At 69.4% G+C, this 57,671-nt stretch carries 53 protein-coding genes, 1 pseudogene and 1 riboswitch (2 of these 55 running past the window's edge); of the genes and pseudogenes, 16 read left to right on the top strand and 38 right to left on the bottom strand.

Going from position 1 to position 57,671, the window contains the following annotated elements; all coding sequences use genetic code 11:
• From ileS to H0B43_RS31055, 22 genes are all read right to left on the bottom strand, one after another.
• Positions 1-757, bottom strand: the 5' portion of a protein-coding gene (ileS, locus tag H0B43_RS31160; protein WP_185724418.1) for an isoleucine--tRNA ligase. 2,408 nt of this gene lie to the left of the window's left edge; 757 of the gene's 3,165 nt are visible here — the first part of the coding sequence; its start codon is at positions 755-757; the stop codon falls past the left edge of the window.
• 293 nt (positions 758-1,050) lie between these two features.
• Positions 1,051-1,302 (bottom strand): hypothetical protein, encoded by a 252-nt coding sequence (locus H0B43_RS31155; RefSeq protein ID WP_185724419.1) that lies wholly within the window; start codon positions 1,300-1,302, stop codon positions 1,051-1,053.
• 49 nt (positions 1,303-1,351) lie between these two features.
• Entirely contained in the window at positions 1,352-2,197 is an 846-nt protein-coding gene (locus tag H0B43_RS31150) for a DivIVA domain-containing protein (RefSeq protein ID WP_185724420.1), read from the bottom strand.
• Positions 2,198-2,299: 102 nt separating this feature from the next.
• Positions 2,300-2,602, bottom strand: a complete 303-nt coding sequence (locus H0B43_RS31145) for a YggT family protein (RefSeq protein ID WP_185724421.1) — start codon at positions 2,600-2,602, stop codon at positions 2,300-2,302.
• A gap of 133 nt (positions 2,603-2,735) precedes the next feature.
• A complete protein-coding gene (locus tag H0B43_RS31140) occupies positions 2,736-3,413 on the bottom strand; it encodes a cell division protein SepF (RefSeq protein ID WP_185724422.1) in 678 nt (225 codons plus the stop codon).
• Between the two features lie 85 nt (positions 3,414-3,498).
• Positions 3,499-4,233 (bottom strand): YggS family pyridoxal phosphate-dependent enzyme, encoded by a 735-nt coding sequence (locus tag H0B43_RS31135; RefSeq protein WP_312033999.1) that lies wholly within the window; start codon positions 4,231-4,233, stop codon positions 3,499-3,501.
• A 37-nt stretch (positions 4,234-4,270) separates the two neighbouring features.
• Entirely contained in the window at positions 4,271-5,014 is a 744-nt protein-coding gene (pgeF, locus tag H0B43_RS31130) for a peptidoglycan editing factor PgeF (RefSeq protein ID WP_185724423.1), read from the bottom strand.
• Entirely contained in the window at positions 5,011-6,207 is a 1,197-nt protein-coding gene (gene ftsZ / locus H0B43_RS31125) for a cell division protein FtsZ (protein WP_185724424.1), read from the bottom strand. Before ftsZ ends, pgeF begins: the two co-directional genes overlap by 4 nt.
• 220 nt (positions 6,208-6,427) lie before the next feature.
• On the bottom strand, positions 6,428-7,312 hold the full coding sequence (locus H0B43_RS31120) for a cell division protein FtsQ/DivIB (RefSeq protein ID WP_252189677.1): 885 nt from the start codon (positions 7,310-7,312) through the stop codon (positions 6,428-6,430).
• Positions 7,309-8,820 (bottom strand): UDP-N-acetylmuramate--L-alanine ligase, encoded by a 1,512-nt coding sequence (gene murC, locus H0B43_RS31115; protein ID WP_185724425.1) that lies wholly within the window; start codon positions 8,818-8,820, stop codon positions 7,309-7,311. Before murC ends, H0B43_RS31120 begins: the two co-directional genes overlap by 4 nt.
• Positions 8,817-9,965, bottom strand: coding sequence for an undecaprenyldiphospho-muramoylpentapeptide beta-N-acetylglucosaminyltransferase (gene murG / locus H0B43_RS31110; protein WP_185724426.1), 1,149 nt, complete (start codon positions 9,963-9,965; stop codon positions 8,817-8,819). The genes murC and murG overlap by 4 nt, the downstream gene beginning before the upstream one ends.
• Positions 9,962-11,494, bottom strand: coding sequence for a putative lipid II flippase FtsW (ftsW, locus tag H0B43_RS31105; RefSeq protein ID WP_185724427.1), 1,533 nt, complete (start codon positions 11,492-11,494; stop codon positions 9,962-9,964). The genes murG and ftsW overlap by 4 nt, the downstream gene beginning before the upstream one ends.
• Positions 11,491-12,984, bottom strand: coding sequence for a UDP-N-acetylmuramoyl-L-alanine--D-glutamate ligase (murD, locus tag H0B43_RS31100; protein ID WP_185724428.1), 1,494 nt, complete (start codon positions 12,982-12,984; stop codon positions 11,491-11,493). Before murD ends, ftsW begins: the two co-directional genes overlap by 4 nt.
• Before the next feature lie 4 nt (positions 12,985-12,988).
• Positions 12,989-14,068, bottom strand: a complete 1,080-nt coding sequence (mraY, locus tag H0B43_RS31095; RefSeq protein WP_185724429.1) for a phospho-N-acetylmuramoyl-pentapeptide-transferase — start codon at positions 14,066-14,068, stop codon at positions 12,989-12,991.
• Positions 14,065-15,579, bottom strand: coding sequence for a UDP-N-acetylmuramoyl-tripeptide--D-alanyl-D-alanine ligase (murF, locus tag H0B43_RS31090; protein WP_185724430.1), 1,515 nt, complete (start codon positions 15,577-15,579; stop codon positions 14,065-14,067). Before murF ends, mraY begins: the two co-directional genes overlap by 4 nt.
• Positions 15,576-17,189 carry a UDP-N-acetylmuramoyl-L-alanyl-D-glutamate--2,6-diaminopimelate ligase gene (locus tag H0B43_RS31085; protein ID WP_185724431.1) on the bottom strand — a complete coding sequence of 538 codons (1,614 nt, stop codon included), beginning with the start codon at positions 17,187-17,189 and terminating at the stop codon, positions 15,576-15,578. The genes murF and H0B43_RS31085 overlap by 4 nt, the downstream gene beginning before the upstream one ends.
• A 170-nt stretch (positions 17,190-17,359) precedes the next feature.
• Positions 17,360-19,210 (bottom strand): penicillin-binding protein 2, encoded by a 1,851-nt coding sequence (locus H0B43_RS31080; RefSeq protein WP_185724432.1) that lies wholly within the window; start codon positions 19,208-19,210, stop codon positions 17,360-17,362.
• Complete coding sequence (locus tag H0B43_RS31075) at positions 19,207-19,884, bottom strand: hypothetical protein (RefSeq protein ID WP_185724433.1); 678 nt, start codon at positions 19,882-19,884, stop codon at positions 19,207-19,209. The genes H0B43_RS31080 and H0B43_RS31075 overlap by 4 nt, the downstream gene beginning before the upstream one ends.
• Complete coding sequence (rsmH, locus tag H0B43_RS31070) at positions 19,881-20,897, bottom strand: 16S rRNA (cytosine(1402)-N(4))-methyltransferase RsmH (RefSeq protein WP_185724434.1); 1,017 nt, start codon at positions 20,895-20,897, stop codon at positions 19,881-19,883. Before rsmH ends, H0B43_RS31075 begins: the two co-directional genes overlap by 4 nt.
• 198 nt (positions 20,898-21,095) lie before the next feature.
• Positions 21,096-21,527 (bottom strand): division/cell wall cluster transcriptional repressor MraZ, encoded by a 432-nt coding sequence (gene mraZ, locus H0B43_RS31065; protein WP_185724435.1) that lies wholly within the window; start codon positions 21,525-21,527, stop codon positions 21,096-21,098.
• A 495-nt stretch (positions 21,528-22,022) separates the two neighbouring features.
• A complete protein-coding gene (locus tag H0B43_RS31060; RefSeq protein ID WP_073365914.1) occupies positions 22,023-22,451 on the bottom strand; it encodes a DUF3040 domain-containing protein in 429 nt (142 codons plus the stop codon).
• Between the two features lie 232 nt (positions 22,452-22,683).
• The gene (locus tag H0B43_RS31055) at positions 22,684-23,148 is read right to left on the bottom strand and encodes an SAV_6107 family HEPN domain-containing protein (RefSeq protein ID WP_252189678.1); all 465 of its coding nucleotides are present in this window, start codon (positions 23,146-23,148) and stop codon (positions 22,684-22,686) included.
• A 173-nt stretch (positions 23,149-23,321) separates the two neighbouring features.
• Between H0B43_RS31055 and H0B43_RS31050 the strand changes: the two genes are divergently transcribed.
• From H0B43_RS31050 to H0B43_RS31030, 5 genes are read left to right on the top strand one after another with little or no spacing between them, the layout of a single operon-like run.
• On the top strand, positions 23,322-23,933 hold the full coding sequence (locus H0B43_RS31050; RefSeq protein WP_185724437.1) for an N-acetyltransferase: 612 nt from the start codon (positions 23,322-23,324) through the stop codon (positions 23,931-23,933).
• Positions 23,930-25,504, top strand: a complete 1,575-nt coding sequence (locus tag H0B43_RS31045; protein ID WP_185950089.1) for an NAD(P)/FAD-dependent oxidoreductase — start codon at positions 23,930-23,932, stop codon at positions 25,502-25,504. The genes H0B43_RS31050 and H0B43_RS31045 overlap by 4 nt, the downstream gene beginning before the upstream one ends.
• Positions 25,501-26,313 carry a carotenoid biosynthesis protein gene (locus H0B43_RS31040; RefSeq protein WP_185724439.1) on the top strand — a complete coding sequence of 271 codons (813 nt, stop codon included), beginning with the start codon at positions 25,501-25,503 and terminating at the stop codon, positions 26,311-26,313. Before H0B43_RS31045 ends, H0B43_RS31040 begins: the two co-directional genes overlap by 4 nt.
• A 31-nt stretch (positions 26,314-26,344) precedes the next feature.
• Positions 26,345-27,058: an LppM family (lipo)protein gene (locus H0B43_RS31035; protein ID WP_185724440.1), complete on the top strand. Its 714-nt coding sequence runs from the start codon at positions 26,345-26,347 to the stop codon at positions 27,056-27,058.
• Positions 27,055-28,215: a glycosyltransferase gene (locus tag H0B43_RS31030; protein ID WP_185724441.1), complete on the top strand. Its 1,161-nt coding sequence runs from the start codon at positions 27,055-27,057 to the stop codon at positions 28,213-28,215. Before H0B43_RS31035 ends, H0B43_RS31030 begins: the two co-directional genes overlap by 4 nt.
• Here H0B43_RS31030 and H0B43_RS31025 read toward each other — a convergent pair.
• Entirely contained in the window at positions 28,208-29,215 is a 1,008-nt protein-coding gene (locus H0B43_RS31025) for a methylenetetrahydrofolate reductase (protein ID WP_185724442.1), read from the bottom strand. The two genes, H0B43_RS31030 and H0B43_RS31025, sit on opposite strands and share 8 nt — an antisense overlap.
• A 144-nt stretch (positions 29,216-29,359) precedes the next feature.
• On the opposite strand from H0B43_RS31025, the gene H0B43_RS31020 reads away from it, so the two are divergent.
• From H0B43_RS31020 to H0B43_RS31005, 4 genes are all read left to right on the top strand, one after another.
• Complete coding sequence (locus tag H0B43_RS31020) at positions 29,360-30,457, top strand: polyprenyl synthetase family protein (RefSeq protein ID WP_185729738.1); 1,098 nt, start codon at positions 29,360-29,362, stop codon at positions 30,455-30,457.
• 8 nt (positions 30,458-30,465) lie between these two features.
• On the top strand, positions 30,466-32,064 hold the full coding sequence (crtI, locus tag H0B43_RS31015) for a phytoene desaturase family protein (RefSeq protein ID WP_185724443.1): 1,599 nt from the start codon (positions 30,466-30,468) through the stop codon (positions 32,062-32,064).
• 121 nt (positions 32,065-32,185) lie between these two features.
• Positions 32,186-33,790 carry an alpha-(1->6)-mannopyranosyltransferase A gene (locus H0B43_RS31010; RefSeq protein ID WP_185724444.1) on the top strand — a complete coding sequence of 535 codons (1,605 nt, stop codon included), beginning with the start codon at positions 32,186-32,188 and terminating at the stop codon, positions 33,788-33,790.
• Positions 33,791-33,797: 7 nt separating this feature from the next.
• The gene (locus H0B43_RS31005) at positions 33,798-34,739 is read left to right on the top strand and encodes a phytoene/squalene synthase family protein (RefSeq protein ID WP_185724445.1); all 942 of its coding nucleotides are present in this window, start codon (positions 33,798-33,800) and stop codon (positions 34,737-34,739) included.
• 7 nt (positions 34,740-34,746) lie between these two features.
• Here H0B43_RS31005 and H0B43_RS31000 read toward each other — a convergent pair whose 3' ends face one another.
• Complete coding sequence (locus H0B43_RS31000) at positions 34,747-35,115, bottom strand: Rv2175c family DNA-binding protein (RefSeq protein ID WP_185724446.1); 369 nt, start codon at positions 35,113-35,115, stop codon at positions 34,747-34,749.
• A 110-nt stretch (positions 35,116-35,225) separates the two neighbouring features.
• Between H0B43_RS31000 and pknB the strand changes: the two genes are divergently transcribed.
• A complete protein-coding gene (gene pknB, locus H0B43_RS30995; RefSeq protein ID WP_312033645.1) occupies positions 35,226-37,244 on the top strand; it encodes a Stk1 family PASTA domain-containing Ser/Thr kinase in 2,019 nt (672 codons plus the stop codon).
• A gap of 43 nt (positions 37,245-37,287) precedes the next feature.
• On the opposite strand, the gene H0B43_RS30990 is transcribed toward pknB, so the two are convergent.
• Both H0B43_RS30990 and H0B43_RS30985 read right to left on the bottom strand, forming a co-directional pair.
• Positions 37,288-38,673, bottom strand: coding sequence for a class II 3-deoxy-7-phosphoheptulonate synthase (locus H0B43_RS30990; RefSeq protein ID WP_073365904.1), 1,386 nt, complete (start codon positions 38,671-38,673; stop codon positions 37,288-37,290).
• A gap of 42 nt (positions 38,674-38,715) precedes the next feature.
• The gene (locus H0B43_RS30985; RefSeq protein WP_185724448.1) at positions 38,716-39,207 is read right to left on the bottom strand and encodes a polyadenylate-specific 3'-exoribonuclease AS; all 492 of its coding nucleotides are present in this window, start codon (positions 39,205-39,207) and stop codon (positions 38,716-38,718) included.
• A 67-nt stretch (positions 39,208-39,274) separates the two neighbouring features.
• Between H0B43_RS30985 and H0B43_RS30980 the strand changes: the two genes are divergently transcribed.
• A complete protein-coding gene (locus tag H0B43_RS30980) occupies positions 39,275-40,597 on the top strand; it encodes a glycosyltransferase 87 family protein (RefSeq protein ID WP_312033646.1) in 1,323 nt (440 codons plus the stop codon).
• Positions 40,598-40,610: 13 nt separating this feature from the next.
• Here the strand turns inward: H0B43_RS30980 and H0B43_RS30975 are convergent, their stop codons facing one another.
• The 6 genes from H0B43_RS30975 to H0B43_RS30950 form a co-directional block, all read right to left on the bottom strand.
• Positions 40,611-41,381, bottom strand: a complete 771-nt coding sequence (locus tag H0B43_RS30975; protein ID WP_185724450.1) for a 1-acyl-sn-glycerol-3-phosphate acyltransferase — start codon at positions 41,379-41,381, stop codon at positions 40,611-40,613.
• 129 nt (positions 41,382-41,510) lie between these two features.
• Positions 41,511-42,506, bottom strand: a complete 996-nt coding sequence (locus H0B43_RS30970) for an ROK family protein (protein ID WP_185724451.1) — start codon at positions 42,504-42,506, stop codon at positions 41,511-41,513.
• 69 nt (positions 42,507-42,575) lie between these two features.
• On the bottom strand, positions 42,576-42,983 hold the full coding sequence (locus H0B43_RS30965) for a hypothetical protein (RefSeq protein ID WP_185724452.1): 408 nt from the start codon (positions 42,981-42,983) through the stop codon (positions 42,576-42,578).
• Entirely contained in the window at positions 42,980-44,221 is a 1,242-nt protein-coding gene (locus H0B43_RS30960; protein WP_185729739.1) for an ArsA family ATPase, read from the bottom strand. Before H0B43_RS30960 ends, H0B43_RS30965 begins: the two co-directional genes overlap by 4 nt.
• A complete protein-coding gene (locus H0B43_RS30955) occupies positions 44,218-44,655 on the bottom strand; it encodes an SRPBCC family protein (RefSeq protein WP_185724453.1) in 438 nt (145 codons plus the stop codon). The genes H0B43_RS30960 and H0B43_RS30955 overlap by 4 nt, the downstream gene beginning before the upstream one ends.
• 153 nt (positions 44,656-44,808) lie before the next feature.
• A complete protein-coding gene (locus H0B43_RS30950; protein ID WP_185724454.1) occupies positions 44,809-45,183 on the bottom strand; it encodes a polyketide cyclase / dehydrase and lipid transport in 375 nt (124 codons plus the stop codon).
• A 170-nt stretch (positions 45,184-45,353) separates the two neighbouring features.
• Between H0B43_RS30950 and H0B43_RS30945 the strand changes: the two are divergent.
• Positions 45,354-47,170, top strand: a pseudogene (locus tag H0B43_RS30945) (AMP-dependent synthetase/ligase).
• A gap of 48 nt (positions 47,171-47,218) precedes the next feature.
• On the opposite strand, the gene H0B43_RS30940 reads toward H0B43_RS30945, so the two are convergent.
• From H0B43_RS30940 to H0B43_RS30925, 4 genes are all read right to left on the bottom strand, one after another.
• A complete protein-coding gene (locus tag H0B43_RS30940; RefSeq protein WP_185724456.1) occupies positions 47,219-48,349 on the bottom strand; it encodes a glycosyltransferase family 4 protein in 1,131 nt (376 codons plus the stop codon).
• Between the two features lie 43 nt (positions 48,350-48,392).
• Entirely contained in the window at positions 48,393-49,775 is a 1,383-nt protein-coding gene (locus tag H0B43_RS30935) for a peptidase MA family metallohydrolase (protein WP_185724457.1), read from the bottom strand.
• A 49-nt stretch (positions 49,776-49,824) separates the two neighbouring features.
• The gene (locus H0B43_RS30930; RefSeq protein WP_185724458.1) at positions 49,825-50,877 is read right to left on the bottom strand and encodes a C40 family peptidase; all 1,053 of its coding nucleotides are present in this window, start codon (positions 50,875-50,877) and stop codon (positions 49,825-49,827) included.
• 360 nt (positions 50,878-51,237) lie between these two features.
• A complete protein-coding gene (locus H0B43_RS30925) occupies positions 51,238-51,783 on the bottom strand; it encodes an NlpC/P60 family protein (RefSeq protein WP_185724459.1) in 546 nt (181 codons plus the stop codon).
• A 14-nt stretch (positions 51,784-51,797) separates the two neighbouring features.
• Positions 51,798-51,962, bottom strand: a riboswitch (cyclic di-AMP (ydaO/yuaA leader).
• Between the two features lie 466 nt (positions 51,963-52,428).
• Here H0B43_RS30925 and H0B43_RS30920 point away from each other — a divergent pair.
• Positions 52,429-54,195 (top strand): DEDD exonuclease domain-containing protein, encoded by a 1,767-nt coding sequence (locus tag H0B43_RS30920; protein WP_185724460.1) that lies wholly within the window; start codon positions 52,429-52,431, stop codon positions 54,193-54,195.
• Positions 54,192-54,467 carry an Lrp/AsnC family transcriptional regulator gene (locus tag H0B43_RS30915; RefSeq protein ID WP_005247708.1) on the top strand — a complete coding sequence of 92 codons (276 nt, stop codon included), beginning with the start codon at positions 54,192-54,194 and terminating at the stop codon, positions 54,465-54,467. Before H0B43_RS30920 ends, H0B43_RS30915 begins: the two co-directional genes overlap by 4 nt.
• Positions 54,468-54,476: 9 nt before the next feature.
• On the opposite strand, the gene trpD is transcribed toward H0B43_RS30915, so the two are convergent.
• Both trpD and H0B43_RS30905 read right to left on the bottom strand, forming a co-directional pair.
• Entirely contained in the window at positions 54,477-55,565 is a 1,089-nt protein-coding gene (gene trpD, locus H0B43_RS30910; protein ID WP_185729740.1) for an anthranilate phosphoribosyltransferase, read from the bottom strand.
• Positions 55,566-55,609: 44 nt separating this feature from the next.
• The gene (locus tag H0B43_RS30905; RefSeq protein WP_185724461.1) at positions 55,610-56,080 is read right to left on the bottom strand and encodes a hypothetical protein; all 471 of its coding nucleotides are present in this window, start codon (positions 56,078-56,080) and stop codon (positions 55,610-55,612) included.
• A 127-nt stretch (positions 56,081-56,207) separates the two neighbouring features.
• Between H0B43_RS30905 and H0B43_RS30900 the strand changes: the two genes are divergently transcribed.
• Positions 56,208-56,819 carry a heme-copper oxidase subunit III gene (locus H0B43_RS30900; protein WP_185724462.1) on the top strand — a complete coding sequence of 204 codons (612 nt, stop codon included), beginning with the start codon at positions 56,208-56,210 and terminating at the stop codon, positions 56,817-56,819.
• 64 nt (positions 56,820-56,883) lie between these two features.
• A protein-coding gene (locus H0B43_RS30895) for a cytochrome c (protein ID WP_185724463.1) crosses the window boundary here: on the top strand, positions 56,884-57,671 show its 5' portion. It continues 61 nt past the right edge of the window; 788 of the gene's 849 nt are visible here — the first part of the coding sequence; it begins with the start codon at positions 56,884-56,886; the stop codon falls past the right edge of the window.

The raw sequence follows: 57,671 nt of genomic DNA, 5'->3' as shown, positions 1-57,671 counted from the left end.
GCAGCGTCCACGGCGTGGTGGTCCAGATGATCGCGTTGGCACCGTCGAGGGGGCCCTCACCGTGCAGCGGCATGTCGACGGTGACGGCGGGATCCTGGCGCATCTTGTACGCGTCGTCGAGCTTGGACTCCTGGTTCGACAGTGGAGTCTGCTCGTACCAGCTGTACGGCAGCACCCGGAAGCCCTGGTAGACGAGCCCCTTGTCCCACAACTGTTTGAACGCCCACATCACCGACTCCATGAAGTCGAGATCGAGCGTCTTGTAGTCGTTGTCGAAGTCGACCCAGCGGGCCTGCCGGGTGACGTAGTCGCGCCACTCCTCGGTGTAGCGCAGCACCGACTGACGGCAGTAGTCGTTGAACCGGGCGATGCCCATCTCTCCGATGTCGCCGGTCTTGATCCCGAGCTGCTTCTCCGCCTCGAGCTCGGCGGGCAGTCCGTGGGTGTCCCAGCCGAACCGGCGCTCGACCTTCTTGCCACGCATCGTCTGGAACCGCGGGACCAGGTCCTTGACGTATCCCGTCAGGAGGTGCCCGTAGTGCGGGAGACCGTTCGCGAACGGCGGCCCGTCGTAAAACACGAATTCGGGGGCGTCGTCGCGCTGGGCGACCGACGCCCGGAAGGTGTCGTCCTCGTCCCAGCCGGCCAGCACCCGCTGCTCGATCTCGGGGAACCGGACGCCGGCATCCTGCGCGACGCCGTAGTCGACCTTGGGGTAGGACTGGTTACTGCTGGTCACGTTGCTGGTGTCGGTCACCGCGATCTCCTCGTGCCTGACGTACTCGGCACGGGGACGACGGAGACGCCTCCTGCGTCACCACCGCGGTACCACCCCGCTTGCGCCCCGGAAGGCGCCTCTCGGTGCCGGGCTGTGACGGGCCCACCCGTTCGGTTCTACTGAGCCGGCGTACCGGCCGTTCTTCCGAAGGCTCCCCGGTGATGGCCGGATCGACGCCGCAAAAACTCGGTCACTGTATATCGGTCGTCACTGCATATCGGTGACTGAATTGTTCACTGTGTGCAGTCTAGTCGCCACCGCCGGGCGACAGCTCAGTCGGCCTCGTCGGAACCCGGTGCCGGGCCCGCATCCGGTCCGGAGCCGCGCTTGCCCGGGACACCACTCGCGGGCTGTCCCGGCACCACCGCCGCCTTCTTTCCGGCGAGGGCACTGACGAGCAACAGGACCGCACCGGCGACGCACACCACGATGCATCCCCAGGCCCAGACGACCGAACCGGTCATCAGCGCCACCACCAGGAGAGCGAATCCCACCGCTGCAAGAGCGAGTGTCACGACCAGCACGGCTCAACCTCTATCCGGGCCGCTGGCTGGGCAACTACCGCGCGCTCAGTCAGCTATTGCCCTTGGCGTAGGACTGGCTGTAATTGGACTGCGATCCACCCTGCGCGAACGAATCCTGACCGCCGTCCACCGGAACCGCGGATCCCCGCTGCTCCAGCTCTTCCAGCTGTGATTCCAGGTACGACTTCAGGCGCACACGGTATTCACGCTCGAACGTCTTGAGCTGTTCGATACGACCCTCCAGAACGGAACGCTGCTGGTTGATCGTCGCCATGATCTCGGTGTGCTTCTTCTCCGCGTCCGCCTGCAGCGCGTCGGCCTTCTCCTTGGCCTGGCGCAACTGGGTCTCGGAACGGGTCTGCGCGTCGGTGATCAGGGCTTCCGACTTCTGGCGAGCGTCCGCGATCATGGTCTCGGAACGCGTCCGGGCGTCGCTGACCAGCTGCTCGGAATTGGTGCGCGCATTGCCGAGCAGCTGCTCGGACTCGGTCTTCGCGTCGCTCGTGAGGCGGTCCGCCATCTCCTGGGCGAGACCCAGAACCTTGGCCGCCTGCATGTGCGCGTCGGCGCCCGGGGCGGGGGCTGCGGCCGCGGCGGCTGCAGGAGCCGGTGCGGGCGCGGGTGCCTTGGGCTGCTCGACGACGCGAGCCGGCTCCGCCTTCGGGGCGGGCGTCGGTGCTGCGGACCCGGAGCGTGGAGCCTTCTTCGCATCGGCGAGCTCCTTGTCGAGCTCCCCCACTCGCTGCCGAAGGTCGGCGTTCTCCTCGATCAGGCGCGACAACTCTTGCTCGACGAGGTCGAGAAACGCATCGACTTCGTCTTCGTTGTAGCCCCGCTTACCGATCGGTGGCTTGCTGAACGCGACATTGTGCACATCAGCGGGAGTCAGCGGCATGGAAGGATCCCTTCACGCGTCATTTGGCGGTCTAGCAAGCATTCAGTTACAACGCAGTCTACGTAACGGTGAAACAAGACTGGATCAACGGGGCCCATTCTGTCACACCAGACCTGTAGCTCGCGCTTGTCCCTGAACGATCGACATCAGTATGAAGACGATGAACAGCAAGACCATGATGGATAGATCCAACCGCACCCCACCGAGATTGATCGGGGGGATCAACCGCCGCAGCAGTTTGACCGGTGGATCGGTGACCGTAAAAATCGCCTCGAGAACAACGACCACGACGCCGGTCGGTCGCCAGTCTCGTGCGAAGGTCCGTACGAACTCGACAATGATTCTGCCGATGAGTAGCAGCCAAAACACAAACAGTATCAAGTAGATCACCGAGAACAAGGCCACACCTTCACTCTGCCTGAGAATGTCCGGTCGATCAAAACGAGCCGCGTGGCCAGGGCGTTCTCCGCCACAGCCGCCGCGGCCCGCGTCGCTCCGGACGTCCGGATCCCGATGGTCGTTTCCCCCGCTCCCCGGTCTACTTCTGGCTGTAGAAGCCGGTCTCCGCGATGCGGCGACGCTCCTCGGCGGACACGTCGATGTCTGCGGGTGAGAGCAAGAACACCTTCGTGGCCACCTTGTCGAACGAACCGCGCAGCGCGAACGCGAGGCCCGCGGCGAAATCCACGAGTCGCTTGGCGTCGGCATTGCTCATCTCGACGAGATCCATGATGACGGGGGTGCCGTCGCGGAACCGCTCGCCGATGGTCCGGGCCTCGCCGTAGTCGCGGGGCCGAAGGGTCGTGATCTTGGACAGGGGGCCACCTTCGTCGAAGAGGGGTCCGCGGCGGCTCTCCACGCGCTCGGCCCGGGTGTCCACGGCCAGCGAGCCGCGGGTGCCGCCGCGCACCGCACCGCTCGCGCTGGGCCGGGCCGTACGCACGGCCACCGGTTCCACCCGGGACGAGTGCCGGGGGGCGTCGTAGCGGTCGAAGTCGTCGTCGAGGTCGTCGCGGCGACCGGGAGCGTAGGCGGCCTTGCTGAAGGCCGGTTCGGCGAAGTCGCGGTCATCACGGTCGTGGTACGGATCCCGTCCCCCGTCGCGCGCAGGTCGAGCAGGCCTGCGTGCAGGTTCCGGCTCGTCCAGGTACTCGTCCTCGTAGTCGTCGAGGGGAACCATGCCGAAGTAAGCCTTGAACTTGTGCAGACTGCTCATTGATCGACCTTCCTTGGCGCGGCGGACACGATCCCCCTGCGACCGGTCGCAGCGGTGTGGACGGGTTGGCGATCACCTGGGCGATCTATTTCGAGGTTATAGGCCTCGAACCCAACAGCGCGGTTCCGACACGCACGCACGTGGACCCGTGTCGGACAGCGTGCTCGAGATCATTCGTCATGCCCGCCGAGAGTTCCGTCGCATCCGGGTGTTCGCGCCGCAGCCTCGCGTGTACGCTCTGCAACTCCTCGAATGCGGCGTCCGGGTCGGCATCGATCGGCGGCACCGCCATCAACCCGCGGTATTCGAGCCCCGGCGACGACTGGACCTGCGCGGCAAGATGTTCGAGGTCGGAGATCGCCGCACCGCCGCGCTGCGGATCACCGTCCAGACTGACCTGCAGGAGCACCCGCAGAGGTTCCGACCGCTCCCCCGCGTCGAGTGCCGTGGTCGCCGCCCGGCCGAGCGCGCCGACGAGTCGTTCGCTGTCCACCGAGTGAATGGCATACGCCCAGTGCGCGACGGCCTTCGCCTTGTTGCGCTGCAGGTGCCCGATCATGTGCCACCGCACCGACGGGTCGGTCACGGCGGCGCGGAACGCCTCGATCTTCGCGGTGGCCTCCTGCTCCCTCGACTCCCCGAACTCGCGGCAGCCCAGGTCGTACAGGATCCGCGCGTCGGACTCGGGGAAGAACTTGGTGACGGGCAGCAATGCCACCTCCGACGGGTCCCGCCCGGCGTCCCTGCATGCCGCGTCGAGCCGATCACGCACGGCTCCGAGCGCAGCCTCGATCTCCCCGACCCTGCTCATCGTGTCCACTCCCACACCGAATCCTCCACCGCCCGCCGCGGCACGGTCACGCTCCGTCCTGCCCAGTATCCATCCAGATCACCGCGGCGAGCCGACCGGTCGGGGCCTGCCGGCGGTGACTGAACAGCGTCGGATCCTCGATGGTGCAGCGCGGGTCCTCCGCCACTCCCGCGACACCGGCGTCGAGCAGTTGCTTCCGCAGACCTGCGCGCAGGTCGAGACCGGGCGTGCCCTTGGCGGTGCGGGTGGCGCTGCCGGGAAGGAACTTCTCGACGTCCGCCTGCATCGCCGCCGGAACCTCGTACCGGCGGCCGCTCGCCGCGGGCCCCAGGAAGGCACCGATCCGCTCGATCTGCGCACCCTGCTCGACCATCACGTCGAGCACCCGGGGAACGATGCCGATGCGGGCACCGATCCGGCCGGCGTGGACCGCGGCGATCACCCCGGCCTCGTCGTCGGACAGCAGCACCGGCACGCAGTCGGCGCTGAGCGTCGCGAGGGCGAGCCCCGGAACCGTCGTCACCAACGCGTCGGTGGCCGGGACCGCCGTGTCGGTCGGGCCGTCGACTACCGTCACGGTGCGGCTGTGGATCTGCTCCATCCACACCAGATGGTCGAACGGCACGCCGATCTTGTCCGCCAGCCGACGCCGGTTCGCCTCCACCGCCGCCGGGTCGTCGCCGACGTGGTCACCGAGGTTGAACGTGTCGTACGGCGCGACGGACGTCCCTCCCGCGCGGGTGGTGACGACCCGCCGAACCCGGAAGGCGGGCGCGGACGGCGAACTCAACGACGCATGAAGGAGGGCACGTCGACTTCGTCTTCACCCTCCTCGTCGGACACCGGCACCGCGCGGGGCTGACCGTTTCCCGGAAGCGGCGGCAGACTGCTCGGGCTGTGGTGGGAGCCGATCGTCTCGCGGGTCACCGACATCGGCTCGTGGCTCTGCTGCTCGGACTGCCCCACCTCGCCGGCCCGGCCTGCGCCGATGGCGCTGCGCCCGGCGGCACCCGACTCGACCGGCCGACGCGCCGGGGCGCCGCCGTCGAATCCTGCGGCGATGACGGTGACCCGCACCTCGTCGCCGAGCGAATCGTCGATCACGGTGCCGAAGATGATGTTGGCGTCGATGTGGGCGGCTTCCTGCACCAGCGACGCAGCCTCGTTGATCTCGAACAGGCCGAGGTCGCTGCCACCGGCGATCGAGAGCAGCACGCCGCGCGCACCCTCCATCGACGCCTCGAGCAGCGGGGAGTTGATCGCCGATTCCGCGGCCTTGATGGCCCGGCCCTCGCCGCGCGAGGATCCGATGCCCATCAGCGCGCTACCGGCGCCGGACATGACGCCCTTGACGTCGGCGAAGTCGACGTTGATCAGGCCGGGGGTAGTGATGAGGTCGGTGATGCCCTGGACACCGTTGAGCAGAACCTCGTCGGCGCTGCGGAACGCGTCCATGAGGCTGACCGCGGCGTCGCCGAGCTGCAGGAGGCGGTCGTTGGGGATCACGATGAGGGTGTCGCAGGATTCGCGGAGCGACTGGATGCCGGTGTCGGCCTGTCCGCCGCGGCGCTTGCCCTCGAAGGAGAAGGGCCGGGTGACGACGCCCACGGTGAGAGCTCCGAGCTTGCGCGCGATACTCGCGACGACCGGTGCGCCACCGGTACCCGTGCCGCCGCCCTCGCCTGCGGTCACGAACACCATGTCGGCGCCCTTGAGGACTTCCTCGATCTCGTCCTTGTGGTCTTCTGCGGCCTTGCGGCCGACTTCGGGATCCGCGCCGGCTCCGAGCCCGCGGGTGAGTTCCCGGCCGACGTCGAGCTTCACGTCGGCGTCACTCATCAGCAGCGCTTGCGCATCGGTGTTGACGGCAATGAACTCGACTCCCTTGAGTCCCTGCTCGATCATCCGGTTGACTGCGTTCACGCCGCCGCCGCCGATGCCGACGACCTTTATTACGGCGAGGTAGTTGTGCGGGGGCGTCATCGGCTCTCGCCTTCCATGAGTGTGTATCACGCTTTCGTACAGATCAGCCGGGTCTGAACCCTCGACTTCAACCATAGGGTTACGGTTATGTCAAGTGCTGCTCGACTAGAGCGAAACGCTATGCACCGGCATCGGGATACGCCATTAGGCGCGCCGAGACGCGCCGAGTTATTTGACGAACTCCCCCGCGTCCGCATTTGCATCCGGGGGTCGCTGCAGCTCACCGCACCGTCGGCAGGTCGGGACTCGACACGTCGTACGTCTGCCCGGGCTGCGTGAGCAACGGCAGAGTGACCGCCGACTTGCGCTCGGACTTCTCCGTGCCGCCCCACACCACGATCCGGCCGTCGAGCAGCGTCACCGAGATGTCCGAAATCGACTTCGCGGCAACCTGTCCCACCTGACCACGCAGCTGGGGCGGCATCGACTCCAGCACCTCGATGGCCGCCTCCGTCGACGGGTCGCCCCATCCCGGCGTCGCCGTCACCAGCCGCGGGACGCCGGGCGGCGGCGGGGCGATCTCGTAGTCGACGGCCTCCTCGTCGAGAAGATGGGTACCGCCGGGGGTGTCGATGAACACGACGGGAAGGCGCTCGGTCACCGTCACCCGGATGGTGGACGGGTACACCCGCTGCACCCGCGCGGACGCCACCTTCGGGATCGCCGCGACCCGCTGAGCAGCGCCCTCGGTGTCGACACGCAGCAGCGGCTGCCCCTGCGGCACCGCCAGTACGTGCCGAATCTGCTCCTCCGAGATCGACGCCGCACCCGCGACGTCCGTCTCGCGCACCGACAGCAGCGGGGTGAACCACGCGACGAGACCGAGGGCCACCACCACGACCAGTCCGACGACGCCCATCACGGCCGGGCGTCGGTACCACGGCCGCCGAGGCGCCGCCGCCGCGGACTTCCGTGCCGCCGAAGCGGATTCGCGCGCGCGACCGGTCCGGGGATCGGCGGCGGCCGACGTGCGGCGCCGCGCAGACGACCGCTCACCTGCCGTCGCGCGTGCGCCGGACGCCTGCCCGGGCCGCGGACTGCGCTGGGAGTCGCGGCGGACGGGGCGGTCCGGCCGCTCGGACCGGCCGCGGCGCTCCCGCGTCATCGCGACGGGTGGTGGTGCGGAATCGCACGCAGGGCGTCGAGGATCTGCTTGCCGAGCATCGTCACGTCACCGGCGCCCATGGTGATCACGACGTCGCCGGGTGACGCGAGTGCCGCGACCTGACGCGGCGCCTGCGACAGGTCCGGCTGGTAGTGCACCGGCTTCGACACCGACAGCGCGACCAGCGCGCCACTGACACCCGGGAGCGGTTCTTCCCTCGCCCCGTACACGTCGAGCACCATCACTTCGTCGGCGAGGTCGAGTGCGTGCCCGAACTCTTCCGCGAATGTTGCTGTGCGGGAATACAGGTGCGGCTGGAACACCACGATGACCTTGCCGCTGCGCACCGAGTCCTCGGATTCGCGGCGGTCGGCCTCGTGGGGCTGGCGCACCAGATCGGCGGCGGCACCGAGCACGGCCCGGACTTCCGTCGGGTGATGCGCGTAGTCGTCGAAGACGCGCACTCCGTGCTCGCGGCCGGTGAACTGGAACCGGCGGTGCACTCCACCGAATCCGGCGATCCCTTCGAGGATCTCGTCCACGTCGGCACCCGCCTCGCGCGCGGCGAGCAGAGCGGCCAGCGCGTTGAGCGCCATGTGCCGGCCGGGCACCCCCATCCGGATCGTCCGCGGCGACTGTTCCCCCGCCAGCTGGAACTGCAGGACTCCGCCCACGTCCCGGGCCTCGAAGTTGAGCAGTCGCGCGCCGACCTCGACGCCGTCGACGGAGTCGAACGCGCCGTCGGCGTTCTCGGCGCTTCCGTAGCCGACGACCCGCACCCCGGGCAGTCCGCGCGCGGCGACCCGCTGCGCGAGCGCCGCGGAGCCCGGATCGTCGAGACAGGCGACCAGCAGGCCGCCGGGAGCGAGCCGCGCCGCGAAGTCGTCGAAGACCTGGATGTACGCCTCGGTGCTGCCGAAGTAGTCGAGGTGGTCGGCCTCGACGTTGGTGACGACGACGACGTTCGGGTCGTACTGGAGCAACGAGCCGTCGCTCTCGTCGGCCTCGGCGACGAACACGTCACCGCTGCCGTGATGGGCGTTGGTCCCGGCCTCGTTGAGTTCTCCGCCTACCGCGAACGACGGATCGAAACCGCAGTGCTGCAGCGCCACCACCAGCATCGACGTCGTCGACGTCTTGCCGTGGGTGCCCGACACCAGCAGGGTGCGGTGCCCCTGCATCAGCGCGGCCAGGACCGCGGGACGCAGGACGACCGGGATCCCGCGCCGGGCCGCCTCCACCAGTTCCGGGTTGTCCTTGGGGATGGCGGCGTGCGTGGTGACCACGACGGTCGGGCCGCCGGGCAGGAGATCGAGCGCGCCGGCGTCGTGGCCGATCCGGACCTGCGCACCACGGGCACGCAGGGCGAGCACGGCGCGACTCTCCTTGGCGTCCGATCCGGACACGAGACCACCCCGGGCCAGCAGGATCCGCGCGATCCCGGACATCCCGGCGCCGCCGATCCCGACCATATGGACGCGTTCCAACTCCGCGGGCAGGTCGGTCATCGGGTTCCCCTCGTCAGCGCGGCCACGTCGAGCACGATCCGCGCAACCTCGGCGGCTGCGCTGCGATGACCCGCACCGGCCGCACGTCGCCCCATCTCCATCAGTTGCGCGGGGTCGCGCAGCAGAGGGATCACGGTCTCCGCGACGAATCCGGCGTTCAGGTCTCCGTCGGCGACAATCATTCCACCTCCCGCGGCGACCACCGGTCGCGCGTTCAGTTCCTGCTCGCCGTTGCCGTGCGGAAGCGGCACGTACACGGCGGGAAGACCCACCGCCGACACCTCCGCCACGGTCATCGCACCGGACCGGCAGATCACGGCGTCCGCGGCCGAGTAGGCGAGGTCCATCCGCGACAGGTACGGAACGGCCACGTACGGGGGCCCGCCCGGTACCGCGGGAACGTCGAGCGTGTTTTTCGGCCCGTGCGCGTGGAGAACGGCGACACCGGCCGCCGCGAGCGACCCGGCGGCACCCGACACGGCCTCGTTGAGCGACCGGGCGCCCTGCGAACCGCCGAAGACGAGCAGAACCGGACCGTCGGCGGGGAGGCCGAAGTGTGCGCGCGCCTCCGCACGCAGGGCGGCACGGTCGAGACCGGTGATGGATGCGCGGACCGGGATGCCCAGGATCTCGGCGTCCGTGCGGCCGCGGGCGGCGACCCCGGAACCGGCGACCGCGGCCAGGACCCGGGCGGCGCGCCTGGCACCGATCTTGTTCGCGATCCCGGCGCTGGCGTTGGCCTCGTGCACCACGATCGGGATGCGGCGACGACGGCGGAGCAGCCCGGGACCCGCGGCCAGGTACGCGGGCAGTGCCACGTACCCGCCGAACCCGACGACGACATCGGCGCCGGTGGCGTCGAGCACCTCACGGGTTCGGCGGACCGACGCGCGCACGCGGCCGGGAAGCCGCAACAGGTCGAGGGTGGGTTTGCGGGGCAACGGCACCGGTGGGATGAGCTCGAGCGGATAGCCGCGGTCGGGAACCAGGGTGGTTTCCAGGCCGCGGGCCGTGCCGAGCGCCGTCACCACCGCGTCGTCGTCGAGTGCCTTGATCGCATCGGCCACGGCCAGAGCCGGTTCGATGTGCCCGGCGGTACCACCGCCGGCCACGATCACCGACAGGGTGGACTTGTCGCCGTTCACCTACGAAATCCTCGCTCTCCTGCCCGGCCACCCGAGCTTCGCTGTTGACGTGCGCCCCGTTCGGGGGTGCGGCCCTTGCCGCGTTCGGGTCGGCCCTTCTCGTATGTGATCGCGCGGGTGCGCGGAGCCATCTCGCGGCCTGCCCGGCGACGCGCCTCGGCCCGGCGCACCGCCTCGGCCCGCGCGGCATCGGCGCGCACCGGCGAATACGCTTCCGGCTTCCGCAGCCGCAGCAGCCGACCGAACCGGCCGTCCTGGCCGGAGTGCAGCGCCGCGACCGCCTCCGGTTCGTGCCGGGCCGCGTTGGCGACGAGACCGAACATGAACAGCGTGGTGGCCGTCGACGTTCCGCCCGCCGACACCAGGGGCAACTGCAGACCGGTGACGGGGAGCAGCCCGATCACGTATCCCACGTTGATGAAGGCCTGTCCGGTGATCCACACGGTGGCCGTTCCGGTGAGCAGACGAAGGAAGGGGTCGGCGGATCGGGTGGCGATGCGCAGGCCCGTGTACACGAACAGTCCGAACAATCCGAGGACGGCCGCGCCGCCGAGATATCCGAGCTCCTCGCCGATGATCGCGAAGATGAAGTCGTTGTGCGCGTTCGGCAGGTAGCTCCACTTCGCGCGACTCTGGCCCAGTCCTCGTCCGAGGATGCCGCCGTCCGCGAGCGAATACATCGCCTGCCGGGACTGGTAGCCGATGCCCTGCGGATCGGAACCGGGATTCAGAAACTCACGGACACGTGCGGAGCGGTAACCCGCGGTGAGCGCGAGGATCACGATTCCGCCGACACCGGTGCCGACGACGGCGAGGAACAGCTTCAGCGGCAGACCCGCGAACCACAGCAGCGCCATCAGGATGATGGCCAGCGATACCGTCGTTCCGAGGTCGGGCTGCAGAATGATGAGGACGAACGCGACGAGCGCGGCCGGAACCAGCGGAACCAGCATGTCCCGGATGCTGGAGATGTCGCTGCGGCGCGACGCCAGGATGTGCGCGCCCCAGACGGCGAGTGCGATCTTGGTGAGCTCGGCGGGCTGCAACGAGAATCCCGCGATGACGAACCACCCGCGGGTGCCCTGGGACACGGTGCCGATGCCGGGAATGAGGACGAGGACCAGCAGGACGATCGTGACGGCGAATGCCGGGAAGGACAGCGCGCGCATCACCCGCACCGGGATCTGCAGCGCCGCGTAGAAGAGACCGAGCCCGAGCGCCGCGAACAGTGCCTGCCGGGTGAAGAGGGTGTACGCCGATCCGTCCGAGGCGTAGGCCTCGACGCTCGAGGACGACAGCACCATCACCAGGCCGAGCACCGTCAGCAGGAAGGCGATGGTGACGACGAGGTGAAACGACGCCAGCGGCCGGGACAACCAGGCCCCGATCCGGGTGCGTGGGCCGCGGGGAGGTGTCGTGCGGGTGCGGGGACTCGACGGCGCGCGCGCGGCCACGCCGGGGGCGGCGCTGCGCGCCGGGGACCGCCGGCCCTCGGCGACGCGGCGGGTCCGTGCTGCGGCCGAGGTCATTGCGGCGTCCTGGCGATGTCGGACTCGTCGAGCCTGCCGACGGCGTCCGCGAAGCTGCGACCGCGATGGCCGTAGCTGTCGAACATGTCGAGCGACGCGGCAGCGGGCGCCAGCACGACGGAATCCCCTGCCGTGGCCAGGGCCGCCGCCTCCCGCACGACGACACCCATCACAGCATCGCTGTCGGTATCCGCGGGAAGCACCACCCGGTGCGCCGCGGTCTGCGGGACTGCACTCACTCCTGCATCGTCTCCCGTTTCGACGATGACCACGGGAACCTCGGGGGCGTGTCGCGCAAGGGACTCTGCGATCTGCATCGCATCGCGGCCCAGCAGGACCGCCCCGGCGAGGCGGCCGGCGACCTCCAGAACGAGTTCGTCGACCCGCGCGCCCTTCAGCAGTCCGCCGGCGATCCACACCACCCGGTCGTGAGCGAGGATCGACGGACGGGCGGCATGCGGGTTGGTGGCCTTGGAATCGTCGACGAACGTCACTCCCCCCACGTCGGCGACGTGCGCCGCCCGGTGCGGGCCCACGACGTGGGCGGCCAGACCTGCGGCGACGGCGTCCGCCGCCACGCCGATCGCCCGGGCCAGCGCGGCCGCGGCCAGGGCGTCCATCAATCCCGCGGGCCCGGGCGGGGTGATCCCTGCGGCCGGGGCCAGCCGCTCGCCGTCGGCGAACGCGCGGTCGACGAGATACCCGTCCTCGACACCGAGTTCTCCCGCCGCCGGCGCACCCAGCCGGAAACCCAGGGTCCGGACCGCGAGGGACGACGAGAAGAGAGAGGACGCGACTTCGTCGTCGAGACCCAGGACCGCGACCTCACCCGTCAGCGCACGCGCCTTCGCGTCGATGTACGGCTGCATGCCGCCGTGCCAGTCGAGATGGTCCTCGGCGATGTTGAGGATCGCGCCGGCGGTGGGCCGCACGGACGGCGCCCAGTGCAACTGGAACGAGGACAGTTCGACCGCCAGGACCTCCGCACGGGGCTCGGTCCGCCGCAGCGCGTCGAGCACCGGCAGCCCGATGTTGCCGCAGGCGAGGCTGGGCCGCTCCGCCGCTTCGAGGACGGACTGCAGCATCGACGTCGTCGTGGTCTTGCCGTTGGTGCCGGTGACCACCAGCCACTGCCGGGCCGGGCCGTACAGTCCGGCCCGGTCGACGTGCCAGGAGAACTCGATGTCTCCCCAGATCGGTACCCCGTCGCCGGCGGCGACGGAGAGCAGCGGGGCGTCCGGTCGGAATCCCGGGCTCGTCACGACCAGCGCGAACTCGGCGACCCGGTCACGCGCGGCGAGCAGGTCGTCGATCGGGACGGTGGCGGCGCCGAGCCGCGCGCACTCGGCGAGAGCGTCGACGTTCGCATCGGTGACGGTGACCAGGGCGCCGAGGTCGCGGAGGGGCTCGATGGTGGCCCGGCCGGACACACCCGCGCCCGCGACGAGGACGCCACGACCCCGCAACCAGTCGAGCTGTTCCTCTGCCACGCCGTCAGCCCCCGATCGCTGCCAGGTACTCGCTGTAGAACAGCGCGAGCCCGATCGCGGAGGCGATGGCGGCCAGCAACCAGAACCGGATGATCACCGTGGTTTCCGCCCACCCGGCGAGTTCGAAGTGATGATGGAACGGCGCCATCCTGAATACCCGTCTTCGGCTCGACCGGAACACAGCGACCTGGATGACGACCGATGCCGCCTCGGCGACGAACAGTGCGCCGATCACCACCATCAGCAGTTCGGTGCGCGTGGTGATGGACAGACCGGCGAGCATGCCGCCGAGCGCCAGCGAACCGGTGTCTCCCATGAAGATCTTCGCGGGCGCCGCGTTCCACCACAGGAATCCGATGCACGCACCAGCACCTGCCGCGCAGATCAGGGCGAGGTCGAGCGGATCCCGGACGTCGTAGCAGCCCTTGCCAGGGCTCGTCTCGCACGCGTTGCGGTACTGCCAGAACGTGATGATCACGTAGGCGCCGAGCACCAGGCTCATGGAGCCGGCCGCGAGACCGTCGAGGCCGTCGGTGAGGTTGACGGCGTTGGACCAGGCGCTCACCAGGAGATAACAGAATGCGACGAACACGACGGAACCCATCGTGACCGTGGCGATGTCCCGCACGTACGACAGATGCGCACTGCCGGGGGTCAGATCGTTCGCGCCCCGGAACTGCAGCGCGAGGATGCCGAACGCGACCGCCGCGATCAGCTGCCCCACGAGTTTGGCCGTCTTGTTCAGTCCGAGATTGCGCTGCTTGCGGATCTTGATGAAGTCGTCGAGAAATCCGACCCCGCCGAGCGCGGTGGTGAGGCCGAGAACGAGGAGACCCGACGCCGACGGCCCGTCTGCGTCGTACCCGATGCCGATCAGGTGCGAACCCCAGTAGCCGGCCCACAGTCCTGCGAGGATGGCGACGCCACCCATCGTCGGGGTGCCGCGCTTCGACTGGTGGCTCGCCGGGCCTTCGACACGGATCTCCTGGCCGAAACCCTGACGGGAGAAGGCCTTGATGAGAACGGGAGTCAGCAGAATCGAGACGGCGAGCGCGATACCCGCCGCGAAGAGGATCTGTCTCACCGCGTGGCCTCCGAACCCTGCTGTCCCGTGCTACCCGTCAACACCCTGTCCGCAACCTCCCACAACCCGATGGACTGCGACGCCTTCACCAGCACCAGATCGCCCGGCGCCAGTTCCTGTTCGAGCACTGCGATCGCACCGGCGATGTCGGGAACGAGGATCGACTCCTCGCCCCACGAACCCTCCATGACCGCACCCTGGTGCAGCGCGCGGGCGGGCCTGCCGGTTCCGACGACGATCAGTCTGCTCACGTCCAGCCGGACCGCGAACCTGCCGATGGCGTCGTGCTCGACCACTGATTCTGGACCCAGCTCTGCCATTTCGCCGAGCACCGCCCAACTCCGGCGCGCCGCGCCCCGGCCCGTCCGGGCCATCGATACCAGCGCCTTCAGGGCCGCCCGCATCGAGTCGGGGTTCGCGTTGTACGAATCGTTGACGACGGTCACACCGTCCGGCCGGTCGCGCACATCCATCCGTCGCGCCGAGACCGCGGCGGCACCGGAGAGGGCCTGCGCGATCTGCTCGAGGCCGGCCCCGCATTCGAGTGCCACCGCCGCCGCGGCGAGCGCATTGCCGACCTGGTGCTCACCATGCACGGCGAGCTCGACCGGGACACTGCCCGCCGACGTCGTGAGAGTGAAACGCGCCCTTGCCTTCTCGTCGAGCACGATGTCGGTGGCTCGCACGTGCGCGGACTCCGACCGCCCGACGAAGACCACCCGCGCCGACGTCCGTGGCGCCATGGCCGTCACCAGCGGATCGTCCGCGTTGAGGACCGCGACACCACCCTCGTCCGCCGAAGGCAACGATTCCGCGAGTTCCCCCTTGGCGGCGGCGATCGCGTCACGCGAACCGAATTCACCGAGGTGCGCCGTTCCGACGTTGAGGATCACCCCGATCTTCGGGGGTGCGATCTCCGCGAGCGAGGCGATGTGTCCGCGGTCGCGGGCCGACATCTCCAGGACCAGATATCCGGTGTCGGAATCCGCGCGGAGCGCGGTCCACGGGTGCCCGAGTTCGTTGTTGAACGATCCGGGCGGCGCGACGACGGCGCCCAGCGGGCGCAGGACGGCAGCGAGCAGATCCTTGGTCGACGTCTTTCCCGCCGATCCGGTGACGCCGACGACGGTGAGACCCTTCGCGGTGAGGTCGTCGACGGACGCCCGCGCGAGGGTCGCCAAGGCCGCGAGCACCGCGGCACCCGAGCCGTCGGTGTCGTGCTCGAGCGCCATCGCCCGGCTCGGGACATCCGTCGGCGCCGGGGAGACGACCACGGCCGGCACACCGACCGGACGCGCGGCCAGGACCGCCACCGCACCGGCCGCGACCGCCGCCGCCGCGTGATCGTGGCCGTCCACGCGGGCGCCGGGCAGCGCGAGGAACAGTCCCCCGGCGGTGACCTTCCGCGAGTCGAACTCGACGGTCCCCGTCACCTCCACCGAGGGGTCGGGGACGTCGTGCAATTCGCCGCCCACGATCTCGGCGATGCGAGCGAGTGTCATCGGAATCATCGCGCTCCTCCGACCGTCCGCTCGATCGCGTCGCCCAGTACGTCGCGGTCGTCAAATGGGTACTTCACCCCGTGTATCTCCTGACCGATCTCGTGTCCCTTGCCTGCGACGAGAACCACGTCGCCTGCCTGCGCCCAGCCGACGGCGTCGGCGATCGCCTTCGCTCGGTCCGCCACTTCCCACACCTGTCCCCGCTCGGATTCGGGCACCGCGAGGGCACCCTCGCGGACCGCGGCCCTGATGGCCGACGGATCCTCGGTGCGCGGGTTGTCGTCCGTGATGATCAGGAGATCGGCGCCGCGCGCGGCGGCGGCACCCATCAGTGGCCGCTTGCCCGCGTCGCGGTCACCACCGGCGCCCACGACGACGGCGACGCGGCCCCGGGCCTGCTCCCGCAAGGTCGCGATCACGGCCTCGACCGCTGCGGGCTTGTGCGCGTAGTCGACGACGGCGAGGAAATCCTGCCCCCGGTCGATCCGCTGCACCCGGCCCGGTACGTCGACTCCGGCGATGCCCCGGGCGGCGTCCCGGGGATCGACCCCCAGTGCCGCGCACAACGCGACGGCGAGTGCCGCGTTCGCGACGTTGTACTGCCCCGGCAGGCGCAGTTCCACGTCGACTGTCGTGCCCTCCGCGGTGGTGAGGGGGAAAGTCTGCGAGCCCGACGGCGACACCGTCGCCGGACCGGCGGTCCACACCGCATCCACTGCGTCGGGTGTGGTGGCGACCGTCGTCACCACGGCGTGCGCTCCGCGTGCGACCTCGGCCATCCGCTGCCCCCACACGTCGTCGACACAGACGACGGCGTGCTGGGCGTGCACGGACGACTCGGCCGCGAAGAGCCGCGCCTTCGCGGCGAAATAGTCTTCGAAGTCGCGGTGGAAATCCAGGTGGTCCTGGGAGAGGTTCGTGAACGCGCCCACGTCGAACCGGACGCCGTCGACGCGGCCGAGGGACAGCGCGTGACTGGACACCTCCATGACCACGGTGTCGATCCCCTGCTCGCGCATGACGGCGAACAGCGCATGGAGCTGCGGAGCCTCTGGCGTGGTCAGCGCACTCGGCACCCGGCGGCCACTCATCCGGGTCTCGATCGTGCCCACCAGACCGGTCGTCCGGCCTGCGGCGGTGAGCGCGGCCTCGACGAGATACGACGTCGTCGTCTTCCCCGACGTGCCGGTGATGCCGATCACCTGCATCTTCTCGGACGGCCGACCGTAGATGGTGGCGGACAGCTCGCCGAGCACACCCCGCGGGTCTTCGTGGACGAGCACCGGTGTGTCCGACTTCAGTTCCGACACCAGCGCGAATCCGGCCTCGTCGGTGAGGATGGCGGTGGCCCCGCGTTCGAGGGCGTCGGCGGCGAATTCGGCGCCGTGCGCGCGGGCTCCGGGAAGCGCCGCGAACAGGTCACCCTCCGTGATCCCCTGGGCGCGCAGATCCACCCCGGTGACGATCACGTCCTCGGCGGCCCCGGTGGGTGCCTCGACCCTCGCTCCGGCGAGCGCTGCCAGAGCGCTCACCGTGGTACGGACCGGCTGGGCGGGGCGAAGGCCGTCTGAGACCTTCACCTCCGCTGACGCCGACTGCGGGCGGGACGGAACAGGCACCGGGCTCCTCTCGGATGTCGACTCTCACTGACAACGGCGTAGTGCACGGATCTATACAGCGTGCTACCTCGGCAGTTCGGTGTGTCCACGGGAAAATTCCGTGTCCACTGAACGGCCGACGTGTCAGATTACCGCGAGAGCTTCCGGAACCCGATTCGGCCGACCTTCGCTCAATCGGCCTGCAGCACCAGCCTGCGTCCGGGGTCCGGAGACATCGGCACGCTGTCGCGCTGCAACATCCAGGACGCGATGTTGTGGAACAGCGGGGCCGCGGACTGACCACCGGAGCCGTCCGCGCTGCGTGTGGGTGCGTTGAGCATGATCCCTACGACGTACCGCGGATTGTCGGCCGGGGCGATCCCGGCGAACGTGATCCAGTAGTTCGAGTTCGAGTAGCACTTGCAGGCGGGGTCGACCTGCTGGGCGGTTCCCGTCTTGCCGCTGATCTGGTACCCCTCGACTGCGGCCTGCACCCCGGTGCCCCGCTGGTTGCCGGTGTCGTTCTGGGTGACGGACCGGAACATGTCCCGCACGGTGGAGGCGGTCTGGGGACTGACGACCGTCACCTCCTCGGGCTTCTCGGTCTCCGTCCGGTTCCCCGACGCGTCGACGGTCGCCTTCACGATCCGCGGCGGAATTCGGACCCCGTCGTTGGCGATCGCCTGGTACATCCCGGTCATCTGCAGCAACGTCATCGACAGGCCCTGCCCGATCGGCAGGTTCGCGAACGTGCCCCCGGACCACTGGTCGCGGCTCGGCACGCTGCCCGCGCTCTCACCCGGCAACCCGACGTCGGTCCGCTGGCCCAGACCGAATCTGGACAGCATGTCGGCGTATCGGTCCTCGCCGACGCGCTGCGCGAGCATCAGGGTGCCCACGTTCGAGGACTTTCCGAACACACCGGTGGAGGTGTACGGGGCGACTCCATGGTCCCAGGCGTCCTTCACCGACACCCCCGACATCTGAATGCTGCCGGGAACCTGGAGCACCTCGTCGGGTGTGGTCAGCCCGTACTCGATCGCGGCCGACGCGGTGACGATCTTGTTGACGGAACCCGGTTCGAACGGCGTGCTGACCGGCAGGTTGCCCATCTCGACCGTGCGGGGATTGTTGCCCACCCCGATCGCCGGATTGAACGTGCTGTCGTTCGACATCGCGAGCACCTCACCGGTATGCGAGTCGAGCACCACCGCCGACGCGTCCTTCGCGCCGGACTTGTCCTTGGCCATCTGCACCTGCTGCTGCACGTAGTACTGCAGGTCGGAATCGATGGTGAGCTCGACGCTCGACCCGTCCACTGCCGGTTGCTTGTCGCGCCAGCTACCCGGGATCACCGCACCGTCGGACCCTCGGTCGTAGGTCTGCGAGCCGTCGGTGCCGGCGAGCGTGGAGTCGAGCGAGTCCTCGAGGCCGAGCAGCCCGTGCCCGTCCCAGCCGGTGGCGCCGACGAGGTTCGCGGCGAGCGAGCCGCCCGGGTACTCGCGGATGTCCTGCCGCTCGAGGCCGACTTCCGGAAACGCGTCACTGATCTGCGCCGCGACCGCGGGGTCCACGCTGCGGGCGAGATAGACGAAAGTGTCCTCGCCGTGCAGCTTCTCCTTCAGATCCTTCTCCGGTGCGGCGTCACCGAGCTTGTCGTGGATCTCCTTCGCGATCGCGTCCAGGCGGGTGTCGACGTCGGGGGCGGTGTCGCTCTTCGCCTTCGCCTCCTCGAGTTCCTTTCGCACACGTGCGGGTTGGAACGTCAGCGCCTTCGCTTCCATCGTGAAGGCGATGGGATTGGCGTTGCGGTCGGTGATCGACCCACGGAGCGCCGGGTCCACCTCGGTGGTGGTGCGCTGATTCGCCGCTTCCGCCGACAGTTGCGGGGCGTCGATGACCTGAATCCACAAGAGTTGCAGCGCGGCGAGGCCGAGCGCCAAGAACATCAGTCCGCGTCCCCACAGTTGCCTGAACGGAAAGGACGCGGTCCCGGCACCCGTGGGGCGCCGGGGACGACTTCTCGGTGCGTTTCGGCTCACCGGCGACCACCGGACGGTGGAGCCGTCGTCGGTGCGGTGGTCGCGGGGATCACGGGAACCAATTGTTCACCCTGCGCCTGGATCTCCGTGCCATTGCCGGGCTGCGGCGTGGCGCGCGGCGACTGCGTGGTGGTCCCCCGGTTCGGGGCGGTCGCGACGGAACTTCCGGCTCCGGCGGACGGCGCGGCGACGTCCAGGGGCGGCACGGGCGCACCCGATGCCGGGGCAGGCTTTCCGACGACTTCGACGCTGCCGTCGGCGTGGACGACGAGCCGGGCCGGATCGTTGGCGGGCACCATGCCGAGTTTGGCCGCTTCCTCCGCCAGCTTCGGGGCGGAGTTGGCCGTCTCGACGTCACGCTGGAGCGCTGCCTTCTCCTCAGCGAGGGACTGGTTGTGGGCGCGGGCGGCACTCAGCTGGTACGAATCCTCGGCGGAACGCGTCGTCAGGAGCAGCGTGACGGCCAGGCCCATGGCAAGCAGGACGAGGATCGTCGCCACGAACGGGATGCGGGCGGTGAGCGTGCCGGCGCGATTTCGACCGGAGACGGCGACGGCGGAACCGTTGTGCACGGCCGCGCGCTGGGTGCGCTTCTTGTACGCACGTTCAGCCGCGCCCGACCGGTTGTCCGCCCGCGCGGGCCGCATCTCGGTGGAACTCACCTGAACCGTCATGCCGCGGACCTCCTGGCAATTCTTTCTGCAGCGCGCAAACGCACCGGGGCTGATCGTGGGTTCTCTTCGACTTCCTGCTCTGACGCCCGCTCCGCCCCTCGTGTGAGGATCCGGAACTCCGGTCCCATCCCCGGTAGTTCGACAGGAAGCCCCTCCGGGCTCTTCGACTTGGACCTGGGAGTGATTTCCTGCTTGACGACCCGGTCTTCCAGAGATTGGTACGACATGAACACGACGCGTCCCCCGACGGTCAACGCGTCGAGTGCAGCCGGTACCGCGGCGCGCAGTGAATCGAGCTCGCCGTTGACCTCCACTCGAAGGGCTTGGAACGTCCGCTTCGCGGGATGTCCCCCGGTGCGGCGGGTCGCCGCAGGTATGGTGCGGTACAGCAGTTCGACCAGCGCAGCGCTGGTGGTGAACGGCTCCTTCGCGCGCTGACGGACGATCTCCGACGCGATCTTGCCTGCGAAGCGTTCCTCGCCGTAGGTGCTGAGAATCCGGGCGAGATCGCCGTGACCGTAGGTGTTGAGCACTTCCGCCGCAGTGATGCCGGTTGTCGGGTCCATCCGCATGTCGAGGGGTGCGTCGATCGAGTACGCGAACCCGCGATCGGATTCGTCCAGCTGCATCGACGAGACGCCGAGGTCGAAGAGGATCCCGTGCACCGATTCCGCGGCAGGGAGGCCGGACTGGGTGAGCGCATCCTCGATGCCGTCGTAGCGGGTGTGCACGAAGGTGATGCGGTCGGCGAACGGAGCGAGCCGGCCGCCGGCGATCTCCAGCGCGTGCGGATCGCGGTCGAGCGCGATGAGCCTCAGCTGAGGGTAGGTCCGCAGGAAGTGCTCGGAGTGTCCGCCGAGGCCGAGGGTCGCGTCGATCATGACCGCTCCCCCGCCTTGCGGGTCGTTGACGGTGAGGGCGGGGCCCAGGAGTTCGTCTGCGCGGTGAAGCAATACCGGAATGTGACCGAAACCATCGGCGGGCGAGGAATCTTCCCCCTCGTGATCCACCATGGTCCCTCCGGCTCCTGCTCTGCGGTGCGGGTGAACGTTCCCGGTACCGGGGGTCCACTTCTCGAACTTCTCGTGTCGGCCAGTCGCCGTGGCGAATGCTTCGAGGTCCCTGCCCGAAATGGAAACCTGGCGCTGGGGAAGTGCGTCAGGGTTCCGTCGGACAGAGGCCTCGCGGCATTCGCGAGGACGCGGTCACGCTCAGACGATCTCGCCGAGCGCGACTCCTGTTGCCTGCGAGTAGTTCTCCTCGTTCGCCTCGACGTAGGCCTGCCAGGCTTGCGCATCCCAGATTTCGAGGAAATCGACCGAACCGATCACTACGCAGTCCTTGGAGAGACCCGCATAACGACGGTGATCTGCCGAGAGGGTGATGCGCCCCTGGGCATCTGCGTGCTGCTCGTCGGTACCCGCTGCCAATCCACGAACGAAGGCTCGCGCCTCCGGATCGCTTCTCGACGCGGCCGCGGCCTTGCGTGCAAGAGCTGTGAACTCTTCTCGGGGATACACCGCGAGACTGTGATCCTGACCCTTGGTGACCATCAACCCTCCCGCCAGCGCATCCCGGAACTTTGCGGGCAACGTGAGCCGCCCCTTGTCGTCGAGCTTCGGCGTGTAGGTACCGAGAAACACTCGACACCTCCCACCGCGTTCATATCGAACGCCGCTTGGCCGGGCGGTTCACCTTCGCTCTCCGCTGCGCACCACAGTACCCCACTTTCCCCCACCCACAAGGTAGATAACGGCGTGTTGCACCCCGATTTGCCCGATACTTGCTGGTCAACGCTGAATGAGGAAGGTGGGGGGAAATTCCCGACGTGATCGCCGACACGCGCACGGCCGACCGGCGTCCACCTCACAATGGAGCAGGACACGACAAAAGGCCTGGTGAAGGCCTGATCCGACGCGGTGAATTGCTCACCTCACCGCCCCCGGCGGTGCCGATGGGGGAAAGTGGGGAAACGAGGTGGGTGACGGTGGGGATTCGCAGCCGGGAGCGTTCACTGGCCCCACCGAAATCGCCCCGGGCGAATCGCACGGGGTCCTGCGGGCAGACGCTTTCCGGAAACAGCATCGGCGGCGTGGCATTGACATGCCACGCCGCCGATAATGCCGAGCGGGTTGTTGCTACTCCTGCTCGAACCTCTTCTTGAAGCGGTCTTCCATTCGCGACGAGAATCCGCCACTCTTGCGCCCGCTTCGGGGCTTACCGCGATCGGCACGACCGGTCTCGCCTTGCGCGGTCGAGCCACCACGCGAGGACTGGCCGGACTTGCTCTTTCCTCCACCCCACAGGAGGAGGACTCCGGCACCGAACATGACGATGAAACCGATCAGGCTGATGACGGGAAACCCGCCCGGCTTGATCGGAAGGGCGACGCCGGCGATGAGCAGGACCAGCCCCAGAACGAACAGGGCCACCGCCTGCAATCGACGACGACTCGATGCCGCACGCATGCGACCGCCTCGCACAGTGGAGGCGAATTTGGGATCCTCGGCGTAGAGAGCGCTCTCGATCTGGTCGAGCATGCGCTGCTCGTGCTCGGAGAGTGGCACGGTACCTCCCCCGGCACTGGAATGTTGGCCACCGTCTCACGGTGCGAGACGGTGGGTAACCGACTTTGGCGGCTACCTAGATTTAATAATACGAGCAGTTCGACCCCCGTACCACCTACTCCGCGTACGAGTTCGCCACCAACCTTACGGACTCCCGCACCGAACCCCGTTCGGGGCACCGCAATGTCGCGCACGCCTCACCGTTTTCGGGCCGCTTCCGGTCGCCGTACGTCTACGACGCCCGCAAATCGAGACCTGGACCACGTCCGATGTGATCTTCGACGGCCTGCAGGAAACGCCCGACCTCCACGAAGAACTCGTCGGCCTCGAGATCGGTGAGAGTCCGCGTCATACCCGCCTCGATCGCGGCCCGCGTGGGCGAGTGACCCGCGAAATAGTCGGCCCAGTTCGCGAACTCCGGCGCCGCGGCGGCCATGAGAACCCACGCGTTCCGCGTTCGTGTCCGCCTGCTCCCCGCCGCCGGACCCTCCGCCGCGGCCAGCACCGCGCCCGCACCCCGGAGCGCGGCCAGGTACGCACTGTGGAATCGGTCCGCCGGCGCGCCGGCCCCCACCGACTGGGCCAGCAGGGCGTCGGCGCGATCGAGGAGCGCCGAACCGCGCCGGGAGGCCGGGTGGCGTACATCGCCCGGGCGGCGCGAGTTCCCAGAGGTCGGTCCCGTGACCGGATTCGTCATCACTTCGAACACCTCCAAAACCCCGGTGCAACCACCCCGCCGGGCGTAGTCAGGTCGTGAGTGCGGGGGCCGGCGATGCTCGCTTCCCTCGAGCATCGCCGGATCCCCGCTATCGAACATCCGTTCGACCTATTCAATATAGCTGGACCCACCGACACGTCGTCAAGAGAAAGGTGAGACCGGTCGACACGAACGCTGACCAGACTCCGCTCGTGGTCGAACTCTCGGCCACCGAGTTCCGCGACCGCCTGCACGAGGCGCTGTCGATCTACGTCGCCGCCATGGGCTATCCCCACGGCACCGAGTACCACCGGGCGCCGATGTGGAACGAGCACGTGCAGCGATCCGGGTGGCGTGGCGTCGGCGCGCTCGTCCCGGCCGGCGACGGCTCCGCCGACGGCGAGGCCGCCCGCCTCGTGGCCGTCGCCTACGGCTACCGCGGGGCACCCGAACAGTGGTGGCATCAGCAGGTCCGCTCCGGTCTGCGCCACACGGGGTGGTCCCGCGACCAGATCGACGTGATCCTCGGCAACTACTTCGAACTCACCGAACTCCACGTCCACCCAGACGCCCAGGGACATCGGCTGGGCGAGACCCTCCTCCTCCGCCTCCTCGACCACCGACCCGAACGGGGTGTGCTGCTCTCCACGCCGGAAGTGGCGGACGAGGACAACCGCGCGTGGCGGCTCTACCGGCGCCTCGGCTTCAGAGATGTGCTGCGCCACTTCCGGTTCGCCGGGGACAACCGGCCCTTCGCGGTGCTGGGTCGCGGGCTTCCGCTGTGATCGACGCGGTGGTGGTCGGTTCGGGACACAACGCCCTCGTGTCGGCGTGTTATCTCGCGCGGTCCGGGTGGTCGGTCGAGGTGATCGAACGCGACACCGTTCTCGGCGGTGCGGTGTCGACGGTGGCGCGCTTTCCCGGATACCGGGTCGACCGCGGGTCGTCCGCCCACATCATGGTCCGCCATACCGGGATCGTCGAGGAACTCGACCTCGGAGCGCACGGTCTGCGGTACCTCGACTGCGATCCTTGGGCGTTCGCCCCGGGCCCCGCGGGTACGGACCGGCCCGGGATCGTCTTCCGCCGGAGCCTCGACCGGACCTGCCGCTCGATCGAAGAGTCCTGCGGAGCGGCGGACGCCGATGCGTACCGCCGGTTCGTGGGCGTGTGGGGTCCGCGCAGCGCACGCGTCATGCGGGCGTTCTCGAAACCGCCGACCGGGCCCGCGCTGCTCTCGTCGTTCTGGGGACTCGACACCGGCGACGGCGGCAGCGACCTCTCCCGGCAGTTCCTCGGTTCCGGCGACGCACTGCTCGACGAATACTTCGACGACGAACGGCTCAAGGCCGCCCTCGCGTGGTTCGGCGCCCAGTCCGGCCCGCCGATGTCGGAGCCGGGGACGGCACCGATGGTCGGTTTCGCCGCCCTGATGCACACCGTTCCACCCGGCCGCGCCGTCGGCGGCAGCGGCGCCCTGACCGCGGCGCTCGCGTCCCGGTTGAGGTCCGATGCCGGCACGGTGACACTCGGCGACTCGGTCACGTCGCTGAACCACGACGGCGGCACGTGGACGACGCGGACGTCGTCGGGCCGCGAGATCCGCTCCCGCACGGTGGTCGCGGGCTGCCACGTGCTGACGACCCTCGGCCTTCTCGAACGAGGCGGCTTCGACCCGCAGACCCTCGCCCGGTGGCGTCGCCGGATCCGCGTCGGCCCGGGAATCGGAATGGTGGTGCGGCTGGCCACCGACGCCCTCCCCGCCTATCCGAGTGCGCCCGAGGACTCGGTGACCCACGGGCTCCAGCTCCTGGTGTCCGATCGCGCACACCTGCGGCTCGCGCACGGCGCCGCCCTCGCCGGGGAGCTTCCGCCGCGACCGGCGGTTCTGGGAATGAGCTTCAGCGGGCTCGATCCCACCATCGCACCCCCGGGCAGGCACCAGGTGACGCTGTGGTCGCAGTGGCAGCCCTACCGGCTGAGCGGCGGGCGGCGGTGGAGCGATGTCGCCCAGTCGGAGGCCGACCGGATCGTCGCGGAGATCGACAGGCTCGCACCCGGTTTCACCGAGTCCGTCCTCGACCGGCACGTGCAGTCGCCGCAGGACCTCGAGGACGAGATGGGGCTGCTCGGCGGCAACGTCATGCACGTCGAGATGTCGTTGGACCAGATGATGATGTGGCGCCCGCTCCCCGAACTGTCGCGACACCGGGTTCCCGGCGCCGAACGCCTCTACCTGACGGGGGCGTCGACGCATCCGGGCGGTGGGGTGTCCGGCGCGAGTGGCCGCAGCGCCGCACGCGTCGCACTCCACGACGACCGGAGGGGTCTGGCGCGGGTGTGGCGCCGGCGATGAACTCCCGCGTTCCCGTGGTCCTCGCGGGCGCGGCGATCGCGGCGCAGATCCTCTACCCGCTGGTACACGGCGGGACCCGCGACGTCGTCACGGTGTGCGTGGTCGCGCTGCTCGCCGCGACGGCCGTCGCCCATGCGACGGTGACCCGGGGCGGACGGTGGGCGGCCGGACTGGTCGTCGTGACCGCGGGGCTGGGTCTCGTCTCCGAGGTCGCCGGGACGACCACCGGCTTCCCGTACGGGTGCTACGACTACGCCGTCGACCGGCTCGGGCCCGCACTCGCCGGGGTTCCCCTCGTCGTGCCGTTCGCCTGGACGGCCGGCTTCTACCCGGTGTGGTGTGTGGCATCCGTGCTCGCACGCGGCCCGCACCGGCGGGCTGCCCGGATCGCTCTGACGACCGTAGGGGTCGTCGGCTGGGATCTGTATCTCGACCCGCAGATGGTCGCGGACGGCCAGTGGCACTGGTGTGTGACGGACGCCGGCCTGCCCGGCATCGAGCACATTCCGCTGACGAACTACGCGGGGTGGCTTCTCGTCGCGACTGTGATGGCGATCGCCGTCGACGGGATCGACCGTCGTCTCGGCACCGGCACCCGGCACCGCGACGGCGTCCCGATCGGAGTGTTCGTGTGGACGTGGCTGGGGTCGGCGCTGGCCCACACGGTCTTCCTGCACGCCCCCGAGTTGCGGTATTCCGCGGTCTACGGGTGGTGCGCGATGGGAATCCTGGGTGTTCCCCTGCTCGTGACCATGCTGGGGCCGCGCTCCCGGCGGCCCGGGTGCCACGACACGCACCCTCACGCCTGACACCGAACCACTCCCCTGGCACGATACGACTGTGCAGCTGCCTTCGGTTCCCACCTCGACCCGCTCGCGGAGGGCCGCGTCCCTCGCCGTCCTCGGTCTCCTCCTCGTCCCGTTCCTCGCAGGTTGCCTGCGAGTGCAGGTGTCGATGGGCGTGTCCGCCGACGACCGGGTCTCCGGCCAGATCGTGGCCGCCGCCGTGCCCGCGAACGATCAGGACAAGGGTCCCCAGCTCACGCCCCCCGTCTCGTTGTCGGACAAGGTGCGCATCCAGGAGTACAAGAAGGACGGCTACGTCGGCAGCCAGGCGTTCTTCAGTGACCTCACCTTCGGCGACGTGCAACAGCTCGGCACCATGTCGGAGCAGGCCACCGGGAGTTTCCAGATCTCGCTTCAGCGCACCGGCGACCTCGTCACCCTCGACGGGAAGGCCGACCTCAGTTCGGTGCCCGCGCAGGGCAGCGACGTGCAGTTCACGATCGCGTTCCCGGCCCGCGTCGCCACCACCAACGGCACCCGCGAAGGCGACTCCATCGTGTCGTGGAAGCTGCCCGCCGGCGACACCTCGACGATCCGGGCCGAGGTGCGCTACTCCGATCCCAGCACGCGCAGTTTCGCGGGCTGGGCGGGCATCATGGCCGGCGTCACGCTGGGGGTCGCGGTGATCGTCGGGGCACTGGCCTGGCTGGCCCGCAACAAGGACCCGGTGGCCGGCAGCCGTCGCACGAAGGACCATTCGGAGGTGTGACCTCCGCGTCGATCCCACGCATCGTCGGGGCCGGTTCGCTGATTTCCGTCCTCGGGCTCGCCGTGGCGGCCACCAACCTGCGCCGCACCCCGCGTCTCCCCTCCGCGGCCGGCCCGATCAGCGAATCCGTCACCGTCTGCATTCCGGCCCGCGACGAGCGTGACCGGTTGCCGGACCTGATCGGCGACCTGCGGCGCTCGAGCGGCGTCCCCGATCTCCGGGTGCTCGTCTACGACGACGCCTCCACGGACGGGACTGCCACCGTCGCGGAAGCCGCATGCGCGGCGGACCCCCGGTTCTCCGTCGTGCGGGGCACGCTGGACCCGCCGCCCGGCTGGGTGGGCAAACCCGCGGCCTGCCATCGGGTGAGCGAGCACGCCGTCGCGCAGGGCCGGGACGGACCCGGAATTCTCGTGTTCCTCGACGCCGACGTGCGGTTGCGCCCGGACGCCCTGGCCGCCGGGTGCGCCGCGCTGCGGGCGTCGGGCGCCGCCCTGGTCTGTCCGTGGCCGTTCCAGCAGGCCGGATCGACCACGGAGGCGCTGGTGCAACCGCTGCTCGCGTGGTCGTGGGCGGCGACCTTGCCCGTTCGCGTGGCCAACGGGTCGAGACGACCGTCGACGGTCGTGGCCTGCGGGCAGTTCATGGTCTTCGACGCCGCCGCATATCGCGGGGTCGGGGGTCACCGGGCTGTCGCGGACAGCCTGACCGAGGACCTGGACCTCGCGCGCCTGATCCGCCGACGGGGTCTGCGAACGGAACTGTTCGTCGCCGGCGCGGCAGCGTCGTGCCGGATGTACGACGACGCGCGCGCACTACGCACCGGCTACGACCGCTGGCTGTGGACCGCGTTCGGCTCCCGCGTCGGCGCTGCCGCGGTACTCGGTGTTGCACATGTGGCGTACGTCGTGCCCGCGGTCGCCCTTGCGACGGGCCGGGGGCGCGTGCGCCGGTGGGGCGCGGTGGGATATCTGGCGGCGACGGCGTCCCGGCTGTGTGCGCGTGCTCTCGAGCGTGGCGACCGCCTCACCGTCGCCGACGTGGCCTGCGCGTGCGCGCACCCGGTGTCCGTCGTCGCGGTCACGGCACTGATGGTGTCGTCGCACCGCAGTCACCGTCGCGGGCGCACCCGGTGGAAGGGCCGGACTCTCAGCTGACCGGGGTCGGCGTGACCGGGTGCGGAGCCGCGACACCGGAGCCGACCTTGTCGCCGAGCCGGGCCAGCACCTCGCTGGTGGCGCGGGCGAAGTTCAGGGTGATGAAGTGCAGACCCGGGGCACCCTCCGCGATGAGTCGTTCACTCATCTCGGTGGCGAGGTCGATGCCGATCTCCCGCACGGCGGCGCGGTTCTCGTCCGGACCGTCCCCGGCCGCCGTGGCGAGCCGCTTCTCGAGGTGCGCCGGGAGACTCGACCCCGACAGTTCGAGCATCCGTCGAACCGATCCCAGCGACGTGATCGGCATGATCTCGGGAATGATCGGCTTGGCGCCCTGCTCGGGGTCGTACGCCGACACCCGGTCGCGGAGGCGCAGATAGTCGTCGACATCGAAGAACATCTGCGTGATGGAGTACTCGGCGCCGGCCCGCAGCTTCGACACCAGGTACCGGGTGTCGTGCGCGAGGTCGGGTGCGCGGTAATGACCTTCCGGGAACGACGCCACACCCACGTGGAAGTCGCCGAGGTCCCGGACGAGGCGGACCAGTTCTTCCGCGTACTCGACGCCGTCCGGGTGCTTCTGCCATTCGCCGAGCGGGTCGCCGGGCGGGTCGCCGCGCAGGACCAGGATGTTGCTGATTCCGCGGTCGGCGTACGCGCCGACCATCGATCGCAGTTCGTCGACGCTGTGCGACACGGCCGTCAGGTGCGCGACCGGCAGCAGTGTGGTCTCCTCGGCGAGCTGACCGGTGACGCGAACCGTGCGGTCGCGCGTCGACCCGCCGGCGCCGTAGGTCATCGACACGAAGGCCGGACCCATGCGCTCGAACTCGCGGACGGCACGCCACAGACGAGCCTCGGCGGCCTCGTCGCGAGGCGGCGAGAACTCGACGGAGAAGGGGACCCGACCGTCGCCGGACGACCGGATCCGGTCGACGATGGACGGGGTGCGGGTTACCCAGCCATCGCTGGCCCGCCCCCGGACGGAATCGAATGTCACCCGTCCAGCATAGGTATTGCCCGGGGCAATGCGCCCACTGCGTCTCCGTGAGCGGCCGGATCCCGGCATCCGGCCTCCCCGGAGGACGCCCACTATGGTGGTGTCGACGCTCGCCGCTCTCGGTGCGCACGCGAGAATTCGATCCTGGAGGCCACCCTGTCCGTTGGAACGCGCCCGGCCGCTCTCGCGGCCGACGTCGAAAATGCGCTTCGCGACTTCTTCGCCGGCCGGCAGGACCTGGTCGATGCCGTGGGCGGCGGCTACCGCGACGCCGTGACCACCCTCGAAGACTTCGTCCTGCGCGGCGGCAAGCGGGTGCGCCCGGCCTTCGCCTGGACCGGCTGGCTCGGGGCGGGTGGCGACGCCCGGGGTCCGGACGCCGAACCCGTGCTCCGAGCCTGCTCGGCGCTCGAACTGGTTCAGGCCTGCGCACTGGTCCACGACGACATCATCGACGCCTCCACTACGCGCCGGGGGTTCCCCACCGTCCACGTCGAGTTCGAGGACCGGCACCGCGCCGGCGGGTGGAGCGGTGATTCCGCTCACTTCGGCGAGGGCGTCGCGATTCTCCTCGGCGATCTCGCCCTCGCCTGGGCCGACGACATGATCCGCGACTCGGGCATCACCCCGGAGGCCTCGGCCCGGATCTCCCCCGTCTGGTCCGCGATGCGGACCGAGGTGCTCGGCGGACAGTTCCTCGACATCAGCAACGAGGCCCGGGCGGACGAGTCGATCGACGCGGCCATGAAGGTGAACCGGTACAAGACGGCGGCGTACACCATCGAACGGCCATTGCATCTCGGCGCCGCACTCGCGGGCGCCGACGACGCCCTCGTCGCGGCCTACCGCCGATTCGGCACCGATATCGGTATCGCCTTCCAACTCCGCGACGACCTGCTCGGCGTCTTCGGCGATCCGGCCGTGACGGGCAAGCCCTCGGGCGACGACCTGCGGGCCGGCAAGCGCACCGTCCTGTTCGCGATGTCGCTGCAACGCGCCGACGCCGACGACCCCGCGGCCGCCGACCTTCTACGCAACGGTGTCGGCACCGACCTCTCCGATGCGGATGTGGACACGCTCCGGACCACGATCACCTCGCTCGGCGCGGTTGCGGACGTGGAGAAACAGATCGAGGAACTCGTCGGGAACGCGCTGTCGACGCTGACGGCGAGTACCGCCACCCGCGAGGCGAAGCAGCAACTCACCGAGATGGCCGTCGCCGCGACGCGCCGCGACTACTGAGGTCGACGATGGCTCGCGCGCTCCGGACGGTTCCCGGCCGGACCGATCACGTCGTGGTCGTCGGTGCCGGTCTCGCCGGGCTGTCCGCGGCGTTGCACCTCACCGGGGCGGGGCGGCGCGTCACCGTCCTCGAGCGGGAATCGTCGCCGGGCGGCCGGGTGGGCACGTACCGCGGCCCGGGCTACGACATCGACAACGGCGCCACCGTCCTCACGATGCCCGCACTGGTCGGTGAGGCGCTCGCCGCGGTGGGCGCGGACTTCCAGTCCACTCGCCCCGCCTTGGTCCTCGAACGGCTGGCCCCGGCGTATCACGCGCGGTTCGCGGACGGTTCCTCGCTGGACGTCCACTCCGACCCGGACCGGATGGCCGACGAGATCAGCCGGGTGTGCGGGGCGGCCGAGTCGGCCAGATATCTGCGGCTGCGGCGCTGGCTGGGCCGGATCTTCGACGCCGAGTACCACCGCTTCATGGACGCCAACTTCGACTCCCCGCTGGATCTCGTCGCGTCCCGTGCGGCCGCGAAGGACCTGCTGAAGCTCACCCTGCTGGGCGGCTTCGGCAAGCTCGGCGCCCGGGTCGACCGCACGATCACCGATCCGCGGCTGCGCCGGATCTTCACGTTCCAGGCCCTGTACGCCGGGGTCGCGCCTGCCGACGCCCTCGCCGTGTACGGCGCGATCGCCCACATGGACACCTCGCTCGGCGTGTACTTCCCCCGGGGCGGGATGCGCTCGATCGCGCTCGCCCTCGCCGACGCCCTCACCACCGCCGGTGGAGAGATCCGGCTGGGTGCCGAGGTCGCGGCCGTCGAGAAGTCGGGTGGCCGCGTCGTTGCCGTCGTGACCGCGGCGGGTGACCGCATCGACTGCGACGCGCTGGTCCTCACCCCGGACACCGCCGTCGTCGACGAACTCCTCCGCCCGGTGACCCGCCGGGCTCCCCGCCGGGTGCGGGTGTCGCCGTCCGCCGTCGTCCTGCACGGGACGGTCCCCACGGCGGTGACGTCCCGCTGGGCCGCCCGGCGGCACCACACCATCGACTTCGGTGACGCGTGGGCGCGCACGTTCGCGGAAATCACGGCGCGTGCCGGACGCGGACGGCTCATGACGGACCCGTCCCTGCTGATCACGCGACCCGCCGTCTCCGATCCGGGGCTCGTCGTCGACCGCGCGGGCACAGCCTCCGAGCCGGTGTCGGTGCTGGCGCCCTGCCCGAACCTGCACAGCGCGCCGCTCGACTGGTCCTCGCTGACCCGCCCGTACGTGGACGAACTGCTGCGCGAGCTCGAGGCGCGCGGCTACACCGGCATCGCGGACCATTTCACGGTCGACCACGTCGACACCCCGCTCACCTGGCTCGGCAAGGGCATGGCCGCCGGCAGTCCGTTCGCGGCCGCGCACGTGTTCCGGCAGACCGGGCCGTTCCGGCGTCCGAACCTGGTCGACGGCCTGGACAACGTGGTTCTCGCCGGTTCGGGCACCGTTCCGGGCGTCGGAGTCCCCACCGTCCTGCTGTCGGGAAAGCTCGCGGCGGCACGCATCACCGGGACCGCCCCCGCAGAAAGTGCGGAAATGGCCCGAAAAGCACGAAGTGCGAGTGGATAGGGCGAGGCGTGGCGAGATCTGGCGCCGGCAGCAATTAAACTGGGTCCTCGACCATGCGATGCGCGCGACGACGGGCGCTCCGAACGCAACCGAACTCACCTCGGGGGAGGAATCTGCACTCATGACGTCCTCTGCCCGGCAGGCGACCGTCGCCCCTGCGACGACCGCACCGCAGCGATCGTGGCCTCAGACCACGGCCGACTTCCTCCGCAGTCCGGAAGGGCACGCCGCGATCCTCGGTTTCGCGGGCGCCGTGATGATCACGTTCGGTGGTTTCGGTGCGGGCAGCGTTCGCCGCGAGGACCCGCTTCTCGAGGCGATGCACCTGTCGTGGCTGCGATTCGGTCACGGCCAGATCCTGTCGACCGTCATCGTCTGGGTGGGTGTGGTCGCGATGATCGCGGCGTGGGTGCGGTTGGGCCGCGCCACCCTCGGCGGAAACGTGAGTCTGCGGCAGTTGCGCTTGATCGTCCCGGTGTGGACGGCGCCGCTGCTGCTCGCGGTGCCGATGTTCAGCCGGGACGCCTACTCCTATCTCGCGCAGGGCGCGCTCCTGCGGGACGGGTTCGACCCGTACGCCGTGGGACCGGTGGTCAACCCGGGGGTCCTTCTCGACAACGTCAGCAACGTGTGGACCACCACCACGGCGCCGTACGGGCCGCTGTTCCTGCTCCTCGGTCAGGGCATCACGGCGCTGACGGGCGACAACGTGATCGCCGGGACGATGCTGCTGCGCCTGACGATGCTGCCCGGGCTCGCACTGATGGTGTGGGGGGTCCCGCACCTCGCCCGCCATCTCGGCGGAAATCCCGCGATCGCGCTGTGGCTCGCCGTGCTCAATCCCCTGGTCCTCGTCCATCTCATCGGCGGTGTACACAACGAACTGCTGATGGTCGGCCTGATGATCGCCGGCATCGCCCTCGTCCTGGAACGCCGCCACCTCGCCGGCATCGCCCTCGTCGCGGTGGCGGTCGCGATCAAGGCGACGGCCGGCGCCGCCCTCCCGTTCATGGTGTGGATCTGGATGGTCCACGAGAAGGAGAAGGCCGAGGCGGAAGGTCGCACGCCCGCGTCGCCCCTGGCGTCGTTCGCGAAGACCGCCGGGGCCGGGTTCGCCGTGTTCGTGGCCGTGTTCGCGGCCGCCTCCGCCGTCGCCGGGGTCGGGCTGGGCTGGATGACCGCGCTGTCCGGTTCGAACAAGATCATCAACTGGCTGTCACTACCGACGATCCTCGCCCACATCGTGACGGTCGGGACATCGTGGTTCGCGGACCTGCGGTTGGGTGAGGTGCTGGCAATCACCCGTCCGATCTGCGCGGTGGCGCTGGTCGCGATCGTGCTGACGGTCTGGTGGCGGTACCGGAAGACCGAGCGTGACGCGATCCTCGGGATCCTCATCGTCCTGGTCGCGATAGTGATCCTCTCGCCCGCGGCGCTGCCCTGGTACTACTCGTGGCCCATCGCCATCGCCGCCGGCTTCGCACTGTCGACGCGGACCCTGATGGTCCTCGTCGGGCTGTCGACCTGGCTGATGCTGGTCTTCCAGCCCGACGGGTCGATCGGTCTGTACACGGTCGCGCACGTGGCGCTGGCGACGTTCGCCGCGGTCGTCGCGGCCGTGTCACTGCGCACCGTCGACCCGCTGCGTCTGCGCACACCCCGGCCTGCCGGGGACGTGCGCATCTCCGGCCTCGCAGGGGCTGCGTCGTCGCCCGGCATCGAGTGACATCTCGATGACCGAACCGGCGGACAGTTATCGGTATTGCGGGGCGGTGACGGCGGAGCACGGACGGACGTACCACCTCGCGACGCGACTTCTTCCCGAACGCCGCCGCAGCGCGGTGCACGCCCTGTACGGTTTCGCCCGCACGGTCGACGACATCGTGGACGCCGATCCGGGCCGGACGGCCGGGAACTGCGCCGCCGAGCTCGATCGGATCGAGGACGTCCTGCGGCGCGGGTTCACCGACCGGACCGCACCCGCGCCGAAGTCCTGCACACCGGAGATGCTGCGGGTGCTCCCCGCATTCCTCGACACGGTGGCGGAGTTCGACATCTCCCGCGACTACTTCTTCGCGTTCCTGGACTCGATGCGGATGGACGTTCCCGGGACCGCGGCGCATCGCGCCGAATACCGCAGCATGACCGAACTCCGGACGTACATGTACGGGTCGGCGGTCGTGATCGGGTTGCAGATGCTCCCCGTCCTCGGAACCACCGGACGGGTCGAGGACGCGGCGCCGCACGCCGCGGCGCTCGGTGAGGCGTTCCAGTTGACCAATTTCCTCCGCGACGTCGGCGAGGATCTCGACCGGGGCCGCGTCTACCTCCCCGCCGACGAACTCGCGGCGTTCGGCGTCGACACCGACCTTCTCGTGCACTGCCGCCGCAGCGGGTCGACGGACCGGCGCATCGTGCGGGCCCTCGCGCACCTGATCGCGATCACCCGGTCGGTGTACCGGGACGCGGAGCCGGGCATCGCGATGCTGGACCGGCGGGTGCAACCCGGTATCCGGACCGCGTTCGTGCTGTATTCGCGCATTCTCGACGAGATCGAGCGCGGGGGCTACCGGGTTCTCGACCGGCGCGCCACCGTCGCCCGGAGAAATCGCTGGGCGACGGCGCTACCCCAGTTCGCCCGGCTCGCGGTGCCTGCCGGTGGGCGGTCGCGGTGACGGGTGGTCAGAATCCCATCGCCTGAGCCCGACGGATCACCTCGCGGGCGAGGTGGCCGTGCAGGGCCTGCACGGGAGTGCCCGGCAGGCTGTCGTCCTCACGGAACAGCCACAGCAGGATTTCCTCGTCGCTGAACCCGCCGTCGTGCAGCACGGCGATGAGGCCGGGCAGCCATTTGACGGTTTCGCCGGCGTCGTCGAAGAAGAGTTCGGGAACACCGAGGACGCCGCCACGGCGCACGGCGATCAGCTGCTGATCCCGCAGAAGCTGCTGCACCCGGGTGACGGCCACACCGAGATTCTTCGCGACGTCCACCAACTGGAGGAGCGAGACGGAAGGGTCCAGGACATCGTCACAGTAAGGGATGGCACTCACTCCCCTAACGTTATCTGGTCGCATTCTGCGTGGCGCTACCGGTCGGTGTCGCTGGCTACGATTGAGGGGCGCGTGGCCGGGCTGCGCGCACCGACGGGGGAACGGACACTGTGCACGATGGAGGTCAACGTTTGATCGGCGAGCTGCTCGACCGGCGCTATCGGGTGGATGCCACGATCGCGCGTGGCGGCATGTCCACCGTCTACCGGGGGCTCGACACGCGTCTCGACCGTCCGGTGGCCATCAAGGTGATGGATCCGCAGTTCGCGGCCGATCCGGCGTTCGTCTCGCGGTTCGAGTTCGAGGCCCGGTCGGTGGCGCGACTCAAGCATCCCTCGCTCGTCGCAGTCTACGACCAGGGGCACGATGGCGATCATGCGTTCCTGGTCATGGAACTCGTCGACGGTGGGACGCTGCGGGAACTCCTGCGGGAGCGCGGGCCGATGCCCCCGCACGCGGTGGCCGCCGTCGTGGGCCCGGTTCTCGACGCTCTCGCCGTCGCCCACCGGGCGGGTCTCGTGCACCGCGACGTCAAGCCCGAGAACATCCTGATCTCCGACGGCGGCGAGGTGAAGATCGCCGATTTCGGTCTCGTCCGGGCCGCCGCCGCGTCGACCACCACCTCGAACAGTGTGATTCTGGGCACGGCGGCGTATCTGTCGCCGGAGCAGGTGACGTCCGGGATCGCCGACACCCGCAGCGACGTCTACTCCACCGGAGTGCTGCTGTTCGAGCTCCTCACCGGACGGACGCCGTTCACCGGGGACACGTCGTTGTCCGTCGCCTATCAGCGGATCAACCAGGACGTTCCGCGGCCGGGGTCGTTCATCGCGGGTGTCCCGCCCGAGTTCGACGAACTCGTCGCCGAGGCGACCCACCGGGAGCCGTCGCATCGATTTGCCAACGCCGAGCAGATGGGCGCGGCGTTGCGCAGCATCGCGGCGGCGCTCGACCTGCCCGCCTACCGGGTACCGGCCCCGAGGCGCTCGGCGCAGCATCTGAGCGCCGCGGCCGCCGCGAGCGCGCCTCCGCTTGGCCCACCCCCGGGCCACCTTGCACCGCCCACGGTGCACCTCCCGGCTGCCGCGCCGCTGTCGCCGCCCAGCCCGCTGCCTCCGCAGCCCGGTGTCCAGCACACGCGGGTCGTCACCACCCAGACTCCGCGCCCGCCGATCGACGAACCGCAGTTCGCCGTGGAGGACGAGACCGACGACGGCTACCACTTCCCCGACTTCGCCGCCGAACGGCAGCGGTCGCGCCGGACCACGATCGTGTGGCTGCTCGTGATCCTGATGCTCGCCGTGGCGGTGGGTGTCGGCGGCTGGTGGATGGGGTCGGGGCGGTACACCGCGGTCCCGACCACCGACGGCCTCGACCGCGGCGCCGCGGTGACGGCACTGGAGGCGGCCGGACTGTCGACGGAGATCCGCGGGCAGTACTCCGACACGGCGGCGCTCGACACGGTGCTGGGGACCGATCCCACCGGCGGGTCGCGAATTTCGCGCGACGGCACGGTGGCGCTGCTCGTGTCCCTGGGCAGACCGACCGTCCCACCCCTCCCCGCGGGCGGCGAACGCGCCGGGATCGAGCAGGAGCTGCGCAACCGCACGTTCACTCCGGTCGACGGAGGTCAGGCGTTCAGCGCGAAGGTCCCGATCGGTGCGGTGGCCGCGCTCGATCCGGCGCCGGGCACCGAACTCGCGACGGGCTCCACCGTCAAGCTGATCGTCAGCAAAGGCGCACCGCCGGTGGACGTTCCCGACGTGAAGGGAATGTCGGAGGCCGAGGCGCGAGCGTCCCTCGAAGCGGTCGGCATCGTCGTGCAGGACGTGACCACCGACTTCGACCGCACCGTGGCGGCCGGTGACGCCATCGCCACCGACCCGAAGTCGGGCACCCGCGTCACGGCGGGGACGAGCGTGACGCTCCGCGTGTCGAATGCGGTGCGGATACCGTCCATGCTGGGCCGGACGGTCGGGTCGGCGCGCGACGAATTGAGCCGGCTCGGACTCGACGTGAAGGTGCGTCAGGTGACCGACACGGACCGCTCGTTCGTGATCAGCCAGAATCCGGGGAGCGGCGACCTCGTGAGGCCCGGCAGCACGGTCACCCTGGTCTCACTGCCCTGACCCCGCAGGTGCAGGGCAGTGAGTCCGCCGAAGGTGCGCTCGCTCAGCCGCGCAGCATCTCCGCGACGAGGAACGCCAGTTCCAGCGACTGCTGGGTGTTCAGACGCGGGTCGCAGGCCGTCTCGTACCGACCCGACAGGTCGAGGTCGGAGATGTCCTGTGCGCCGCCGAGGCATTCGGTGACGTTCTCACCGGTGAGTTCCACGTGGATGCCGCCCGGGTAGGTGCCCAGTCCGTTGTGAACCTCGAAGAAGCCCTGCACCTCGTCGACGATGCGGTCGAAGTGCCGGGTCTTGTAGCCGGTGGACGCCTCGTGGGTGTTGCCGTGCATCGGGTCGCACTGCCAGATCACCTGGTGTCCGGTGGCCTGCACCTTCTCGATGATGGGCGGCAGCATGTCGCGCACCTTGTTGTTGCCCATGCGCGAGATCAGGGTGAGGCGGCCGGGCTTGTTGGTGGGGTCGAGACGTTCGACGTACTCGACGGCCATCTCCGGTGTGGTGCTGGGTCCGATCTTCAGGCCGATCGGGTTCGACACCAGTTCGGCGAACGCGATGTGCGCGCCGTCGAGTTGACGGGTGCGGTCGCCGATCCACAGGAAGTGCGCGGACAGGTCGTACAGCTTGGGGTGATCGTCGTCGTTGTCGAGACGCAGCATCGCGCGTTCGTAGTCGAGGACGAGCGCCTCGTGGCTGGCGAAGATCTGGGCCTGCTGCAAACTCGGGTCGGTGACACCGCAGGCATTCATGAACTGCAGGCCACGGTCGATCTCCGCGGCGAGCGCCTCGTAGCGGGCACCGGCCGGCGACGACGACACGAACTCGCGGTTCCAGTCGTGGACCTTGTGCAGATCGGCCATGCCGGCACCGGTGAGCGCGCGGACCAGGTTCATCGCGGCGCTGGCGTTCGCGTACGCCCGGACGAGCCGCGACGGGTCGTGGGCGCGCACCGCCTCGTCGGCGACGAGGGAGTTGATCATGTCGCCGCGGTAGGACTGCAACCCGAGGGCATCGACGTTCGACGACCGCGGCTTGGCGTACTGACCGGCGATGCGGGCGACCTTGACGACGGGCAGGCTCGCTCCGTAGGTCAGGACGACGGCCATCTGCAGCAGAGTGCGGATGTTGCCCTTGATGTGCGGCTCGGTGTTGTCGGCGAATGTCTCGGCGCAGTCGCCGCCCTGGAGCAGGAACGCCTCGCCCCGGGCCACCTGGGCCAGCTTCGCCTGCAGAGCCACGACCTCGCTGGCCACCGTGATCGGCGGCACGCTCTCGAGGACGGTCCGCATGGCGGCGGCCTGACCCTCGGGCCACTGCGGCTGCTGCGCAGCCGGCTTGGCCAGCGCCGCGTCGAGTTGCTCACGCATCTCGGTGGGCAGCGGCGGGAGTTCGGGCAAGCGGTCGATCGGCACGTCGACAGTCCAGTTCACCCATACAGGATATTCGCTCGACACGAGCGTTGGCGAGTCAGGTCACCGGAGTGACCGCGCCGCCTGCACTGCCTCGAACTTCGCCAGGTTGTGCCGGGCGTCCGCGAGGGCGTCGTGAGCGTCGCCCGGTGCAGGTGGCAGCGCCGGGCTGCCGTGCTCCTCCCAGTACTGGCGCAGTTCCCGCGTGTACCGGGGCAGCGACTGCGGGAGCTCGGTCATGTCTCCCCACAGCTGGCACAGGGCGACGTGATCGTAGGCGGCCACCCAGGCCCACAACTCGGGGACGATGCCGGGCCGGGGAATCAGGAACGCATAGAGATCGTCACGGATCCGCGCCCGGCTCTTCCAGAGCGGCGACGACGGCTGCGGCAGCTTCGGCAGCACGTTCCTGCGCACCCACTTGCCCGCGCGCTCGGGATCGAACTCGGTGGACACCGCGTAGAATTCACGTCCGTCCTCCGCGACCACCCCGATCGACACCAGGTCGATCGTGCGACCATCCTCGATGAACTCGCAGTCGTAGAAGTAACGCACGCCCGCAAACTATGCCTCACCCGTTGGCGTCAACCGGATCCACCCCTACCTCGTGAAGGAGGCCTTGGTGAGCGCACCCTCCGACGGTCGACAGTCCGCCGTCCCCGACGCGGACCCGCTGGACGTCCCGCGGACGCCCCTGCGTCTGCGTGCCGGAGGATGGGCGGTGCGCCTCCTCGTGCCGGCCGGTCTCGCCGTCGGATTCGCGTACAACCTGCTCGGACTGCCGGGTCTGCGACCGTTCGGCAGCTACTACCGGCTCGATCTCGACGTCTATCGCCTCGGCGGTGCGGTGTTCCTGCGCGGTCCGACCCTGTACGGGTCTATGCCGGCCACCCAGATGGGCAACTTCCTGCCGTTCACGTATCCGCCGCTCGCCGCCGTCGTCTTCAGCCCGCTGTCGACCGTGTCGCTGGCGACGGCCGGGACCGTCGTGACGGCGTTGTCGCTGATCGCCCTGTTCGGTGTGCTCGTCGTCACCCTCGACTCGCTGGGCATCGCACCCCGCACCACGCTGGTGTGGACGGCGCTCGGTGCGCTCGCGGTGGCGCTTGCCCTCGAACCGGTCTCGTCGACCCTGGACTACGGGCAGATCAACATCCTGCTCATGCTGCTGGTCGCGGCGGACTGCCTTCCGAGAAAGACACCGTGGCCGCGTGGCGTGCTGATCGGCCTGGCGGCGGCGATCAAGCTGACGCCGGCGGTGTTCATTCTGTTCTTCCTGGTGCGCAAGGACTTCCGCTCCGCCGTCATGACCGCGGTCGGCTTCGCCGCGTTCAGCGCGGTGGGCGCGCTCGCGACGTGGAAGGACTCCGTCACCTACTGGACGCAGACCCTCTTCGACTCCGACCGGATCGGCACCCCCGCCTATCCCGCGAACCAGAGCATCACCGGAGTGCTGGCCCGGCTCGGTGTGAGCGAGGCGACGCGTACGCCGATCTGGCTGCTGCTGAGCGTGGTGGTGCTCGCGCTCGTGGTGCTCGCGATGGTGCGGGCACTGCGCGCCGGCGAGACCGCGCTCGCACTGGGCCTCAATGCCGTTCTCGGACTGCTCGTCTCACCCGTGTCCTGGTCGCACCACTGGGTGTGGGCGGTGCCGGTCGTCCTCGTGCTCGGGATCCTCGCCTACCGGCGCGGGAGCATCCTGCTCGCGGTCAGCGCCGTGGCCGGCGTCGTCGTCGTCAAGCTCGCCGCACATTGGAAACTGGGAGTGGGGCGCTGGAGCGGCACCCACTGGAGCCTGTGGGACCAGTTCCTCGCGTCGTCGTACGTGTGGTGGGGACTGTCCGTGGTGCTGGTCGCGATCGTCGCGTTCCGCACCCGTCCCGCCCAGGCCGACGAGGACGATCGGTCGGAGACCTCCGACGATCTCACCGTCCCTGTCGGCTGAGCGGTCTGCTACGTCAGCTCGCCCGGGTGTCCGGCAGGCGTGTGACGTCGGTGACATCGCTCGCCGGTGTCACGTCGGCCACCGCAGTCGGTGCCGGAGCGTCGGCGGTGGGGGCCTTCTTCTTCAGCGTGGCCGCGTAGATGTCGACGTATTCCTGCCCCGACAGCTTCATCAGCTTGTACATCACCTCGTCGGTGACGGCCCGCTCGACGAAACGGTTGCCGCCCATCCCCTCGAAGCGCGAGAAGTCGATCGGCTCGCCGACCCGGATGGTGACCTTCGCGGGACGCCACACCCGGGAGCCGATCGGGTTGACCTTCTCCGTTCCGATCATCGCCACCGGGATGACCTTCACACCGGATTCGAGGGCCATCCGCGCGAGGCCGGTCTTGCCCTTGTAGAGGCGCCCGTCGGGCGACCGGGTGCCCTCCGGGTAGATGCCGAGCAGCTTGCCCTGCGAGAGGACACGCAATCCGGCGTTCAGTGCGTCCTGTGCGGCGTCGGCGCCGGTCCGGTCGATCGGCACCTGTCCGACCACCGAGAAGAACCAGCGCTGAAAAGCACCCTTGAGGCCCGTCCCGGTGAAATACTCACTCTTGGCGAGGAAAGTGATTCTCCGCGGAACCCGCAACGGCAGGAAGAACGAATCCAGCACCGCCTGATGGTTACTCGCCAAGATGGCTCCGCCCTCGGCCGGAATGTTCTCCGTACCCTCCACGGTCGGCCTACCCAGCGCCCAGAGAACCGGCCCCAAAAACACGTACTTGAAGAGCCAGTACCACATGGCGTCCCTCCCATTCACAACCCAAGCTTCGTTCGGGTCGACTCTACTTCGGGTGGGTGAGGGCCGCTACACACGGCCCGAGAGCCCGCACAGCATCACATCTGCGGGTTTACAGCGGTCGGCCGCACGTCAACCTACCCGATCGGGCAGGACCGCCCTCGCGAGTTCCGCCGCTCCGATCATGCCCGCCGCCTCCCCCAGCTGGGTCGGCCGGATACGGGCCAGCGGCCGGTGCCCGGCCCCCGTCGTCAGGGCGGCGTAGTTCTCGCGGGCGTCGTCGATGAACAACGGCGAGGACGTCGCGACTCCGCCCGCGATCACGACGAGATCCGGGTCGTACACGTCACCGATCAGCGCCAGTCCCACCCCCAGCCAGTGGGCGAAATCCCGCATGGTCTCGAGCGCCAGCGGATCACCGTCCTGGGCGGCGCCCGCGATCCGCCTGCCCGTGAGCACACCGGGATCGACGGCGACCTCCCGTGCGAGGACGGTCGACGTCGCCGGGTCCGCGGCCAAACGTTCGATCGCGGTGTCGACGAGGGCCGTCCCGCTGCAGTACCGCTCCCAGCAGCCGTGCTTGCCGCACGCGCAGGGACGTCCGCCCGGGACCACCTGGATGTGCCCGAGCTCGGGTGCGACGCCGTGGCTGCCGCGGTACAGTCGGCCGTCCGCGAGCAGCGCCGCGCCGATGCCCGTGCCGATCGCGAGCATCACCACGTTCCGCCCGCCCGCCGCGGCGCCGAACCGGTGCTCGGCCCAGGCCGCCGCGTTCACGTCGTGTTCGAGGATGACGGGCAATCCGAGGCGCTGCCCGAGGTCCCTGCCGACCGGCGCACCCACCCACGGCAGATGCGGCGCGAATCGCACCGTTGTGCGGTCGGGGGTGATGAACCCGGCGACGGCGAGCCCCACCGCGGCGACGTCGTGCCGAGCCGACAGCTCCCGGACCGCGCGGTCCAGTCCGTTCTCGAGGGCCTTCGCCGACGCCGGGGTCGGCGACTGCAGCGAATCGAGCACGTCACCGGCCGAATCGACGACCGACGCACGGATGCTGGTTCCCCCCACGTCGATGCCGATGGTCAGCGCCGAACTGCCGTTGCGTTCGCTGCCCGCGCCTGTACCCATGCAGATGATTGTGCCCACGCCGGATCGCTGCCGTGCACGAGTCGGGCGATCCGGCCCGCGTCGGGGCGCTCAGCGCTTGAACGTGACCGTGATCGGTTCGAACGCCGAACCGCCGTCGGGTCCGGACGTGCCGCCCCCACCTTCCGGGCCGGGTTCCGGCGACTCGGGACCGCCGGGGCCCGGGGCGCCGTGCACGCGGTGCTCGTCGAGTATCTGCCGCAGAACCGCGATCAGAACGGACGCCTGGCCGGCGACGAGGGTCACGAGATCGTGCTGCTCGCCGCGGATCAGCGCTGCGAGCGCGCACACGGGGCACCACGTGCATCCCGACCACTGTCCGGTCCCGGGGGGCGCACCTGCCGCCTCCGCCTGGGCGTGCGGTGCCGCGGCGCGCTGGAGTATCGGCTCGAGGCGGTCGAGGGCGGTGTCGGCCAGCGCCCGCAGCTCCGCGATCAGCTGCGCGTGGTCGTCGTTCATACCGGCCACACCTGTGGGTCGGGTGTGAAGCGCACGACGAGATCGCTGCCGTCGAGTTCCGCGCCCGCGACGACGCATCGGCGCAGGACCGAGGCGAGGCGCACACGGCGGCGCACCCCTTCGGCGCCCACCACCAGGTCGTCGTCCACCCGGCCCAACGTGAGAGTCGACGGGTTCACGAGCGGAAGATACATCCGCATCGTGTACACAGAATTCACACCGGCCCCCGATTCCAGCCCCACCCGCACCGCAGGTGGGTTCTTCCCCAACACCGCCACCGCGTCCGTGTCGTCGGCATACAACTCCCGGGCGATACCGCCGAGATCGGCCCACCCTACCGGCTCCGTCACCGACCGAGTCACCGTGAGGATCACCGTGGAGCCCGCGGAGGCGGTCAGCTCGGCGAGTACCCGCTGCTGCAGGGCTCGCCGCCGGATCAACCATGCCACACCGGGGTCGTCGTGTCCTGTCGGCGAATCGAATTGTGGCAGTAGGTTGTTCACGAGGATCGCATCGATGCGCAGGCCCGACAGCGCGGCCGCCGCCACGGTCCGCCGCGTCTCCGTCAGCACCACCCGCTCCGGCGTCGTCACCAGTCGCACAGTGGTTTTCGCGCGATCCGCGAGCATGTCCCGCACCTCGCCGACAGCGGACACCACCTGTTCGATGAGCGTCACCAGCATGACGAGGCGGGGATCGGAACCCAGGAGCGCCGCGATCCGGCGATGCTGGGGCCACACCCGTTCGACGTAGTCGAGCGCCATCGCCGGCGCAGCGAGCGTGCGCAGACAGTCCGCGGTGGGCGGGCAGTCGACCACCACCGCGTCGTACCGACCGTCGGCGGCGAACCGGACGACCTCACACAGCCCCAGTACGTCCTGCACCCCGGGCAACCCGGTCAGTTCCTCCGGTTCGAGTGCGGACAGCTGGGCGCCGTGGTCGTGCGTGCCCGCGGCCGCGAGAACCGCTGTCAGGCTCCGGAATCTGTCCTCGAGCAAGGCGAGGGTGTCGAGCTCGAGCACATCGAGGTCGCCGGTGACCGACACCACGTCCCGGGCGGAGCCGATCCCGAGCACGTCGGCGAGTGAATGCGCCTGGTCGAGCGAGACGAGGAGAGTCCGGTGTCCCGCCTCCGCTGCCGCCTGTGCCGTCGCAGCCGCGAGCGTCGTCTTTCCGACGCCCCCCTTCCCTACGAAGAACTGGACCCGCGCAGGTCCGGCACCACCCTCGCTGCTCAGCCTTCCACCCGCTTCTTGAGTTCCTTCAGCGCGGTATCGGTGATCGCCTTCTCCGCCTTGCGCTTGAACAGGCCGATCATCGGAATGGTCAGATCCACGGTGAGCTCGTACGTCACGGTGGTGCCGCCGTCCGCGTCGTCCTCGAGCACGTACGAACCGAACTGCGACTTCTGGATCTCACCGGACTCGAGTTCCCAGCTGACGGACTTGCCGTCGGGCGCCCAGTCGTACCGGAGTACGTAGGTGTCCTTGACCATGCCCGCGTCGAGCACGAAACGGACCCGGTCGGCCCGGCCGTTCTCACCGGGTTCCATGATCTCGACGGACTTCGCGGCCGCCACCCACGTGGGATAGGCGTCGAAGTCGGCGATCACATCCATCACCCGGGCGGGCGGCGCCTCGATACTGATCGACCTCTTGGTCCTCTCGGGCATGGAGTGAACGCTTCCTTTCGCCTGGCCGACCCGCTCGTCGATCGCGGGGCCACACCGTTACCGATTCCCTAATGTCTGGGTTGTGCCCGACTATCACACACGATTCCGGCGCCCGGACACAATGCCGGACCCGCACCGTCGGCCCGAACGGCATCAGGACGGGGGTTCTCCGGCGGCCCGACCCGCTTCGAGTTCCTTCTTCACCTCGAAGGACATCACCTTGCCCTCGACGCGCCTGCGGCGGTTCAGTGCGGCCAGATCCGGGCTGCCCGCGCTGCGGACGGGTTCGGCGTGGAGGAAGTAGTGGACGATGGCCCCGTCCAGCACCGGTTCGAGCCACACCTCCATCGTTCCGGTGAGGGGACCAGCCACGGTCCAGCGGATCCCCTTCTCGGCCCGGTCCTCACGGACGGCGAGGGTGAGGTCGGGCCACCACCGGCGCCAGCGGGACGGGGACGCGATCGCCGCCGCGACCTGCTGCGGCGGGACCGCGATGAACGTCTGGTCTGCGACCTGGATGCTGCTCACGGCGACTAGCTTCACATACCGGCACCCCCGGCGGTCGCGGGGTTCCGCGCCGCCCCTGTGGACGTGGCCCCGACCACGCTTCTTCGGCCAGGACACGGACGCCGCGGGCGAAGGTCTAAAGTTGAGCCAGACAATCCTACTCGCCAGTATCTTCAGTGTCGGAGGTTTTCGTGCCCGAGTTCAGCGCGCCCCAGTCGTTCACGATCGCGGAGGACGCGTCCGCGGTCGACTCGGTGTTCGCCCACGCCGCGGCCGACCCGACGCTGGTCGTGTACAAGCGCAAGATCGGCGGACGCTGGACCGACGTCACGGCCGCCGACTTCGCGGCTCAGGTCACCGCCGTCGCCAAGGGACTCATCGCCCTCGGCGTACAGCAGGGCGACCGGGTGGCGCTGATGTCGGCCACGCGGTACGAGTGGCCGCTCGTCGACTTCGCCATCTGGGCGGCCGGCGGCGTCACCGTCCCGATTTACGAGACGTCGTCCGCCGAACAGGTGCGCTGGATCCTCGAGGACTCCGGCGCGATCGATCTCGTCGTCGAGAACGCGACCCACGCGGCCACCGTGAAGGCCGTGGCCGCCGACGCGACCGCGCTGCGGGGCGTCTACCAGATCGAGGCCTCGGACGGCGGCCGCGGCGTGGTCGAGGAACTGACCGAACTGGGCGCGGGTGTTCCCGACTCCGACCTCGAGGCCCGCGTCTCCGCGCTGAAGTCGAGCGATCCGGCCACGCTCATCTACACCTCCGGCACCACCGGCAGGCCCAAAGGCTGCCAGCTCACCCACTCCAACCTCATCGCCGAGTCCAAGGGCATCCTCGATTCCAGCCTCGGCGCCCTGTTGAAGACACCGGGCGTCAGCACCCTCATGTTCCTGCCGATGGCGCACGTCCTCGCCCGCGCCGTCAGCATCGCGTCGTTCGACGCCGGCGCCGCGCTCGGCCACACCAGCGACATCCCGAACCTCGTCCCCACGTTCGGCGAATTCCGCCCCGACTTCATCCTGTCGGTGCCGCGCGTGTTCGAGAAGGTCTACAACAGTGCCCGCGCCAAGGCGCACGCCGAGGGCAAGGGCAAGGGCAAGATCTTCGACGCCGCCGCGGAGACGCCGTCGCGTGGAGCGAGGCTCAGGACACGGGCGGGCCCGGGATCGTCCTCGAGGCCAAGCACGCACTGTTCGACAAACTCGTGTTCTCCAAGCTGCGGACGGCCCTGGGCGGCAAGTGCCAGCTGGCGATCTCCGGCGGGGCCCCGCTCGGCGCGCGCCTCGGCCACTTCTTCCGCGGCATCGGCATCACCATCTACGAGGGCTACGGCCTCACCGAGACGTCCGCGGCGTTCGCGGTCAACACGATCGGCGCACAGAAGGTCGGGTCGGTCGGCAAGCCCCTGGCGGGCAACTCCGTTCGCATCGCCGACGACGGCGAGATCCTGCTGTCGGGTCCGGTGGTCTTCAGCGGCTACTGGCGCAACGAGAACGCCACCGCCGACGCGATCGACAACGGCTGGTTCCACACCGGCGACCTCGGATCGGTCGACGCCGACGGGTACATCACCATCACGGGCCGCAAGAAGGAGATCATCGTCACAGCGGGCGGTAAGAACGTCTCCCCCGCCCAGCTCGAGGATCACCTGCGCGCGCACCCGCTGATCAGTCAGGCCATCGTCGTCGGCGACCAGCAGCCCTTCATCGGTGCGCTCATTACCATCGACGCCGACGCCCTGCCCGCGTGGAACGAACGCAACGGCAAGCCCGCGGGCACGAAGGTCGCGCATCTGCTCGCGGACGCCGACCTCACGGCCGAGATCGACGAGGCCGTCGCGGAGGCGAACAAGCTCGTGTCGCACGCCGAGGCCATCAAGAAGTTCCGGGTCCTGCCCGTCGACTTCACCGAGGAGACCGGCGAGCTCACGCCGACGATGAAGCTCAAGCGCAACGTGGTGCACGACACCTTCGCCGACGACATCGCGGCCATCTACGCCAAGTAGTGCCTGCGGCTCCTGAGTACTTGTCAACCGCGGGCGGTTGACAAGTACTCACGGGCCCAGCAGGTTCTGGAGTTTGGCGGCGAGCACGTCCCACCGCCACTCCGCCTTGACCCAGTCCCTGCCTGCGGCGCCCATCGCGGCCGCGCGATCACGATCCGACAGCACCGAGATCACCGACCGCGCCACCTCCGCCACCGAGGTACCGTCCACGACCATCCCGGTCTCGTTCTGCCGCACCGTTTCCGGAGCGCCGCCGGACTGTCCGGCGATGACGGGGACACCCGTCGCCGATGCCTCGAGAAAAACGATGCCGAGGCCCTCCACGTCGAGTCCGGCGCCCCGCGTGCGGCAGGGCATCGCGAACACGTCGGCGATCGTGTGATGGGCCGCCAATTCGGCCGACGGCACCGTTCCCGTGAACACGACGTGATCCTCGACCCCCACCGACCGCGCGAGCGACCGCAGGCGGTCCTCGTAGGGTCCGCCCCCGACGACCACCAGCACTGCGCCGTCGATGTGTTCACGAATGCCCGGGAGCGCCCGGATCAGGATGTCCTGCCCCTTGCGCGGCACGAGACGCGACAGGCACAGGACCGTCGGCCGCTCCCCCAACCCGTAGCGGGCCCGCAGTTCCGTCCGCGCCCCGCTGTCCGGGGTGAACCGGTCGGTGTCGACTCCGGGCGGCAGGTGTTCGAGCGCGGCACCCGCGCCGAAGGCGGAGGCGAATCGGCCGCGGGTGTAGCGGCTCACATACGTGACGACGTCGGTCCGGGCGCCGATCCGACCGAGGGCCTGACGGGCAGCGGGAAGCATCGACCAGCCGACCTCGTGGCCGTGGGTGCTCGCGATCACCCGTTCCGCCCCGGCACGCCGCAGTGTGGGGCTGAGCAGCGCGAGCGGGGCGGCTGCGCCGAACCAGACGCCGGTGCAGTCGTGTTCGGCGAGCAGCTTGGCGGCGCGGCGCGCGACGAACGGCGTGGGCACCATCAGCGTGGTGGGGTGCCGGACGACCTGAAACGGTTGCCGCGCATCGAACTTGATGTGCGAATCGCCGCGCCAGCGCGGAGCGTAGACCACGAGGTCGTCCGCGGGCAGGTGCTTGGCGAAGGTGTGCAGGTACGACTGAATTCCGCCGGGTCGCGGTGGAAAATCGTTCGTCACCAACAGGGTTCGGCGCATGTGATCACCGTAGGCGGTTCACCGTGCTGTTGCGGACGCAGGGTCACCCCAGCCGGGCGCGCACCCAGTCCGTCCAGCGGTCCCGGAACTGTCCCGCGTCGACGCCCAGGACGTCGGACAGGCGCCCGTCCACGGTCTCCGGGTCGGCCTCCCCCACCGCCAGCGTCCGGTACAACTCCGTCAGCCTCGATTCGCCGTACTCCTCGGCGACGAATGCGTTGATCGACCAGGCCGTCTCGTAGGCGACGGATCCGCGTGCGCCGTATCCGGAGAAGTCGGTGTCGTCGGGAAACTCGGTCGGTGCGCCCTCGGCCCCCACCTGCGCGGTCAGCGCGGGCGCGATCTGCCGAACCGGCTCGCCCGTCCCCCGGTATGCCGCGTACTCGGCGTAGCCCTCGAGAACCCACATCGGTGAACGGTCCACCGTCTCGGCGCGTGCGGCCACGTGAGTCAGTTCGTGCCGCAGGATCGCGCGCCGGGTGACGTCGGTCAACCGCTCCGCCGACGCCGGGCTGAACACGATCCGTTGCCCGGAGACCGTGGCGGCGTCCGGATCGACGGCGTCCGAGATCGCGACGGCGGCGATGTCGCGGCCGTCGTGATTCGGCCCGACGAGCGCCGTGAACTCGTCCTGGGATCCGGCGACCCAGACGAGCGCGCGGCCCGCCCACCCCGAGCCCCACAGCTGAGTGGCGTTGACGACGGCGGCCGGGAGTTCGTCGGCCAGCCGATCGACCATCGTGGCGTTCTCCGGATGTCCGAGCACCACCGACGTCTTCCCGTCGCCGGTGTCGACGCGACGCGACACGACGGGCCCGAAATCCCACGGTCCGCGCCAGGTCCGGCGCTCGCCGTCCACCGTGGCGTTGTCACTGACGAGTGTCCAGCGGTCGCCGCGCCGCGCGACGACGAGCGCCACCGGTTTGCGGGTGGGACTCTCGCCCGCGCCCGCGATCGCGTAGCGGAGCTGCACGGCAGGCGCCCACACCTCGTCGGCGCCGAGCGCGTCCACGAGGCTGGGGGGAACCGCCGTCTCGGAACCCTCCGTCTCGGAACCCTCGGCGAACTCGTAACCCCAGTCCGAGAATTCCACCCCGGCGACATTTGCGGCGCGCCGCGTCTCCGCCGCCAGGAAGCCCGGTGCCGCGGCATTGTCCATCAGACCCGGCAGTGCGGCCGCGTCGTTCGTGCGTACCGCCGACGCCCAGGTGTCGAGGAGCGCCTGCACCGCCGCACCCCGCGACGCCGCGTCGGCCGGTGCGGCGGCCAGGGTCCCGGCGGCGCCGCGGTCGGTGTGCGAGAACCCGGTCAGCGCGAGGACGACGATTACGGCGAGGCCGAGTCCGGCCAGCGCGGCCCGCTCCCACGGGCGCGCCTGGCGGCGTGGGGTCGGATCCGTTGCGGAAGACGGGTCTGCTGCGGGCACGCCGGTGAGTGTATGAGCACCCCGCCGCGCCGCTCTCGGACGGTCGCCGTCAGTAGCGGCGCGCGCCGTAGAACGGGAACTTCGCCATCGATTCGATCCTCACCGGAACGCCGAAGGTCGAGGCGTGCAGTATGTTGCCGTTTCCGGCGTACAGACCGACGTGCGATGCGTCGTTGTAGAAGAGGACGACGTCGCCGGGCTGGAGGTCGTCACGGGACACCGGGGTACCGCCGCCGGCCTGCGCCTGACTCGACCTCGGCAGCGTCTTGCCGATCTGCTTGTACGCCCACACGACGAGTCCGGAGCAGTCGAATTCGTCGGGACCGGTGGCGCCCCACACGTACGGGTCGCCGATCCGGGTCATGGCCGCCTGCAGCGCACTGGTGCCCGAGCCGGGCGTGAGATGCGCGAGGATCGTGTTCGGATCGAAGCCGGGCGGGAACGGGGTTCCCACCAGTTGGTCGCGCTCCGCGCCGCTGAGGTCTCCGAACGCCTTGATCACGTCGGCGATCTGCGCCTGCAGGTCGCTCTGTTTGCGTTGCAGATCGTCGCTGACCGCCTTGGCCTGTTCCGTCGCGGACCGCGCGGCATCCGCGGACTGCTTCGACGCCGAGGCCGCCTCGGTGGCGTCCGCTGTGGCCGACTGGAACTGTGCAACCTGGTTGCGGGTGTCGTTCGAGATGACGTCGAGTGCGGACATCTGGTCCAGGAGTTGCTGCGGTGAATCGCTCACCATCACGGCGAACAGGCGATTGGTCCGGGCGCCCTGGTAATTGGCGGTGGCGAGTTTGTTCACCACCGGCTGGAACACGGCGACACGCGCGTTTGCCGCGTCGAGGACGCCCTGGTCCGCGGCGAGCTTCGCGTCGGCGTCGCGCTGCGCCCCCTGCTTGGCCTCGAGATCGATCTGCGCATTGTGTAGTGCCTCGGACGTCTGCTCGGACTGCCGGGACAGATCGCCAAGTTTCGTCAGTGCGTCCGTGGGGTTGGGAGTGACCGGGTCTGCACCCGCCTGAATCGACGGTAGCGACACGAGTGCCACCGACAGCATCCCGGCTGTGAGCACGCTGCCCAGGGAGCGCTTCATCTTGTGTGAGGCCACGGAAATGCAGTTCTCCGATCGTCGATCTCCACCAGACGACCCGGGCGTCCGTATTTCAAATCGAAAGTGTGCGGAATGCCGAGGTGGTGGTGACCCGCGATGCCGCCCGGATGGCGCGACAAGACTTCGCAAGGTCTCGGATAGGTTACGGAATGGCATACGTTTGTGTCCACCCATGTCACGGTTCGCGTGGCGAGGACCACCGGATGGTCGACAACGGGTGTCTACCTGGGGCGCAACGACATCGAGGGTGGGTTCGAATCGGAATTCGAACCCACCCTCGGTGGTCGTACGGGATCCTACGAAGTTACCCCTGCATCCCCGCCCTCGACTCGGTGGATGGATCGCTTCGCGGGTGGATCAGTAGCGGCGTGCGCCGTCGAACGGCATCGAGGCGATGGGCGCCAACTTGACGGGCTGACCCTCGGTCGATGCGTGGATCACGTTGCCGTTGCCGGCGTAGATGCCCGAGTGCGAACCGCCGTAGAAGGAGATCACGTCGCCGGGACGGAGATCGGACTGCGACACGGGAGTACCGGCGGCCGCCTGCGCGTAGCTGGTGCGCGGCAGGTTCAGTCCGGCCTGCTTGAACGCCCACTGCACCAGGCCGGAGCAGTCGAACGAGTTGGGACCTGCGGCGCCGTAGACGTACGGCGAGCCGAGCTTGGTCTGAGCGGCCTGAACAGCCTTCTCACCTGCGGTGCTGGCCGGCGCCGGCGGCGTCGGCAGGTTCGGGATGCCCGGGATCTGCGGGATTGCGACACCGGGGATCTCGAACGTTCCGACACCGGGGATGGTGACGGGGTCTGCGGCCGCGGGGGCCGCGGTAGCGGTGAGCGCTCCGACTGCGAGCGCGCCGGCGACGACTGCCCGTCGCACATTCCGCCTGGAAACTTGTGACGCCACGAAAGGGGTACTCCGTTTCTTCCGGTCATCCGCCGACCGAGTTAGCTGACGGGTTCGGGCTGGGAAGATCAGCCCTACCCACCGGTCCGTGAGGACGTCCCGGCGGGATTCACCCCAGTGGAAACTTGGGTTCCCGGTACGACCGCTCTCGCGAGTGGCCGATTAGGCGGTGACTAGCGATGCTGCCCCGGTGTGGGGCGGCGAGACTCCGCTAGGTCTCAGGAAGGTTACGAAATGGAATACCCCGATGTCGACCGGAACACGCGGAAAGTGTCCGTTTGGGTCGATTCGGGGTTTGCGGGCGCGCGATACCCGCATTCGATAACAGCCAGATAACAGGCGGTATGTTTCCGAACTCTTTTCGGTAGCGGGAGTGGGGATTTCGCGGCGGCGCACGACTGCCCGACGACCTACCCGCTCCGCATTCCCGCTGTTCAACCGGGGTCCGTCGAGATTGCCCGGTGCGGCGGTCCCGACCGCGGCCTGCCGTCGCCGCGCGACCGGCACGGCACTCCCCGGGGCCGCATCGCCACTCGTCGCGCGGCCCCCGATCGAGGCCCGGGACGCGAGGTGTGATCCTCGTCTCTCATCGTGGTCCGGGCGGTCCGGGCGGTTCTGTCGGTGCCCGTCCATACGCTCTGAGCCGTGAGTGCCCCCGGTGTACCCGAACAGCTGAGATTCGACGAGCTCGACACCCCGCTGCGGGACACCACGTTCGTGGTGGTCGACCTCGAGACCACCGGCGCCCGGCCGGGCGAGGACGCCATCACCGAGATCGGCGCCGTCAAGATCCGCGGCGGCGAGGTGATCGGCGAGATGGCCACGCTCGTCGACCCGGGCCGGTCCATCCCGCCGCACATCGTGGAGATCACGGGCATCACCACCGCCATGGTGATCGACGCCCCGCGGATCGAGCGGGTGCTGCCCGCGTTCCTCGAATTCGCGCGCGGAGCCGTGCTCGTCGCCCACAACGCTCCCTTCGACACCGGATTCCTCAAGGCCGCCGCGTCGGCCACCGACACTCCCTGGCCCAAGTTCACGGTGCTGTGCACCGTCAAACTGGCCCGGCGGGTCCTCACCCGCGACGAGGCGCCGTCGGTCAAGCTGTCGTCGCTGGCCCGGCTGTTCGATGTCGGGACCACTCCGACGCACCGGGCCCTCGACGACGCCCGCGCCACCGTCGACGTCCTGCACGCCCTCATCGACCGCGTCGGCAATCAAGGCGTGCACAGTCTCACCGAGCTGGTCGACTACCTCCCCGACGTCTCCTCGCACCAGCGGGCGAAGCGGACGCTGGCCAGCCACCTTCCGCATGCTCCCGGCGTCTATCTGTTCCGTGGACCGTCCGACGAGGTCCTCTACGTCGGCACCGCGACCGACCTGCGCCGGCGGGTGCGCAACTACTTCACCGGTTCCGAGACACGCGGACGGATGAAGGAGATGGTGGCGCTGACCACCCGAATCGACCACGTCGAATGCGCGCACCCGCTCGAGGCGGGCGTGCGCGAACTGCGGCTTCTGGCCGCCCACACTCCGCCGTACAACCGGAGGTCCAAGTACCCGAAACGCGGCTGGTGGATCACGCTCACCGCCGAGGCCTTCCCCCGATTGTCGGTGGTGCGGACCCCGACCGCCGACTCGCTCGGTCCGTTCCGGTCCCGCTCGACCGCCGTCGACGTCGCCGACGTCCTCGCCGAGTACTGCATTCTCCGGACCTGTACGAGTCGCATACCGAAGGGCAGGGAGCACGGCCCGCAGTGCCCACCCCGCGAGCTGGGACGCTGTCCCGCGTCCGTCCATGCCCGCGACACGGAGGATGCGTACCGCCCCGGACCGGAACTCTTCCGCCAGTTCCTGCGCGGTGACGGCGACGCGCCATTGCAGGGCATGCGCGCACGGGTGGAGGAACTCGCCGCTGCCGAGCTGTTCGAGAATGCCGCGCGACTGCGCGACCGCACCGCGGAGGTCGTCCTCGCACTGCGGAGAATGCAGCGTCTGGCGGCCCTTACCGCCCTCGATCAGCTCGTGGCGGCGCGCCCGGCCCCGACCGGCGGCTGGGAGTTCGCGGTGATCCGTTCCGGCCGCCTCGCGTCCGCGGGCTGTGCTCGGCGCGGGATCCATCCGATGCCGGTGGTCGATGCGCTGGTCCTGACCGCCGAAACCGTGGTTCCCGACGCGACTCCCCTCCGGGGCGCGTCCCCCGAGGAGGCCGGCCTGCTCGCACGCTGGCTCGAGCAGGACGACACCCGGATCGTCAGTGCCTCGTCCGGGTGGTGCGAACCCGCGTGGGGCGCCGGATCGTGGTCCGCGTGGTGTGCGCTCGCACGGGCAGGCAGCTCATCGACACAGGGCGACGAGACCCGACCTCCCGCGCCGCATTCCGTCGATCACCGCCTAGGCTGGCGATCATGATCAACGCCATCGTCCTGATCCACGCCGAAGCCCACCGCATTCCGGAGACCGCCCAGGCCGTCGCCGACATCGAGGGCGTCGACAAGGTCTATTCCTGCGCGGGCGACGTCGACCTGATCGCGATCGTGCGGGTACGCGACCACGCGAAGATCGCGGAGGTCGTCACCGAGGGAATCAACAAGGTGGACGGCGTCTCGCGGACGGCGACGCACATCGCCTTCCAGTCCTACTCCAGCGCCGATGTGGAAGCGGGCTTCTCGATCGGCGAATAGGTCCGCCTGCTATCTGCTGGTGGCCAGGCCCGACGTGAGTTCGGCCCACCGCGCGAGCAGCGTCGCGGCCGCTCCGGTGTCGATGGACTGCGCCGCCGTCGAGAGTCCGTCCGACAGGCCGTCTTCGAGCGTGCGGCTGCCGAGCCCGCGGAACGCCGTGATCGCCGCCGCCGCATTGAGCAGCACCGCGTCGCGGACCGGCCCGGTCTCACCGGCGAGGAGTCGCTGCGCCACAGCCGCGTTCACGTCGGCGTCGCCGCCCCGGAGTGCGTCGAGCGGCACCCGCGCGATCCCGATGTCGCGGGGGTCGAGTTGACGAATGGTCACCGTCCCGTCCGCGACGACGTGCACGGTCGACGTGGTCGACGTGGTCAACTCGTCGAGGCCGTCGTCGCCGCGCACCACCAGCGCCGAGTTGCCGCGCTGCGCGAGCACACCGGCCACCACCGAGATCAGACCCGGAAACGCGCAGCCGATGAGGCCGGCCCGCGGGCGGGCCGGGTTGGTGAGCGGTCCGAGCACGTTGAAGACGGTCGGGATGCCGATCTCCTTGCGCGGCGCGCCCGCGAACCGCAGGGCGGGATGGAACACCGGCGCGAAGCAGAAGCCGATGCCGACCTCCCGGACGCATTGGGCCACCTCGTCGGGACCGAGGTTGATCTTCACCCCGAGCGCCTCGAGCACGTCCGCACCGCCACTCTTGGACGACGCGGCCCGGTTTCCGTGCTTGACGACGCGAATACCGGACGCCGCGACCACCAGTGACGCCATCGTGGAGATGTTCACGGTGTTGGATCGGTCACCACCGGTGCCGACGATGTCGACGACGTCGTCGTCGACGGGGACCTTCCGTGCGTGCCCGAGCATCGAGTCCGCGAGGCCGCGCAATTCGTCCGGCGTCTCACCCTTCATCTTCAGGGCGACGCCGAACGCGGCGATCTGCGCGGACGTGGCGTTGTCGGACATGATCTCGTCCATCGCCCATTTAGCGTCGTCCACTGCGAGGTCACGTCCGTCGGTGAGCGCGCCGAGGACCGACGGCCACGTCCGTGCCGGCAGCACACCGTCGTTCGTCCCCGGAGCAGTTGGGCTCTGCATCATCGTGTCCCCTTGTACTAGTGGCGGATCCGATCCCTGGCAGCCTAGTCACCGGACGGATCGGACTCGCGCGCCGGTTGCATCGCATCCCAGCCGTCCACCGAGCCGCCGAGCCGCTGCGCCAGCCCGGCCATTCTCGACCGTTCCTGGGAACAGTGCAGCGCGTCGAGAACCTGGACGCGCTGCAGCACCAAGGTCACCGGCGCACCGTCCCCCGAGGGGGAGGCGGCCCCGTCCGGATTCTGTGGCCGATAGCCGTCCTGGGCGGCGATCGACACGGCGTCGGCCACCGCGGGCGCGGGCAGCCGCAGATGGTGCCGCAGCACCGCTTCCGCCTCCGCCTCCCACCGCGGTTCCTCGGCGGCGGCGCGGTCGAGCGCGGCCGAGCACGCCTCCACGTCGTCGAAGCTCGAGGCGACGACCACGAGGTCGGGGCGATCCTGATCGAGAGGGGCCGGTTGCCGACTGCCGAACAGCCGTCGCAGCCACCCCGTACTGTTGTCACGAGAGCGCATGACTCCACCCTGTCACGGCCCGCCACCAGGGCCGTCAGCAGGGAGAATCGGACAAGCGCGGCGCCTGGACGGGCCGAGGGTGGACCCGGGTAGTCGTCTCTTACGACGAAGCGTCATACTTCTGTCTGTGACGAGCGCAGTAGGGACTTCAGGATCAGCAATCACCCAACGCGTGCACTCGCTGAACCGACCAAACATGGTCAGCGTTGGCACCATCGTGTGGTTGTCAAGTGAGCTCATGTTCTTCGCAGGGCTCTTCGCCATGTACTTCGTGGCGCGAGCACAGGCGAACGGGAACTGGCCGCCGGAGCCGACCGAGCTGAATCTGTTCCTCGCCGTACCGGTGACGCTGGTGCTGATCGCCTCGTCGTTCACCTGCCAGATGGGTGTGTTCGCGGCCGAGCGCGGCGACGTCTTCGGCCTCCGCCGGTGGTACCTCCTGACCTTGGCGATGGGCACCTTCTTCGTCCTCGGGCAGGGGTATGAGTACATCCACCTGGTCGAAGAAGGCACGAGCATCTCGAGCAGCGTGTACGGCTCGGTGTTCTACATGACCACCGGCTTCCACGGCATGCACGTGATCGGCGGCCTCATCGCGTTCATCTTCCTGATCGCCCGCACCAAGGTCAGCAAGTTCACGCCCGCCCAGGCCACCGCCGCCATCGTCGTCTCGTACTACTGGCACTTCGTCGACATCGTGTGGATCGGCCTGTTTGCCACGATCTATTTCATCCGTTGATCAGCTGAACGCCCCAGGCAGCCCCCTGACGTCCAGTCCGTCCCGACATACCAAAGGGATACAGATGAGTTCATCCCCCCCTCCCGCATCCGATACCACAGCGTCCGCAAAGGCACGCCGTCAGCGGAAGCTCCGCAGGCGCGTCACGGGCGCCCTGGTCCTGATGATGGGACTGGTCAGCGCCGGTTTCCTCGCGTCCGCGTTGACGCCAACCCCGCAGGTGGCCACCGCCACCGATGATCAGGCGGCGCTGATCCGCGAAGGCAAGCAGTTGTACGACACGTCGTGCATCACCTGCCACGGCGCGAACCTGCAGGGTGTGCAGGACCGCGGCCCCAGCCTGATCGGTGTCGGCGAGGCCGCTGTGTACTTCCAGGTGTCGTCGGGACGCATGCCGGCATCGCGTAACGAGGCCCAGGTCGAGCGCAAGCCGGTCAAGTTCGACGCCGAGCAGACGGACGCCATCGGCGCCTACGTCCAGGCCAACGGCGGCGGCCCCACGGTGATCCGCGACGAGAACGGTCAGGTCGCCCAGTCGTCGCTGCGCGGCGGCGACATCGGCCGCGGTAGCGAACTGTTCCGACTCAACTGCGCGTCCTGCCACAACTTCACCGGTCGCGGCGGCGCGCTGTCGTCCGGTAAGTACGCCCCGGTCCTCGACCCGGCGAACGAGCAGCAGATCTACACCGCGATGGTCACCGGCCCGCAGAACATGCCCAAGTTCTCGGACCGTCAGCTGACCCTCGAGGAGAAGAAAGACATCATCGCCTACATCAAGTCGTCGGGCGAGACGAAGCAGCCCGGTGGCTACGGACTCGGCGGCATCGGTCCCGCCTCCGAAGGGTTGGCCAT

Origin of the sequence: Rhodococcus sp. 4CII (assembly GCF_014256275.1) — a bacterium.
GTDB lineage: Bacteria > Actinomycetota > Actinomycetes > Mycobacteriales > Mycobacteriaceae > Rhodococcus_F > Rhodococcus_F wratislaviensis_A.
The sequence above is the reverse complement of the archived record's forward strand: the minus strand, read 5'-3'. Positions and strand labels throughout refer to the sequence as shown.

Bases quoted from the DNA above. Each gene is read 5' to 3' on its own strand.
- H0B43_RS31150 (WP_185724420.1), bottom strand. From the start codon at position 2,197: ATGCCGCTGACTCCCGCTGATGTGCACAATGTCGCGTTCAGCAAGCCA.
- H0B43_RS31140 (WP_185724422.1), bottom strand. From the start codon at position 3,413: ATGAGCAGTCTGCACAAGTTCAAGGCTTACTTCGGCATGGTTCCCCTC.
- ftsZ (WP_185724424.1), bottom strand. From the start codon at position 6,207: ATGACGCCCCCGCACAACTACCTCGCCGTAATAAAGGTCGTCGGCATC.
- H0B43_RS31120 (WP_252189677.1), bottom strand. From the start codon at position 7,312: ATGACGCGGGAGCGCCGCGGCCGGTCCGAGCGGCCGGACCGCCCCGTC.
- murC (WP_185724425.1), bottom strand. From the start codon at position 8,820: ATGACCGACCTGCCCGCGGAGTTGGAACGCGTCCATATGGTCGGGATC.
- ftsW (WP_185724427.1), bottom strand. From the start codon at position 11,494: ATGACCTCGGCCGCAGCACGGACCCGCCGCGTCGCCGAGGGCCGGCGG.
- murF (WP_185724430.1), bottom strand. From the start codon at position 15,579: ATGATTCCGATGACACTCGCTCGCATCGCCGAGATCGTGGGCGGCGAA.
- H0B43_RS31075 (WP_185724433.1), bottom strand. From the start codon at position 19,884: ATGACGGTTCAGGTGAGTTCCACCGAGATGCGGCCCGCGCGGGCGGAC.
- rsmH (WP_185724434.1), bottom strand. From the start codon at position 20,897: ATGGTGGATCACGAGGGGGAAGATTCCTCGCCCGCCGATGGTTTCGGT.
- H0B43_RS31055 (WP_252189678.1), bottom strand. From the start codon at position 23,148: ATGACGAATCCGGTCACGGGACCGACCTCTGGGAACTCGCGCCGCCCG.
- H0B43_RS31040 (WP_185724439.1), top strand. From the start codon at position 25,501: ATGAACTCCCGCGTTCCCGTGGTCCTCGCGGGCGCGGCGATCGCGGCG.
- crtI (WP_185724443.1), top strand. From the start codon at position 30,466: ATGGCTCGCGCGCTCCGGACGGTTCCCGGCCGGACCGATCACGTCGTG.
- H0B43_RS31010 (WP_185724444.1), top strand. From the start codon at position 32,186: ATGACGTCCTCTGCCCGGCAGGCGACCGTCGCCCCTGCGACGACCGCA.
- H0B43_RS31005 (WP_185724445.1), top strand. From the start codon at position 33,798: ATGACCGAACCGGCGGACAGTTATCGGTATTGCGGGGCGGTGACGGCG.
- H0B43_RS30975 (WP_185724450.1), bottom strand. From the start codon at position 41,381: ATGTGGTACTGGCTCTTCAAGTACGTGTTTTTGGGGCCGGTTCTCTGG.
- H0B43_RS30970 (WP_185724451.1), bottom strand. From the start codon at position 42,506: ATGGGTACAGGCGCGGGCAGCGAACGCAACGGCAGTTCGGCGCTGACC.
- H0B43_RS30965 (WP_185724452.1), bottom strand. From the start codon at position 42,983: ATGAACGACGACCACGCGCAGCTGATCGCGGAGCTGCGGGCGCTGGCC.
- H0B43_RS30955 (WP_185724453.1), bottom strand. From the start codon at position 44,655: ATGCCCGAGAGGACCAAGAGGTCGATCAGTATCGAGGCGCCGCCCGCC.
- H0B43_RS30940 (WP_185724456.1), bottom strand. From the start codon at position 48,349: ATGCGCCGAACCCTGTTGGTGACGAACGATTTTCCACCGCGACCCGGC.
- H0B43_RS30915 (WP_005247708.1), top strand. From the start codon at position 54,192: ATGATCAACGCCATCGTCCTGATCCACGCCGAAGCCCACCGCATTCCG.
- trpD (WP_185729740.1), bottom strand. From the start codon at position 55,565: ATGCAGAGCCCAACTGCTCCGGGGACGAACGACGGTGTGCTGCCGGCA.
- H0B43_RS30905 (WP_185724461.1), bottom strand. From the start codon at position 56,080: ATGCGCTCTCGTGACAACAGTACGGGGTGGCTGCGACGGCTGTTCGGC.